At 67.5% G+C, this 54610-nt stretch carries 59 protein-coding genes and 2 riboswitches (1 of these 61 running past the window's edge); of the genes, 33 read left to right on the top strand and 26 right to left on the bottom strand.

The window, feature by feature from the left end; genetic code table 11:
- From ACYQOP_RS22925 to ACYQOP_RS22905, 5 genes are all read right to left on the bottom strand, one after another.
- Positions 1-1763, bottom strand: partial view of a hybrid sensor histidine kinase/response regulator gene (locus tag ACYQOP_RS22925; protein WP_461224365.1) — the 5' portion only. 532 nt of this gene lie to the left of the window's left edge; the window shows 1763 of its 2295 coding nt (coding positions 1-1763); its start codon is at positions 1761-1763; its stop codon lies off the left edge, out of view.
- A gap of 26 nt (positions 1764-1789) precedes the next feature.
- Positions 1790-3460, bottom strand: a complete 1671-nt coding sequence (locus ACYQOP_RS22920) for a methyl-accepting chemotaxis protein (RefSeq protein WP_056427397.1) — start codon at positions 3458-3460, stop codon at positions 1790-1792.
- A 54-nt stretch (positions 3461-3514) separates the two neighbouring features.
- A complete protein-coding gene (locus tag ACYQOP_RS22915; protein ID WP_461224363.1) occupies positions 3515-4099 on the bottom strand; it encodes a chemotaxis protein CheW in 585 nt (194 codons plus the stop codon).
- Positions 4096-5550, bottom strand: a complete 1455-nt coding sequence (locus tag ACYQOP_RS22910) for a CheR family methyltransferase (RefSeq protein ID WP_461224361.1) — start codon at positions 5548-5550, stop codon at positions 4096-4098. Before ACYQOP_RS22910 ends, ACYQOP_RS22915 begins: the two co-directional genes overlap by 4 nt.
- Positions 5551-5611: 61 nt before the next feature.
- A complete protein-coding gene (locus ACYQOP_RS22905; protein WP_461224359.1) occupies positions 5612-6118 on the bottom strand; it encodes a chemotaxis protein CheW in 507 nt (168 codons plus the stop codon).
- Between the two features lie 89 nt (positions 6119-6207).
- Between ACYQOP_RS22905 and ACYQOP_RS22900 the strand changes: the two genes are divergently transcribed.
- The 9 genes from ACYQOP_RS22900 to ilvC all read left to right on the top strand — a co-directional run bounded on the left by ACYQOP_RS22900 (position 6208) and on the right by ilvC (position 12937).
- Positions 6208-6831, top strand: coding sequence for a MerR family transcriptional regulator (locus ACYQOP_RS22900; RefSeq protein ID WP_461224357.1), 624 nt, complete (start codon positions 6208-6210; stop codon positions 6829-6831).
- Positions 6749-7201, top strand: coding sequence for a carboxymuconolactone decarboxylase family protein (locus ACYQOP_RS22895; RefSeq protein ID WP_419953906.1), 453 nt, complete (start codon positions 6749-6751; stop codon positions 7199-7201). The genes ACYQOP_RS22900 and ACYQOP_RS22895 overlap by 83 nt, the downstream gene beginning before the upstream one ends.
- 271 nt (positions 7202-7472) lie before the next feature.
- The gene (locus ACYQOP_RS22890; protein WP_461224355.1) at positions 7473-9248 is read left to right on the top strand and encodes an acetolactate synthase 3 large subunit; all 1776 of its coding nucleotides are present in this window, start codon (positions 7473-7475) and stop codon (positions 9246-9248) included.
- Positions 9249-9272: 24 nt separating this feature from the next.
- Positions 9273-9815 carry an acetolactate synthase small subunit gene (gene ilvN, locus ACYQOP_RS22885; protein ID WP_018044192.1) on the top strand — a complete coding sequence of 181 codons (543 nt, stop codon included), beginning with the start codon at positions 9273-9275 and terminating at the stop codon, positions 9813-9815.
- A gap of 54 nt (positions 9816-9869) precedes the next feature.
- Positions 9870-10151: an AbrB/MazE/SpoVT family DNA-binding domain-containing protein gene (locus ACYQOP_RS22880; RefSeq protein ID WP_461224353.1), complete on the top strand. Its 282-nt coding sequence runs from the start codon at positions 9870-9872 to the stop codon at positions 10149-10151.
- On the top strand, positions 10117-10506 hold the full coding sequence (locus ACYQOP_RS22875) for a type II toxin-antitoxin system PemK/MazF family toxin (protein WP_461224351.1): 390 nt from the start codon (positions 10117-10119) through the stop codon (positions 10504-10506). The genes ACYQOP_RS22880 and ACYQOP_RS22875 overlap by 35 nt, the downstream gene beginning before the upstream one ends.
- Positions 10507-10513: 7 nt before the next feature.
- Positions 10514-11152 carry a glutathione S-transferase family protein gene (locus tag ACYQOP_RS22870; RefSeq protein WP_461224349.1) on the top strand — a complete coding sequence of 213 codons (639 nt, stop codon included), beginning with the start codon at positions 10514-10516 and terminating at the stop codon, positions 11150-11152.
- Between the two features lie 93 nt (positions 11153-11245).
- Entirely contained in the window at positions 11246-11890 is a 645-nt protein-coding gene (locus ACYQOP_RS22865; protein ID WP_419953902.1) for a TetR/AcrR family transcriptional regulator, read from the top strand.
- Between the two features lie 27 nt (positions 11891-11917).
- Positions 11918-12937: a ketol-acid reductoisomerase gene (gene ilvC, locus ACYQOP_RS22860; RefSeq protein ID WP_019904456.1), complete on the top strand. Its 1020-nt coding sequence runs from the start codon at positions 11918-11920 to the stop codon at positions 12935-12937.
- 201 nt (positions 12938-13138) lie between these two features.
- Here the strand turns inward: ilvC and ACYQOP_RS22855 are convergent, their stop codons facing one another.
- A complete protein-coding gene (locus ACYQOP_RS22855; protein ID WP_461224346.1) occupies positions 13139-13438 on the bottom strand; it encodes a helix-turn-helix domain-containing protein in 300 nt (99 codons plus the stop codon).
- Between the two features lie 54 nt (positions 13439-13492).
- Positions 13493-13849 carry a type II toxin-antitoxin system RelE/ParE family toxin gene (locus ACYQOP_RS22850; RefSeq protein ID WP_461224344.1) on the bottom strand — a complete coding sequence of 119 codons (357 nt, stop codon included), beginning with the start codon at positions 13847-13849 and terminating at the stop codon, positions 13493-13495.
- A gap of 199 nt (positions 13850-14048) precedes the next feature.
- Here ACYQOP_RS22850 and ACYQOP_RS22845 point away from each other — a divergent pair, with 199 nt between their 5' ends.
- Positions 14049-14702 (top strand): pyridoxamine 5'-phosphate oxidase family protein, encoded by a 654-nt coding sequence (locus ACYQOP_RS22845; RefSeq protein ID WP_018044186.1) that lies wholly within the window; start codon positions 14049-14051, stop codon positions 14700-14702.
- Between the two features lie 148 nt (positions 14703-14850).
- On the opposite strand, the gene tam is transcribed toward ACYQOP_RS22845, so the two are convergent.
- The 3 genes from tam to trpS are packed head-to-tail and all read right to left on the bottom strand — an operon-like array spanning position 14851 to position 17429.
- Positions 14851-15633, bottom strand: a complete 783-nt coding sequence (gene tam, locus ACYQOP_RS22840; protein ID WP_461224342.1) for a trans-aconitate 2-methyltransferase — start codon at positions 15631-15633, stop codon at positions 14851-14853.
- 27 nt (positions 15634-15660) lie between these two features.
- A complete protein-coding gene (locus ACYQOP_RS22835) occupies positions 15661-16359 on the bottom strand; it encodes a haloacid dehalogenase type II (RefSeq protein ID WP_461224340.1) in 699 nt (232 codons plus the stop codon).
- Positions 16359-17429, bottom strand: a complete 1071-nt coding sequence (trpS, locus tag ACYQOP_RS22830; RefSeq protein ID WP_311276729.1) for a tryptophan--tRNA ligase — start codon at positions 17427-17429, stop codon at positions 16359-16361. Before trpS ends, ACYQOP_RS22835 begins: the two co-directional genes overlap by 1 nt.
- Positions 17430-17650: 221 nt before the next feature.
- On the opposite strand from trpS, the gene ACYQOP_RS22825 reads away from it, so the two are divergent.
- Together ACYQOP_RS22825 and ACYQOP_RS22820 are read left to right on the top strand one after the other, a co-directional pair.
- Positions 17651-17908, top strand: coding sequence for a type II toxin-antitoxin system Phd/YefM family antitoxin (locus ACYQOP_RS22825; protein WP_244478043.1), 258 nt, complete (start codon positions 17651-17653; stop codon positions 17906-17908).
- Positions 17898-18182, top strand: coding sequence for a type II toxin-antitoxin system RelE family toxin (locus tag ACYQOP_RS22820; RefSeq protein WP_461224338.1), 285 nt, complete (start codon positions 17898-17900; stop codon positions 18180-18182). The genes ACYQOP_RS22825 and ACYQOP_RS22820 overlap by 11 nt, the downstream gene beginning before the upstream one ends.
- 15 nt (positions 18183-18197) lie before the next feature.
- Here ACYQOP_RS22820 and ACYQOP_RS22815 read toward each other — a convergent pair whose 3' ends face one another.
- The gene (locus tag ACYQOP_RS22815; protein ID WP_461224336.1) at positions 18198-18959 is read right to left on the bottom strand and encodes an endonuclease III domain-containing protein; all 762 of its coding nucleotides are present in this window, start codon (positions 18957-18959) and stop codon (positions 18198-18200) included.
- Between the two features lie 157 nt (positions 18960-19116).
- Positions 19117-19216, top strand: a riboswitch (glycine riboswitch).
- A riboswitch (glycine riboswitch) is annotated at positions 19217-19318 on the top strand.
- Positions 19319-19368: 50 nt separating this feature from the next.
- Here ACYQOP_RS22815 and gcvT point away from each other — a divergent pair.
- From gcvT to gcvP, 3 genes are all read left to right on the top strand, one after another.
- On the top strand, positions 19369-20499 hold the full coding sequence (gene gcvT, locus ACYQOP_RS22810; protein ID WP_461224334.1) for a glycine cleavage system aminomethyltransferase GcvT: 1131 nt from the start codon (positions 19369-19371) through the stop codon (positions 20497-20499).
- A gap of 51 nt (positions 20500-20550) precedes the next feature.
- Entirely contained in the window at positions 20551-20913 is a 363-nt protein-coding gene (gene gcvH / locus ACYQOP_RS22805; RefSeq protein WP_056159241.1) for a glycine cleavage system protein GcvH, read from the top strand.
- A 179-nt stretch (positions 20914-21092) separates the two neighbouring features.
- Entirely contained in the window at positions 21093-23939 is a 2847-nt protein-coding gene (gene gcvP / locus ACYQOP_RS22800; protein WP_461224332.1) for an aminomethyl-transferring glycine dehydrogenase, read from the top strand.
- A gap of 79 nt (positions 23940-24018) precedes the next feature.
- On the opposite strand, the gene ACYQOP_RS22795 is transcribed toward gcvP, so the two are convergent.
- Complete coding sequence (locus tag ACYQOP_RS22795) at positions 24019-25377, bottom strand: IS4 family transposase (protein ID WP_461222530.1); 1359 nt, start codon at positions 25375-25377, stop codon at positions 24019-24021.
- Positions 25378-25657: 280 nt separating this feature from the next.
- On the opposite strand from ACYQOP_RS22795, the gene ACYQOP_RS22790 reads away from it, so the two are divergent.
- Both ACYQOP_RS22790 and ACYQOP_RS22785 read left to right on the top strand, forming a co-directional pair.
- Positions 25658-26170, top strand: coding sequence for a methylated-DNA--[protein]-cysteine S-methyltransferase (locus ACYQOP_RS22790; protein ID WP_461224330.1), 513 nt, complete (start codon positions 25658-25660; stop codon positions 26168-26170).
- A 172-nt stretch (positions 26171-26342) separates the two neighbouring features.
- Complete coding sequence (locus ACYQOP_RS22785; RefSeq protein WP_461224328.1) at positions 26343-28007, top strand: cyclic peptide export ABC transporter; 1665 nt, start codon at positions 26343-26345, stop codon at positions 28005-28007.
- Between the two features lie 12 nt (positions 28008-28019).
- Here the strand turns inward: ACYQOP_RS22785 and ACYQOP_RS22780 are convergent, their stop codons facing one another.
- Entirely contained in the window at positions 28020-28724 is a 705-nt protein-coding gene (locus tag ACYQOP_RS22780) for a GyrI-like domain-containing protein (RefSeq protein ID WP_461224326.1), read from the bottom strand.
- Positions 28725-28967: 243 nt separating this feature from the next.
- Between ACYQOP_RS22780 and dapF the strand changes: the two genes are divergently transcribed.
- Positions 28968-29855 carry a diaminopimelate epimerase gene (dapF, locus tag ACYQOP_RS22775; protein ID WP_461224324.1) on the top strand — a complete coding sequence of 296 codons (888 nt, stop codon included), beginning with the start codon at positions 28968-28970 and terminating at the stop codon, positions 29853-29855.
- Positions 29856-31103 (top strand): tRNA (N(6)-L-threonylcarbamoyladenosine(37)-C(2))-methylthiotransferase MtaB, encoded by a 1248-nt coding sequence (gene mtaB / locus ACYQOP_RS22770; RefSeq protein ID WP_461224322.1) that lies wholly within the window; start codon positions 29856-29858, stop codon positions 31101-31103.
- Positions 31104-31518: 415 nt separating this feature from the next.
- Here mtaB and ACYQOP_RS22765 read toward each other — a convergent pair whose 3' ends face one another.
- Together ACYQOP_RS22765 and ACYQOP_RS22760 are read right to left on the bottom strand one after the other, a co-directional pair.
- On the bottom strand, positions 31519-31794 hold the full coding sequence (locus ACYQOP_RS22765) for a hypothetical protein (protein WP_461224320.1): 276 nt from the start codon (positions 31792-31794) through the stop codon (positions 31519-31521).
- Positions 31795-31822: 28 nt separating this feature from the next.
- On the bottom strand, positions 31823-32548 hold the full coding sequence (locus tag ACYQOP_RS22760; RefSeq protein WP_461224318.1) for an RluA family pseudouridine synthase: 726 nt from the start codon (positions 32546-32548) through the stop codon (positions 31823-31825).
- A 41-nt stretch (positions 32549-32589) separates the two neighbouring features.
- Between ACYQOP_RS22760 and ftsY the strand changes: the two genes are divergently transcribed.
- Together ftsY and ACYQOP_RS22750 are read left to right on the top strand one after the other, a co-directional pair.
- Positions 32590-33981 (top strand): signal recognition particle-docking protein FtsY, encoded by a 1392-nt coding sequence (gene ftsY, locus ACYQOP_RS22755; protein ID WP_461224316.1) that lies wholly within the window; start codon positions 32590-32592, stop codon positions 33979-33981.
- 142 nt (positions 33982-34123) lie between these two features.
- Complete coding sequence (locus ACYQOP_RS22750; protein ID WP_311275578.1) at positions 34124-34741, top strand: septation protein A; 618 nt, start codon at positions 34124-34126, stop codon at positions 34739-34741.
- Positions 34742-34759: 18 nt separating this feature from the next.
- On the opposite strand, the gene ACYQOP_RS22745 is transcribed toward ACYQOP_RS22750, so the two are convergent.
- The 4 genes from ACYQOP_RS22745 to ACYQOP_RS22730 form a co-directional block, all read right to left on the bottom strand.
- A complete protein-coding gene (locus tag ACYQOP_RS22745) occupies positions 34760-35362 on the bottom strand; it encodes a DsbE family thiol:disulfide interchange protein (protein ID WP_461224314.1) in 603 nt (200 codons plus the stop codon).
- Positions 35359-35514 (bottom strand): heme exporter protein CcmD, encoded by a 156-nt coding sequence (gene ccmD / locus ACYQOP_RS22740; protein WP_419953883.1) that lies wholly within the window; start codon positions 35512-35514, stop codon positions 35359-35361. The genes ACYQOP_RS22745 and ccmD overlap by 4 nt, the downstream gene beginning before the upstream one ends.
- A gap of 3 nt (positions 35515-35517) precedes the next feature.
- The gene (locus ACYQOP_RS22735; protein WP_056427478.1) at positions 35518-36294 is read right to left on the bottom strand and encodes a heme ABC transporter permease; all 777 of its coding nucleotides are present in this window, start codon (positions 36292-36294) and stop codon (positions 35518-35520) included.
- 71 nt (positions 36295-36365) lie between these two features.
- Positions 36366-36905, bottom strand: coding sequence for a DUF2380 domain-containing protein (locus tag ACYQOP_RS22730; protein WP_461224311.1), 540 nt, complete (start codon positions 36903-36905; stop codon positions 36366-36368).
- A gap of 135 nt (positions 36906-37040) precedes the next feature.
- Here ACYQOP_RS22730 and ACYQOP_RS22725 point away from each other — a divergent pair, with 135 nt between their 5' ends.
- Together ACYQOP_RS22725 and ACYQOP_RS22720 are read left to right on the top strand one after the other, a co-directional pair.
- Positions 37041-38057: an AraC family transcriptional regulator gene (locus ACYQOP_RS22725; RefSeq protein WP_461224309.1), complete on the top strand. Its 1017-nt coding sequence runs from the start codon at positions 37041-37043 to the stop codon at positions 38055-38057.
- Positions 38058-38066: 9 nt separating this feature from the next.
- A complete protein-coding gene (locus tag ACYQOP_RS22720) occupies positions 38067-38678 on the top strand; it encodes an SOUL family heme-binding protein (RefSeq protein WP_461224307.1) in 612 nt (203 codons plus the stop codon).
- Here the strand turns inward: ACYQOP_RS22720 and ccmB are convergent, their stop codons facing one another.
- From ccmB to relB, 4 genes are all read right to left on the bottom strand, one after another.
- The gene (gene ccmB / locus ACYQOP_RS22715; RefSeq protein WP_311275579.1) at positions 38679-39335 is read right to left on the bottom strand and encodes a heme exporter protein CcmB; all 657 of its coding nucleotides are present in this window, start codon (positions 39333-39335) and stop codon (positions 38679-38681) included.
- Between the two features lie 8 nt (positions 39336-39343).
- On the bottom strand, positions 39344-40000 hold the full coding sequence (gene ccmA, locus ACYQOP_RS22710) for a heme ABC exporter ATP-binding protein CcmA (protein WP_056427485.1): 657 nt from the start codon (positions 39998-40000) through the stop codon (positions 39344-39346).
- A 75-nt stretch (positions 40001-40075) separates the two neighbouring features.
- The gene (locus ACYQOP_RS22705) at positions 40076-40345 is read right to left on the bottom strand and encodes a type II toxin-antitoxin system RelE family toxin (RefSeq protein ID WP_461224305.1); all 270 of its coding nucleotides are present in this window, start codon (positions 40343-40345) and stop codon (positions 40076-40078) included.
- Positions 40329-40553, bottom strand: a complete 225-nt coding sequence (relB, locus tag ACYQOP_RS22700) for a type II toxin-antitoxin system RelB family antitoxin (protein WP_339160158.1) — start codon at positions 40551-40553, stop codon at positions 40329-40331. Before relB ends, ACYQOP_RS22705 begins: the two co-directional genes overlap by 17 nt.
- A 299-nt stretch (positions 40554-40852) precedes the next feature.
- Between relB and acnA the strand changes: the two genes are divergently transcribed.
- Positions 40853-43552 carry an aconitate hydratase AcnA gene (acnA, locus tag ACYQOP_RS22695; protein WP_461224303.1) on the top strand — a complete coding sequence of 900 codons (2700 nt, stop codon included), beginning with the start codon at positions 40853-40855 and terminating at the stop codon, positions 43550-43552.
- 150 nt (positions 43553-43702) lie between these two features.
- Here acnA and ACYQOP_RS22690 read toward each other — a convergent pair whose 3' ends face one another.
- Complete coding sequence (locus tag ACYQOP_RS22690; RefSeq protein WP_461224301.1) at positions 43703-44824, bottom strand: AI-2E family transporter; 1122 nt, start codon at positions 44822-44824, stop codon at positions 43703-43705.
- 373 nt (positions 44825-45197) lie between these two features.
- Here ACYQOP_RS22690 and ACYQOP_RS22685 point away from each other — a divergent pair, with 373 nt between their 5' ends.
- The 9 genes from ACYQOP_RS22685 (at position 45198) to ACYQOP_RS22645 (ending at position 52804) form a co-directional block, all read left to right on the top strand.
- Complete coding sequence (locus ACYQOP_RS22685; RefSeq protein WP_461224299.1) at positions 45198-45500, top strand: acyl carrier protein; 303 nt, start codon at positions 45198-45200, stop codon at positions 45498-45500.
- Positions 45501-45573: 73 nt separating this feature from the next.
- A complete protein-coding gene (locus tag ACYQOP_RS22680; protein ID WP_207413765.1) occupies positions 45574-46071 on the top strand; it encodes a 3-hydroxyacyl-ACP dehydratase FabZ family protein in 498 nt (165 codons plus the stop codon).
- A complete protein-coding gene (locus ACYQOP_RS22675; protein WP_461224298.1) occupies positions 46068-47219 on the top strand; it encodes a beta-ketoacyl-ACP synthase in 1152 nt (383 codons plus the stop codon). Before ACYQOP_RS22680 ends, ACYQOP_RS22675 begins: the two co-directional genes overlap by 4 nt.
- A 129-nt stretch (positions 47220-47348) precedes the next feature.
- A complete protein-coding gene (locus ACYQOP_RS22670) occupies positions 47349-48650 on the top strand; it encodes a beta-ketoacyl-ACP synthase (RefSeq protein ID WP_461224296.1) in 1302 nt (433 codons plus the stop codon).
- Positions 48647-49411: an SDR family NAD(P)-dependent oxidoreductase gene (locus ACYQOP_RS22665; RefSeq protein ID WP_461224294.1), complete on the top strand. Its 765-nt coding sequence runs from the start codon at positions 48647-48649 to the stop codon at positions 49409-49411. The genes ACYQOP_RS22670 and ACYQOP_RS22665 overlap by 4 nt, the downstream gene beginning before the upstream one ends.
- Before the next feature lie 13 nt (positions 49412-49424).
- Entirely contained in the window at positions 49425-49700 is a 276-nt protein-coding gene (locus tag ACYQOP_RS22660; RefSeq protein ID WP_207413773.1) for an SH3 domain-containing protein, read from the top strand.
- Positions 49701-49908: 208 nt separating this feature from the next.
- A complete protein-coding gene (locus ACYQOP_RS22655; protein ID WP_461224291.1) occupies positions 49909-50934 on the top strand; it encodes a zinc-binding dehydrogenase in 1026 nt (341 codons plus the stop codon).
- Positions 50935-51030: 96 nt separating this feature from the next.
- Positions 51031-52035 (top strand): lipid A biosynthesis lauroyl acyltransferase, encoded by a 1005-nt coding sequence (locus tag ACYQOP_RS22650; protein WP_461224289.1) that lies wholly within the window; start codon positions 51031-51033, stop codon positions 52033-52035.
- Between the two features lie 91 nt (positions 52036-52126).
- Positions 52127-52804 (top strand): DUF1223 domain-containing protein, encoded by a 678-nt coding sequence (locus ACYQOP_RS22645; RefSeq protein ID WP_461224287.1) that lies wholly within the window; start codon positions 52127-52129, stop codon positions 52802-52804.
- A gap of 29 nt (positions 52805-52833) precedes the next feature.
- Here the strand turns inward: ACYQOP_RS22645 and ACYQOP_RS22640 are convergent, their stop codons facing one another.
- The gene (locus tag ACYQOP_RS22640; protein ID WP_461224285.1) at positions 52834-54099 is read right to left on the bottom strand and encodes an aminopeptidase; all 1266 of its coding nucleotides are present in this window, start codon (positions 54097-54099) and stop codon (positions 52834-52836) included.
- A gap of 102 nt (positions 54100-54201) precedes the next feature.
- Positions 54202-54495, bottom strand: coding sequence for a DUF2218 domain-containing protein (locus tag ACYQOP_RS22635; protein WP_056427510.1), 294 nt, complete (start codon positions 54493-54495; stop codon positions 54202-54204).
- Positions 54496-54610 lie beyond the last annotated feature (115 nt).

Genomic DNA, 54610 nt, shown 5'->3' with positions numbered 1-54610 from the left:
GGCGGCGCCGGCAGAACGAGGAGGTTTCGGACGTCGCGCAAAGCATCGATCCGCAGCACCCATGACCGGCCGCCCGAGCGCATCAGCACCGCCGTCACCGTGTGTCCCTCGCCCGGGCGGCTCTCCTCGCTCGTCACCCCGACGAGGCTCGCCAGATCCACGAGGGGAAGGGACAGATCCTCGCCGCGCTCCCTCGGCAGCCGCACCATGATCCGGCCCATGGCGGTGTAGAGGCTCGACCGGTCGAGGCGCAGGAGACGTTCCACGCTGGCGCTTGGCAGGGCGAAGAGCGAGGCACCGACATCGACCAGCAGCAAGGTCCGCCGCGCCGCAGAAAGCGGCAGATGCATGATCAGCGACGTCCCGGCCGGAACACGCGGCTCGAGCCGGACGCTGCCTCCGAGACGTCGAACCGCGTCGGCGACGACGGAGAGGCCGATGCCCCGGCCGGACAGGGTATCGACGGCGGAGGCGGTGGAGAAGCCGGGCTCGAACACCAGAGCCAGAAGGGTATCGGGGTCGCCGTCGCCGGCCCCGATCAGGCCCCGCGCTCGCGCCGTCGCCTCGATGGCGCGCAGGTCCGGCCCGCGCCCGTCGTCATGGATGCCGAGGACGAGCCGGCCGCCGCGCACGGCGATGTCGAGGGTGATCGAAAGTGCGGGCGGCTTGCCCTGGCGTTCACGCTGCTCGGGCGTCTCTGCGCCGTGGCTCAGAGCGTTGCGCAGGGCGTGTAGGACCGGGTCCTTCAGCGATTGCAGCATGGCGCGGTCGACGGGCAGATCGAGACCGCGCGCGACGACGTCGATCTCGCGACCGGATTCTCGCGCCATGTCGCGGAGCGCACGCGGAAACGCACCGAAGACGGTCTCGGCCGGCACGAGGGTCAGGCGCTCGGCCTCCCGCCCGATCCGGGTGGAGGCCGCTTCCGCCGAGGCGATGATTCCGGTGCGGATCTGCGCGAGCTGCGCCGCATCGCGGGCGAGCGCGAGGAGCGCCGTCTCGAGGCCGCGCAGCTCCGCCCTCATGGCGTCGAGGGCGGATTCCGCCGTCTCGGCATCGGAGGGGCGAGACCGGGTCGTACCGGATTGCGCCTTGCTCCCGCGAAGGCTCTCGGCCCGGCGCCCGAGGGCGGCGGCATCCCGCTGGAGCCGAGCCAGACCTTCGGCCACCGCGGATTCCGCCCCGAGGGCGCTGGCGAGCTCGTGTGAGGCCCGCGTGAGCGCCTCCACCGCATCCGCCGGCACGCGCAGGAGCACTCCCGGATCGCTGCCGGGCTCGGTGGGAGTCGATGCAGGTTTCTGCAGTCCCGCTTGCGCCGGAACGCTCTCCGCCGGTGGACCGGGCGACCGAGGGGGGAGCTCGACGGGAGGGTCGGGCTGAGCCGGAGACGGCCCGGCGAGGCAGCGGTCGAGGGACGCGAGCGCATCCGCCGGCATGGCCGGGTCCGCTTCGCCCTTGAGCGCGGCGACATAGGCTTCGATCCGGTCCAGGGCGAGATGGACGGCGCCCGTCGCCTCCCGGTCGAGGGTGCCGTCACCGGCGACGATCCGCTCGAACAGGGTCTCGAGCCGATGCGCCACGGCTTCGACCTTCGGCAGGTCCACGGCCCGCGAGGCGCCCTTCAGGCTGTGCGCCCGGCGGAACACGTCGTTCCAGTCGGGAGGCACATCCCCGGCCGCACCGGCCAGGGCGGCGCGGATCGCGTCGATATGTTCGCGATGCTCGACCTCGAAGGCCGCGAGGAGCTGCTGGCGGATATCCATCGGTGGCGGTCGCCCGGCCTCTCCCCTCAGTGCCGGTATCGGTCGGCGAGCGTCAGGAGCGCCTGGGCGAGTTCGGTGAGATTGGCGGAGGCCGCTTCTACCTCACGGGTACCGGCGGCGGTCTGCTGGCTCGCCTGCCGGATGTTCTGGAGGGCGCCCATCACCTGCTCGATTCCGAGTTGCTGCTGGTTGGTGGAGGCGACGATCTGCTGGAAAGTCTGGACGCTTTCCTCGACCTTGGCGGTGATCTCCTCGATGGTCCGCTGGGTCGTGTCCGAGCGGGCCTTGCCCGTGCTCGTGCGCTTGACCGCCTCTTCGGTGAGCATGACCGAGGTGTTGATGCCCCTCTGGATCTCCGAAAGGATGGTACGCACCTGCGCGGTCGCCGCCTTGGCCTGATCGGCCAGAAGCTTCATCTCCGAGGCGACTACGGCGAAGCTCCGGCCGCTCTCACCCGCCGCCGCCGCTTCGATCGCCGCGTTGAGCGCCAGCAGATGGGTGCGCTCCGAGATGTCGTTGACGGTTGTGATGATCTCGCCGATCGCCTGCGTCTTCTCGCTGAGGGATACGATGTTGCCGGCGACGGCCTCCGCCTGCTCGCGGATGGCATCCATGGCCTTGGCCGTATCGGCGACAGCCCTGAGGCCTGCCCGCGAGATCTGCGCGGTGGATTGGGCCGTAGCGATCACCTCGCTCGCGCGCTTGCCGATCTGGGCTCCGGAATGGGTGATCTCATCCACCGTGGCGGCGGTCTCCTGCACCGCCGCGAACTGCTCCTCGACGCTGGCAGCCTGTTCCTGGGCGGAAGCGCGGATCTCGGCGGCGGCGGCATTGAGGTCGGACGTGGCCGCCCGATTGGTCCGGGCGAGGTCGGCAAGACCCGAGACCATTCTGTTCAAGGTCGATGCGAGACGGCCGATCTCGTCGCCCCCCGTACGGTCGAGGGTGCGGGTCAGGTCGCCCGATCCGACCTGCTCGGCGAAGGCCATGACCTCTTCGAGGGGCTTCACCACGCCCCGGCGGATGAGGCCGGTGACCACGATGCTCAGGAGAACGCACAAGGCGAGGATGAGCACGATGGAGACGAGGCTGCGCTCGTAGATGTCGGTGGCCCGGCGCTGGCCGGCATCGATCCCCTGATCGAGCAGGTCGCGGGTTCGGTCGAGATCGCGCAAGAACTCGTCCTGCAGACGGTTCAGATCGGAGTTGCGAGCCTCCACCCCATCGACATCCTTGGCCGCGATGGCGGAAAGCTGAACTTCGCTGGCGGTCCGCAGCTTCCGGAAATCCGTGGCGGCAATAGTCGCGGATTCACCGAGCCTCTTCCAGATCGCGGCACGCTCCGGCGACGGCGCCGTCGCGGAATAGCCGTCGGCGGTGCGGACGGTGTCGACGAGGATAGCCTCGGATTCGGAGGCGACGCGGCGCCAGGTGTCGATGATCGCGGCGATCTCGGTATCGGGCCGGTTGCGCATCAGCGCGGCGATCACGCCGTTGCGCCGAAGGTTGCCGAGGTCACGAGACTTGTTGCCGAGATCGTCGAGCTTGCGCGCGATGGTGAGGTCCCGCGAGACGATCGTCGTCGTGTTGTCGCGGACGGCCCCGATCTGGCTCAGCGCATAGGCGCCCAGTCCGACCATCACCAGGGTGACGACGACGAAGCCGAAGAGGATCCGTTTTCCAATCGAGATCGACACGCTTGGCGATGCTCCGAAACCGCTCGACGGGGAAAGGCCAGATGAGCCTTGCCGTCAGCTTTGAGGCAGGTATCGCCGCAGGAGGCGCGGCAGATCGATGACGACGAAGCCGGCCTCGCCGCCCTGGCGGGCGGCGTCCTGGCCGGGTGCCGGTGCATAGCCCGAAACCGCGTCCGCACCCAAGCCGCCGAGATGAAGCGGGGCACTCGCGAAGGCGCCGTCCACATCGCTGACCGCGAGAACCCGGTCGACGGCGAGGGCAAGTGGCATGATCCCTCCGCGAAGCACAAGGATATGTCCCGCCGAGGCCGGCATGTCGCCAGGCCTGGCCGAGACGGGCCGCCGCAACGCACCGGACAGGCTGAGGACGCTGATGACGCGACCGGACAGGGCGATGAGGCCCAGCAGCTCCGCCGGCGCCCCCGGCACCGGCGTATAGGAACGGGCCGGCACCACCTGCGCCACCGCCTCCAGGGGCAGGCCGTAGCGATCGTCGCCCGACTGGCAGACGAGGAAGGGCGTCATCGCGACCCGAGCCGTGCTCTCCCGTCCACGGCGGGCCAGGGCCACGGTGCGCTCGGCGAGGAGGGCGGCCACGTACGGATCGACCTCGGCAGTCCCGGCGGGCGGTTCGATCACGATACGGGTTTCCTCATGCGCATGCGGGCGGCATCGGCATTGGCGACGAGTTGCCCGGCGGTGAGGCCGTCTCCTTCCGCCACGGAGGCGTCGGACGGCTGGGCCCGGCCGAAGCGGATGGCGTTGTCGAAGGCGCGATCCGCCTCCGCGTGCCGGCCGATGGCGGCGAGCAGAAGGCCGAGCTGGTAATGCGCCATCGCGAAGCTCCGGTCGAGATAGAGTGCCCCGCGCAATGCCCGCTCGGCCTCGGCCTCGCGCCCGAGCCCATAGGCGAGAAGCCCGCCATAATAGTGGAGTCGCGCGTCCGTGGGCGTGGCGAGGAGGGCATCGCGGACCATGCGCCAGCCCTCGGCGATCCGGCCTGAATCCCCCAAAGCCCGGATCTCATCGAGAACCGTGTCTGGATCTTCGGCTTCGACGGGCTCCGCGAGCGGCGGGATGGTCTCGACGACGGGGGGTGGAAGCGGGACGAATCGCGGCAGCTCGACGACGGGGGGAAACGGCTCCGCGACCGTCACCGGAGGCAGGACGATGGGCAGCGCGGGAGGCGTGACGGCGACGGCATCGCCGCCGAGCGGTCGGTAGGCCACCGTACCGGGCAGGTTCATCGGCTGCAGCGTGCCGGCGAAGGCCGGGTTCGGCTCGGCATGGCCGATGAGCAACCAGCCGTCCGGCACCAGCCTGCGTCCCAGGGCACGCACGATTCCGAGGACAGCATCGGCCTGAAAGTAGATCAGCACGTTGCGGCAGAGGATGAGGTCGAAATCGGCGAAATGCGACGGCGCCGTACCGTCGAGCAGACTCATCAGGTTGTGGTGCTCGAAGCGCACCATCCTTCGAAACTCGGGCCGCAGGGTGAAGCTGCCCTCGCGCGCGATACCCGGCACCGAAGGACCGCAGACGAAATAGCGGGCATGCTCTTCCGGCGGCAATGTTCGCAGGGCCCAGCGCCCGAACAGCGCCGCCCGCGCCGTCGCCAGCGCTTCGGTGCTGATATCCGTGCCGGTGATGTCGATCCGCCACTCGTGCAGCGCATCGCCGAGGAGTTCGTGGATCAGGATCGCGATGGAATAGGGCTCCGCCCCGGTGGAACAGCCGGCGCTCCAGATCCGCAGGGACTTCGCCTCCGCCCGCGCGGCGATCAGGCCGGGCAGGATGGTCCCGCGCAACGCCGCGAACTGCTCGGCGTAGCGGAAGAAGAAGGTCTCGCCGATGGTGATCTCGGCCTCCAGGGCGGCCCATTCCGCCGGTCCGGTGGCCTCGCCGTCGAGATGTGCGAGATAGGCCTGGGAATCGGCAAGGCGGCAGGCCTTGAAGCGCTTGCGCAACCGGTCGAAGAGCAGATCGTCCTTGTCGGCGTAGTAGTGATGCCCCGTCCGGGCGATCACCTTGTCCTTGAGGGCGGGAAAACCCGGATCGATCTCCGCGACGGCACGCACCGGGCGCTTCATGCGGCGGACTTCCCAGACAGAACCACTGTAGGGCCTACCTCGTTCGGACGCGGCATGCGGTTCACGCGTCTTCGAGACGGGCGAGATCGGACAGGCGCGCGGCGGCGGCCTCCGTCAGCGCCCGCACGCGGCGGCGCTCCTCGGCGTCGAGGAGCCGGTCCATCCCGAGGATCTGGGTGAGTTGCTCACCCTGTACGATCTCGCCGACGACACAGCCGTTGAGACTGGTCTCCGCCGCCCGCGAGCGGACGGCGTCCGGGGCGACGAGAACCAGATCGCGGGCGCGGTCCACCAGGATCGCCGTGCCGCGATCGGCCGACAGCAGCAGGTGGCGGTAGGGATCGCCCTCCCGTGCGGGCATGGGCGGCAGCATCAGGAGCCGGCCGAGATCGATCACCGGCACCGTCGTCCCGCCGAGATCGAGGAACCCGGCGAGCCAAGTACCCATCAGGGTGGGCGGATGGAGGCGGGGGAGGGGCAGAACCTCGCTCACGGACGAGCGTCGCATCGCGAAACCGGTGCCGGCCACGTCGAGGATGAGATAGGCCGTCATCTCGGGTTGAGGCATCGTCCCGGCGGGGTCTGAGGAAGTACGATTTCGGATCCCCGCCAGATAGGACGACAGGGCGCTCCGGCGCAAACGGGTTCGTCATCCCGATGCCGCCGGATGCAAGGCGATCGAAGGCTGCCGCGTGCAGCCAAGAGAGCGGCCGGGGCACAACCTTCCGGGCCGAACGGAGCGGTCTCGCCGTACCGTCGAAAAGCCGCTTGACCTGGAGCGCACTCCAGCTCGTAGACAGCCTTTACCGAAGGGGTTTCGCGATGAGAATCAGTGCCTTCGCAGCGAGGAGCGGGCTCAGCGTCGACACGCTTCGATACTACGAGCGGATCGGATTGCTCCCTCGCAGCGGGCGCGATTCCGGCGGTCGGCGGGATTACGGAAGCGACGACCTCGTCTGGGCGACCTTCCTTCGCAAGCTCCAGGCGATGGATATGCCCATGCGCGAGCGGCTCGCATACAGCCGTCTGCGCGCGGAGGGCGATGCGACCCTCGAAGCCCGTCGCAGTCTCCTCGAGGCGCATCGCATCGCGCTGATCGCGCGCAGGTCGGAACTGTCGGACCTCATCGCGGGACTAGATGACAAGATCACCCACTACCGGGCCCTGGAAGCAACGCGCGAGAGCAAGGACAATGACGATGACCCGACGTACCGTGCTGACCTCAGCAACGGCCCTCCCGCTGGCGGCCCAACATGCCGAGGCGCAGGAAGCACCGACTGAAACCCGCTATCAGCGCGGACTGGCTCAACTGGAGGCCATCAGCGGCCCGCACGGCGCGGCGGTCGTCAGAAGTCTCGACGACATCGCGCCCGATCTCGGCCGATACATCGTCGAGTTCGCTTACGGCGACGTATTTTCCCGCGACGGGCTCGATGTGAAGACGAGGGAGATCGCCACAGTCGCCGCCCTCACGGCGATGGGAACGGCCGCGCCCCAACTCAAGGTCCACATGCAGGCCGCCCTCCGCGTCGGCGTGACGCCGGCGGCCTTGATCGAGACGATCATGCAGATGATTCCCTATGCGGGGTTCCCTGCGGCGCTCAACGCCGTGGCGATCGCACGCGACGTTTTCGCCACCGACCATCGGTGAGCCGGCCTCTGATTGGCCGTTGACCGTGATGGATTGCTTCTGTATTCAGACCCCTCGAAATGTCGATTCGCCATTCGGCGGGTCACAGAGCAAAGTTTTCAAGTCGATGCGTGTCATCCTTATCGTAACGAAAGCGCCACCGACGGGGCGGTCCTGACAGCAGGATCGCGATCCGGATGGTGGCGCATGCAGGGTCCTTCGGGGCCCTTTTTTGTTGCCTGAGCCAAGACGTGACACGGAACGAGCAACCGGGTTTCAGGGAGTTGAGACGATGAGCGGCGAGGTCATGACCGGGGCCGAAATGGTCATCCGGGCGTTCCGGGATCAGGGTGTCGATACGCTGTTCGGGTATCCGGGCGGTGCGGTGCTGCCGATCTACGATGCCCTCTTCCACCAGGAAGAACTGAAGCACGTCCTCGTGCGGCACGAGCAGGGCGCGGTCCATGCGGCCGAGGGCTATGCCCGCTCCTCGGGCAAGGTCGGCTGCGTCCTCGTCACCTCCGGCCCCGGTGCCACCAACATCGTCACCGGCCTCACCGACGCGATGCTGGATTCGATCCCCCTCGTCTGCATCACCGGCCAGGTCCCGACGCACCTGATCGGCACCGATGCGTTCCAGGAATGCGACACGGTCGGCATCACCCGCCACTGCACGAAGCACAATTATCTGGTCAAATCGATCGACGACCTGCCGCGCATCCTGCACGAGGCCTTCTTCGTCGCCTCGAACGGCCGGCCGGGTCCCGTCGTGGTCGATCTGCCGAAAGACATCCAGTTCGCCAGCGGGATCTACGAGCGCCCCACCCATAACGGCCACAAGACCTACCGCCCCGCCTTCAAGGGCGACGCGCAGGCGATCCAGTCCGCCGTCGAGCTGATGGCGAATGCCCGCCGTCCGGTCCTCTATACCGGCGGCGGCGTCATCAATTCCGGCCCGCACGCCTCGGCGCTCCTGCGCCAGCTGGCCGAGGTCACCGGCTTTCCCGTCACCTCGACCCTGATGGGTCTGGGCGCCTTCCCGGCCTCCAACCCGCAGTTCCTCGGCATGCTGGGCATGCACGGGACCTACGAGGCCAACCTCGCCATGCACGAATGCGACGTGATGGTCTGTATCGGCGCCCGGTTCGACGACCGCATCACCGGCCGTCTCGACGCGTTCTCGCCCTTCTCCAAGAAGATCCACATCGACGTCGATGCTTCCTCGATCAACAAGGTGGTCAAGGTCGATGTCGGCATCGTCGGCGATTGCGGCTCGGTGCTCGAAGACATGCTCGCGGCCTGGAAGGCCCTGCCCAAGCGTCCCGACCAGGGCCGCTTCGACGAGTGGATGGCCAAGATCCGCACCTGGAAGGCGCGGGACTGCCTCGCCTATTGGCCGTCGGGCACGATCATCAAGCCGCAATACGCCGTGCAGCGCCTCTACGAGGCCTGCAAGGACCGGAAGACCTTCATCACCACGGAGGTCGGCCAGCACCAGATGTGGGCGGCACAGTACTTCAAGTTCGACGAGCCGAACCGTTGGATGACCTCCGGCGGCCTCGGCACCATGGGCTACGGCCTGCCCGCGGCCATCGGCACCCAGCTCGCCAATCCGGACGGTCTCGTCATCGACATCGCCGGCGAAGCCTCGATCCTGATGAACATCCAGGAGATGTCGACCGCCGTGCAGTATCGCCTGCCGGTCAAGATCTTCATCCTGAACAACGAGTATATGGGCATGGTGCGCCAGTGGCAGGAGTTGCTGCACGGATCGCGCTATTCCCAGAGCTATTCGGAAAGCCTGCCGGACTTCGTCAAGCTGGCGGAAGCCTATGGCGCCAAGGGCATGCGCTGCGACAAGCCGGGCGAGCTCGACGGGGCGATCGCCGAGATGCTGGCCCATGACGGCCCGGTCATCTTTGATTGCATCGTCGACAAGAAAGAGAACTGCTTCCCGATGATCCCGTCGGGCAAGGCGCACAATGAGATGCTGCTCTCCGACTACCTCGGCGAGACCGGAATGGACCTCGGCGACGTGATCTCCGAGGAAGGCAAGATGCTGGTCTGACCGGCGGCGCGGAGGAGAGACGTCATGAACGCCATGAACACACACTACCCCGATGCCGGTCGGGTCGAGCCGATCAACCGGCACACCCTCGCCGTCATCGTGGACAACGAGCCTGGCGTCCTCGCGCGGATCGCGGGGATGTTCTCGGGACGCGGCTACAACATCGAGAGCCTGACGGTGTCGGAGACCGAGGTGGCGCGCCACATCTCGCGTATCACCATCGTCACCGCCGGCACCGATGCGGTGATCCAGCAGATCAAGGCTCAGCTCGACCGGCTCGTGCCCGTGCACCGGGTCGTCGACCTCACGCTCCAGGGCAAGGCCCTCGAGCGTGAGCTCTGCCTCGTCAAGGTGGCGGGTACCGGGGAGCACCGCACCGAATCGCTGACCCTCGCCGCCGCCTTCGGCGCCAAGACCCTGGACGCGACCCTGAACTCCTTCGTGTTCGAGGTCACCGGCACCACCGAGGAGATCGACCGCTTCATCGGCCTGATGACGGTGATCGGCCTCGTGGAGATCTCCCGCACGGGCATCGCGGCCATGGGGCGTGGTTCGGAGGCGATGTAGGTACGACGCCGCGAGCGGTGATAAGGTCCTGCCTGCAACTCGGAGGGTGAGGCGATGGAAGCCAAAATCATTCGCTGGGGTGATGATCTCGTCGTGAGATTGTCGCCGCAAGCCGTAACGCAGCTCGGCGTCAACGAGGGTGAGACGGTGGAAGTGCTGTCGAAGCGGCAAATTCCGGCGTCGGGAGCACGACGCACCGTGAACGGCGTCGCGGTCCCAACGCTCGCTGAAATGATCGCCGAGATGGACCGATTGGGTCCGTCTCATCGCCCCGCCCCCCTCGATTGGGGACCGGACGTGGGTGCGGAGATCATTAGTGACGATTACGACCGCTGACCACCCGGTCCCAGAGGCTGGGGATGTCGTCTGGGTCGATCTGAGACCGACACTCGGTCGAGAACAGAGTGGCATCCGTCCGGCTGTCGTCTTGTCCGATGTGACCTTCCACCTGCGAAACGCGACAGCGATCATCTGTCCGATCACGAGCAACGTCACGCCCTGGCCGACGAAAATTCTCCTTCCGGATGGTCTGGTTGTCTCCGGCGCCGTTCTCCTCGACCATATCCGCTGCGTGGATCGCGCGTCCCGCGGATTCCGACGCGTCGGCGCACTACCGCCGGATATTCTCTTGAGGATTCGCCTGGGCATCGCAGAACTGATCGGCTTGCCCGCAGCGGTTGCCAACACATGAGTTCCCCATGACCACCCTCTACTACGCCCCCGGCGCCTGCTCGCTCGCCTCCCACATCGCCCTCGAGGAGACGGGAGCGCCCTACGAGACCGTGCGGCTCGACCTCGCCAAGGGCGACCAGCGGGCGGCCGAATACCTCGCTATCAACGAGCGCGGCCGCGTGCCGGCACTGGTCGATGAGGATTGGGTGCTCACCGAGAACACCGCCATCCTGCGCCACATCGCGCGCAGTCATCCGCAGGCCGGCCTGTGGCCGCAAGCGCCCCGCGATCAGGCGCGGGTCGACGAATGGCTGGGCTGGCTCTCCACCGGCCATCATATCGCCTACGCGCATATCCGCCGGGCCGAGCGCTACGCGAGCGATGAGACGGCCTTCCCGGGCATCCAGGCCAAGGGAGTCGAGACCTGCGGCGACCTCTTCACGATGACAGAGGTCAAGCTCTCCAACGGCGGCTGGGCCGTCGGCGAAGCCTACAGCGTCGCCGATCCCTACCTGCTGCTGTTCTGGACCTGGGGCCGGGGACCCGCGCTCGGTTTCGACATGGCAGAGCGCTTTCCCCATTGGACCGCACATGCCCGCGCCATGGCGGCGCGGCCCGCCGTGCAGGCCGTGTTCGCCCGCGAAGGCCTCAAACTGCCTGAATAAGGTTCGACCGGGGGTACACCACCTCTTGTCCGGGAAACCGAATCGGCCTATGCCGCCGCGTACCGTACGGTACGGTACTGGTTTTCTGGAAGCATGAGCGCGACGGTCGCACGCGACGAGACGGTGCATGAGGCGCCCTCGGCCCGCCAACAGGCGGTGCTCGATGCCGTGCTCGCTCTCCTCGTCGAAGAGGGCGACCAGCTCACCATGGACGCGGTCGCGCGCCGGGCGAGCTGCTCGAAGGAAACCCTGTACAAGTGGTTCGGGGACCGGGACGGCCTCCTCACCGCTACGGTGCGCTGGCAGGCCTCGCGCGTCCATGCGGGGCGCGACGCGGCGGGCGTGCTCGATGCGGCGACCCTGCGGGAGCGCCTGCTCGATTTCGCCGTGACCTGGCTCGATGTGATCGCGGGCCGCACCTCGGTGGTGCTGAACCGCATCGCCATCGCGCATGCCGGCTCGCGCAAGGGCAACCTCGGCGCCATCGTGCTGGCGAACGGGCGCCTCGCCATCGGCGGGCGGGTCAAGCCCGTGCTCGAAGCGGGCCGTGCGGCCGGGCTCCTCGCCTTCGAGGACAGCGAGACCGCCTTCCGGACCTTCTTCGGTCTGGTCGGGCGCGACGTCCAGATCCGACTTCTCCTCGGCGACGCGCTCGACCTCGACGCCGCCGAGATCCGACGCGACGCGGCCCGCGCCGTCGACCAGTTCCTGGCCCTCTACGGCCAGGCCCGACCCTGACACCCCACGCGAAAAGGACATTCCATCATGCGGGTCTATTACGATCGTGACGCCGACCTCAACCTGATCAAGGGCAAGAAGGTCGTCATCGTCGGCTACGGCAGCCAGGGCCATGCCCACGCCCTCAACCTGCGTGATTCCGGCGTGAAGGGCATCGTCATCGCCCTCCGCGAGGGCTCGGCCACCGCCAAGAAGGCGGAGCACGAGGGCTTCACGGTGATGAACGTCGCCGACGCCGCCAAGCAGGCCGACGTCGTCATGATGCTCACCCCAGACGAGCTCCAGGGCGACATCTACAAGGAGTCGCTCGAGCCGAACATGAAGCAGGGCGCCGCCCTCCTGTTCGCCCACGGCCTCAACGTCCACTTCAACCTGATCGAGCCCCGCAAGGACCTCGACGTGCTCATGGTCGCCCCGAAGGGCCCCGGCCACACCGTGCGCGGCGAGTACCTCAAGGGCGGCGGCGTGCCGACCCTGATCGCCATCGCGCAGGACGCCTCGGGCAATGCCCACGATCTCGGCCTGTCCTACGCTTCGGCCAATGGCGGCGGCCGCGCCGGCATCATCGAGACCACCTTCAAGGAAGAGTGCGAGACCGACTTGTTCGGCGAGCAGGCCGTGCTGTGCGGCGGCCTCGTCGAGCTCATCAAGGCCGGTTTCGAGACCCTGGTCGAGGGCGGCTACGCTCCCGAGATGGCCTATTTCGAGTGCCTCCACGAGGTGAAGCTCATCGTCGACCTCATCTACGAGGGCGGCATCGCCAACATGAACTACTCGATCTCCAACACCGCCGAGTACGGTGAATACGTCACCGGCCCGCGCATCGTCACCGCCGAGACGAAGGCCGAGATGAAGCGCGTGCTGGACGATATCCAGTCGGGCAAGTTCACCCGCGACTGGATGCTGGAGAACAAGGTCGGCCAGACCTCGTTCAAGGCCACCCGCGCCAAGCTCGCCCGTCACCCGATCGAGGAAGTCGGCTCGAAGCTCCGTGGCATGATGCCGTGGATCTCCGAGAAGGCCCTGGTCGACAAGTCCAAGAACTGATTTTTTGTGATGGGCGGCCGGGCTTCGCTCGGCTGCCCCCTCGCGGAGAAAGCCGGCCTCGTGCGAGCGGGGCCGGCTTTCTCGTGCGCGACCGGGCAAGGAAGTTTATCTCGGGAGATGACGCTCCCATTGCCCGCCCCTCGATCTTGCGAAGGCCGCCGTCTCCCGAACCAGTGCGGAAGAGCGGCGATCTCTCTGCCGTCATGGCACCTGACCGAGCGTCTCCTCGACGAGGCGAGGGTTCTTGTCGAGGAGAGCCAGGAGTACGCGCGCCGGCCCCTGAGGCTGGCGACGTTGATGCTCCCATTGCCTGAGAGTTGCGACGGGCACGCCTATGCTCGCGGCGAAGGCTGGCTGTGCCTTGCCGGTCCGCTTGCGGATCCCGGCGACATCGACGGTCTCGGGGACATGGACGACGAGACCGGCCGGCATCCCTCCCTGGGCGTGTTCCTCGGCTTCCCGCAGAGCGGAAAGGGTTCGTTCGAAAATATCCCTGCCCATGGTCGACCTTGCTCCTGTGAGAGGGCGATGCCCTGGTTGCCGTATGGATGCGCGTCACCTTCCACGCTTCTGCCAATGCGCCTTGATGGAAAGCGTTAGCCGAGCCAGTTGCTGGACTTCCGCCGGCGAGAAGTTCTCCCGGTCCGCCTTGCTCAGAACCGCCAGGAGGTAGACCGGTGCATCGGGCCCGACATAAGCAGCGAGAACGCGATAGCCGCCGCTCTTGCCCTTGCCCCGCCCGGCGACGCGCACCTTACGGATACCACCCGAGCCGACGATGAGATCACCCGCCTCCGGGTTCGCGGCGAGCATGTCCTTGAGGGCCGTCCGAGTTGCGGCCGGCATGCGCTCGGCATCCGCATCCCTGACGAACTCGGAGGTTTCCGCGACCGTATGCAGGGGCGAGGGCATTCCGATCGTCTAAGCCAACACCGCCCATACGTCAACGACGTACGCCACCGACCTCCATGAGCGATCCGGCCCGGCAGTCGGCGGCTCTGAAGGGAAGGAGGGAGGGACGGACGCCCCCCGTTGTACTCTTAAGCAAATCCGGCGATCATGCTCCGTAACGGCTGCCCATCTGAGAGCGGCCGAAGGTTGGAGGACACCCATGGCTTCGCTCTATTACGACGAGCATCGCGCGCTTCAGGAAGAGTACAACACCGTCAAGCTCGCCGAGCGTCTCGACACCGGTTGGGTGCATGACGAGATCGGCCCCGACGAGGCCGCCTTCATCGGCAGCCGCGACATGTTCTTCCTGTCCACGGTCGATCCCGACGGCATGCCCACCGTCTCCTACAAGGGCGGCAGCACCGGCTTCGTGAAGGTGCTCGACGCCAACACGCTGGTCTTCCCCGGCCTCGACGGGAACGGCATGTGGTACTCGATGGGCAACATCGAGGGTCAGTCCAAGGTCGGGCTGCTGTTCATCGATTTCGAGACCCCGCACCGTGTCCGCGTCCAGGGACACGCCCGGATGCTGCGCGACGATCCGCTGATGGCCGAATACACCGAGGCCAAGTACCTCGTGAAGATCGAGGTGACGAAGGCCTGGGTCAATTGCCCGCGCTACATCCACAAGTACCAGAAGGTGTCGCAGAACAAATACGTGCCGCGCCCCGACAAGGAGACGCCGCTCGCCCTGTGGAAGCGCCTCGACATGGTCGGTGACGTGATCTCGGACGAGGACAAGGCGCGGGTCGAGAAGGAAGGCCAGCTCGCCCTGCCGGAATACGAGGCACGCGTGGCGCGCGGCGAGAGCTGAAACCCGGCCGCGCACCGTCCCGGCCATCGCATCCGGGTCGGTGCGCTCAGCAGGTTCGCGTCGGCGAGCCAACGCTTCACCTCGCTTAGGCCCTTGAAGTATCGCAGGTTTTAGGACGCAAAACCGGTGAGCACTTTTGCGAGCCTGCTTAGTCCGCCCGGCGAGCGACGATGAAGGCCCGCGGGAACGCGAGCAGGCGTCCCCCGTTGCTGCGCGGCGGATAAGCCGCATCGATCGCCGTTGCGTAGGCGGCGAGGAACCCGGCCATGTCCTCGGGGTCCAGCGGGTCGAGGAAGGGCCGGAGCCCGGTCGCCCTGACCCATTCGACGATGGCGGCGGCATCCGTCATCGGGTGATGATAGGCGGTGCGCCAGACATCGACCTCGGCCGCGAGGGGCGCCAGGAGGTCGTAATAGCCGGCCGGCTCCAGCATCCGCCCGAGCCGCCCGGCCACGGCCGGATCGCCGATGGCCCCGGCCCAGGGACCGGCACCCGCCACCTCGCGCATCAACCGGTGCGAGGGCTCGGCAAGATTGTCGGGCATCTGCACGGCGAGCACGCCGCCGGGTGCCAGGAGGCCGAGGAGCCGGGGCAGGAGCACCGGGTGGTCGGGCAGCCATTGCAGCACGGCGTTGGCATAGATCAGGTCCGGCGCCTGCTCGGGGATCCAAGTCGCCGCATCGGCCGTCGCGAAGGCGAGGCCGGGCAGGCGGCTCCTCGCACGCTCCAGCATCGCCGGCGAGGTGTCGAGGCCGATCACCTCCGCCTCGGGAAAGCGTGCAGTGATGAGCGCGGTGGAATTGCCGGGGCCGCATCCGAGATCGTAGACGAGGCGCGGGGCTTCGAGAGGCACACGGGCCAGGAGCTCGGCCGCCGGACGGGTACGCTCGTCCTCGAAGCGGGTATAGAGGGCTGGGTTCCAATCGGCCATCGTGCTCACCCTTCCGCTCCGTCGTCGTCAGCAGCCGAGCTGGTCGGCCAGATCCGTGAGGTCACGGGCCGCATAGGTGACCGGAACATTGGGCGCCGTTTCGCCACCGCCCGGCCCGTGCTCGCGCGGGCGGGCGATATGGGCGGTGGACAGGCCGTGGCTCGCCGCTGCCGCGAGGTCGCCCGAATGGGCGGCGACCATCAAGGTCTCCGCCGGAGCGAAGCCGAAGGCCGCCACCACGTCGCGATAGAGTGCCGGTTTCGGCTTGTAATCGCGGGAATGGCCGGCACCCAGGATCGCGTCGAAGGTCAGCCCGTTCCGGCGGGCGAGGTCGGCCATCAGCCGGATATGACCGTTCGAGTTTGGCGCCAGGAGGTGGCGCGTCCGAAGGCGCCGCAGAGCGTGCGGTACGTCGGGCCAGGCGTCGAGCCGGTGCCAGGCCTGGACGAGTTCCCACCGTGTGGCATCCGACACGCCGACGATGCCGAACTCCGCCAGAACGAGGGGCAGGGACTCCGCATGGAGGGTATCGAGGTCCACGAAGGGCCGGGCCCCCGAACGCACGGTGTCCATCGAAGGCCCGTAGTGCCGGCGCCACGCATCCGCGAAAGCGGCGGCATTGAGGGTGGGCGCCTCCGCGCCGAGGAGGCGTGCGGCCTCGCGGGCCACTCCCGAGCGCCAGTCGACGAGCGTCCCGAAGACGTCGAAGACGAGCGCTCGGATCATTACCGGACGGTCCGCAACCGCGGACCGCGCCGGACGAAACCGACGATGTCCTTCACCGCATCCAGCGTCGGGGCCGCGATGGCCTCGGCGCGCTCGGAGCCATCGGCGAGGACGGAGTCGATATAGTCGGTATCGGCCACGAGACGCTTCATCTCGGAGGCGATCGGCGCGAGGGTCTCCACCGCGAGCTCCACCAGCGCCCCCTTGAAGGCAGAGAACTGGGCACCGCCGTAATCGGCCAGCACCTCGTCGCGGGTGACGCCCTTCAGTGCCGCGAAGATGCCCACGAGGTTGTCGGCTTCGGGCCGCGCGGCCAGGCCGGCCGTCTCGGAGGGCAGGGGCTCCGGGTCGGTCTTGGCCTTGCGCACCTTGTTGGCGATGGTATCCGCCTCGTCGGTGAGGTTGATGCGCGAATTGTCGGAGGGGTCCGATTTCGACATCTTCTTGGTGCCGTCCCGCAGGGACATGACGCGGGCGGCCGGGCCGCCGATCAGCGGCTCGGTGATCGGGAAGAAGCCCTCGCCCGCATCGTGCCCATGGGCGGAGATCGACTCCGAGAAGTCGTTGTTGAACTTCTGGGCGATATCGCGGGTCAGTTCGAGATGCTGCTTCTGGTCCTCGCCCACCGGCACGTGGGTGGCGCGGTAAGCCAGGATGTCGGCCGCCATCAGCACCGGATAGGCGTAGAGGCCGACGCTCGCGTTCTCCCGGTCCTTGCCGGCCTTGTCCTTGAACTGGGTCATGCGGTTCAGCCAGCCGAGGCGGGCGACGCAGTTGAAGATCCAGGCGAGCTCGGCATGGGCCGGCACCTGGCTCTGGTTGAAGACGATGCTGCGCTTCGGATCGATGCCGGCGGCGAGGAAGGCGGCCGTGACCTCGCGGATCTGGCCCTTCAGGGCGGCCGGGTCCTGCCACAGGGTGATCGCGTGCATGTCGACGACGCAGTAGAGGCACTGCGCGTCGCGCTCCTGCATCTCTACGAAGCGCTTGATGGCGCCGAGGTAATTGCCGAGATGCAGGTTGCCCGTGGGCTGAACGCCCGAGAACACGAGCTCTGTGAACGCGGTCATCGCGCGTGGTTCCTATGGCGTGATGGCGAGGGAGAAGCCGACGCTCGGGTCAGGGCACCGACGTTTGCGTTCTGAACGGCTCACCATGGGTGGTCAAGGTGCACAGCTTGACGGCATACGCCGCATCGAACCCGAAAAAGATCGAATTTTCGTACGCAATTTGGTACCGAGACGAGATCGCCTCTGCCGTTCCAGGGAGGCGGCAGGCAGTGGAGTCGTGAATGGAAGCTCAGCTGCAGAGTGTCATGGCCGATGTGGCTGTGAGTGTGTCGGAGCTGAAGAAGAGCCCGACATCGGTGATGAACCGCGCCGACGGAGCACCGGTGGCGATCCTGAACCACAACCGCGTCATGGGCTACATGGTCCCGCCGGAGACGTTCGAGGCCATGATGGACGCCATCGACGACGACGTGCTGGCGTCGATCGTGAAAGCCCGCTCCGGGGAAGTGCCCGTGCGGGTCACCCTGGATGCCCTTTGAACTCCAGTTTCTGCCTTCCGCGCTCAAGGAGTGGCATAAGCTCGGTGAGACGCTCCGGGGGCAGTTCAAGAAGAAGCTGGCGGAGCGTCTGCTGAACCCGAGGGTCGAAGCGGACAAGCTTCGCGATGCCGACCTGAAGGATTGCTACAAGATCAAGCTGAGGTCGGCGGGTTATCGGCTGGTCTACCGGGTGGATGACACGACGGTCACCTTGACGGTGGTGGCGGTCGGAAAGCGAGAGCGAAGTGCCGTATACGGAGCCGCCAAGCGGTAGCGCCGCCGCTACCGCCTAACCCCGCTCCCGCGCCTGCCCGGTCGGGCAGATGTCCAGCAGCACGCATCTCCCGCAAGCCGGGTTGCGGTGATGGCACACGGCCTGGCCATGGAGCATCAGGATCTCGTGGTTGTCGTAGAGATCCTGCGCGCTCCAATCCGCCGGAAGTTGCGCCCGCAGGATCGGATGCGAGGGGCCGACATCGACCTTCGCGCCGATGAGGCCGGTGCGTTGCGCCACCCGGTGGTGGTGGCTGTCCACCGGCAGGGCCGGCATCCGCAACAGGCTGAACGACAGAACCGCCGCGCTGGTCTTCGGGCCGACGCCCGGAATCGCCTCGAGCCACGAGCGCGCCGCATCGACCTCCATCTCCTTCAGGAAATCGAGCGAGAGGGAGCCGTGGCGCTCGGCCACCGCCGCCAGGATGGCACGGATGCGGGGAGCCTTCAGTTCCGGCCATGTCACGCCGGAGATGGTGGCCTCGATCTCCTCCACGGGCGCGCCCACGAGGTCGGCCCAATCCGGGTAGCGTGCCCGCAACGCCTTGAAGGCGCGACCGGAATCGGCGTTCCGGGTACGGTGCGACAGGAGCGAGGAGACGAGTTCGCTCAAGGGATCGAGGCTGTGGAAATACGGAATCGGGCAGCCGTAGACGGGGCAGAGCCGGCGATGGATCTCGAGCGCCTTGTCCGTCAGGCTCGCATCCGCGAGGGGAACGGAACGCTTGGTCTGCCGGGGGCGGGGGCCGGCGAGGTCGTGCCCGGATGCGATGGACATGACAACGGAATCCGCGCCGAGTCCCGCCGGTTCCGAGCCGGCGCGAGAGGAAGTGCCGCAGGGCAGCAGTATCGTGCAATAGACTGACAGTTGCGCCAAGGTGAAAGCCCGAACCTTGCGCCTCGGCGAAGGTCATGCGAGGCTCTGTCCGTCAGCGAATGACGAAGCGGGAGAGCCCAGGCCGGTACCAACCGGTCATGGCGCCGACGGAGCAACCACCCCCGGAAACTCTCAGGCACAATCACCGCTTCGTTTTGACAATCTGGAGAGAGGCGCCTTCGCGGGCGTCCACCGAAGGAGAAATCCCACCCTTACCGGGGCGGGAGAAGCTCTCAGGTAACCGTGACAGATGGGGGTAGCCGGATCGCTCGATCGAGCGTCCGGAGCCGTTCTGTCATGGGGTGACCAGATGCCGCTCGACGCTTCCAGCACACCGCTTCATGCGCTCCATCTGCGCCACGGCGCCCGCATGGTGCCCTTCGCGGGTTATGCGCTGCCGCTCCATTATCCGGCCGGCCTGATCGCCGAACACCTGCACACCCGCAAGGCGGCCGGTTTGTTCGACGTGTCGCATATGGGCCAGATCCGGCTGAAGCCGGGTCCGGGCGGCATGGCGGACCTCGCCCGCGCCCTCGAAACCCTCCTGCCCATCGACGTGCTGGGGCTGGCGCCCGGCCGGCAGCGCTACGGTTTCCTCACCGGTGACACCGGCGGCATCCTCGACGACCTCATGGTCGCGCGCCTCGACGACAGCCTGATCGTGGTGGTCAACGCGGCCAACAAGGTGGCGGACGAGGCCCATCTTCGCGCTCATCTGGCCGGCCTGTGCGAGATCACGGTGCTGCCCCGGGCGCTCCTCGCCCTCCAGGGGCCGCTGGCGGAGAATGCTCTGGCGCGGCTCGCCCCGGAGACCGCCGCCATGCGCTTCCTCGATGTGAAGTGGGTGGACCTCCTCGGCGCGTCCGCCCTCGTCAGCCGCTCCGGCTATACCGGGGAGGACGGGTTCGAGATCTCCCTTCCGGAAGATGCCGCGGATGCGGTCGCCGAGGCGTTGCTGCAGGACAGGGACGTGGAGCCCGTCGGCCTCGGCGCACGCGATTCCCTGCGGCTGGAGGCGGGCCTGTGCCTGCACGGAGCCGATATCGATGCCGGGACGAGCCCGGTCGAGGCGGGCCTGACCTGGGCGATCCAGCCGGTCCGCCGCAAGGGCGGTGCGCGCGCGGGTGGCTTTCCGGGCGCTGAGCGCATCCTCCGTGAGATCGGTGACGGTCCCGCGTCGCGGCGCGTCGGCCTGCTGCCGGAGGGCCCGACCCCGGTGCGGGGAGGGGCCGCGCTCGTCGCAGAGGAGGCCGGCGAAGCCATCGGCCGGGTCACCTCCGGCGGGTTCAGCCCAAGCCTCAGGGCGCCCATCGCCATGGGCTACGTCCCCGCCGCCCTGTCGACGCCCGGCACCCGCCTCTTCGCGGAAGTGCGCGGCCGGCGCCTGCCGGTCTCGGTCGTGGCGCTTCCCTTCGTGCCGGCGCGCTTCAAGCGCAGCTGAATCCCGGCCCCCGGCCGACTTCCCCCCAATCCCCGTTTCACGGAGCGCATCATGCTGAAATTCACGGACGAGCACGAGTGGCTGGCCATCGAGGGCGATGTCGCCACCATCGGCATCACCACCCATGCGGCAGAGCAGCTCGGAGACCTCGTCTTCGTTGAGCTTCCCAAGGTCGGCGCCAAGCTCGTCAAGGGCGAGGCCGCGGCGGTGGTGGAATCGGTGAAGGCCGCGTCCGACGTGTTCGCCCCGGTCTCGGGCGAGGTGACCGAAATCAACGAGGCCGCCGTGTCGGACCCGGCCAGCATCGGCACCGACCCGCAGGGCGCGGGCTGGCTCTATCGCCTCCGCCTCGACGACGTCGCCTCACTCGACGGATTGATGGACGAGGCCGCCTACGCCGAGTTCGCGAAATAGCGCAACGCGCACGACCCAGAACGCGCTCTCCTCCCCCTTGTGGGGAGGAGTTGGAGGTGGGGGTGGCTGGGCGACCCGCTGCGGAGTCCGGCGGAACCACCCCCACCCTCGATCCCTCCCCACAAGGGGGAGGGAGGAGCGTTGCGACATTCTTCAGACTTCGGCACGCGAGGCCCATCATGCCAAACGATCGCTACGATCCCTACGATTTCGCCAATCGCCGCCATATCGGTCCGACCACCGCCGAAATCGCGGCGATGCTGGCCGTGATCGGCTCCGAGAGCCTGCACGGCCTCGTGGACGAGACCTTGCCGGCTGACATCCGCCAGGAAGAGCGCATCGATTTCGGCACGTCGCTCACCGAGCGCCGGGTGCTCGAACATATGCGCGGCATCGCCGACAAGAACCGGCTTCTCGTCTCGCTCATCGGCCAGGGCTACCACGGCACCACGATGCCGCCGGTGATCCAGCGCAACATCTTCGAGAACCCGGCCTGGTACACCGCCTATTCGCCCTACCAGCCCGAGATCAGCCAGGGCCGGCTCGAGGCGCTGCTGAACTTCCAGACCCTGGTCTGCGACCTCACCGGCCTCGACATCGCCAATGCCTCGCTCCTCGACGAGGCCACGGCGGCGGCGGAAGCCATGGGCATGGCCTCGCGCATCGCCCGCAACGGCAAGACCGCCTTCTTCGTCGACGGCGAATGCCTGCCCCAGACCATCGCCGTCCTGAAGACCCGTGCCGCGCCGCTGGGCTGGACCATCGTCGTCGGCGACCCGTCGACCGCTCTCGACCCGGCGGAGGTCTTCGGCGCGATTGTCCAATATCCCGGCGTGTGCGGCGCCATCCACGATTTTTCGGAGGTCATCGCCCGCCTGCACGAGGCCGGCGCGGTCGCGGTGATGGCCGCGGATCCCCTGGCCCTGACCCTGCTGAAGCCCCCCGGCGAAATGGGCGCCGACATCGCCATCGGCTCGATGCAGCGCTACGGCGTGCCCATGGGCTATGGCGGCCCGCACGCCGCCTATCTCTCCACCCGCGAGGCGCACAAGCGCACTCTGCCGGGCCGGCTCGTGGGCGTCTCCGTCGATGCGAGGGGAAACCGCGCCTATCGCCTCGCCCTGCAGACCCGCGAGCAGCATATCCGCCGCGAGAAGGCGACGTCGAACATCTGCACCGCGCAAGTGCTGCTGGCGGTCATCGCCGGCATGTACGCGGTGTTCCACGGGCCGCGCGGATTGAAGGCCATCGCCGCCCGTGTCCACCGCGACGCGGTGCGCCTCGCCGAAGGGCTGGAGAGTCTCGGCTTCACCGTCGAGCCGAAGGGCTTCTTCGACACGATCACCGTCGAGGTCGGCGCCTTCCAGGGGTTGATCCTGCAGAACGCGGTGAAGAACGGCATCAACCTGCGGAAAGTGGGCTCGGACCGCATCGGCATCACCGTCGACGAGCGGACCCGGCCCGATATCGTCCAGGCGGTGTGGCGCGCCTTCGGCGGCGAAGGCTTGACCTATGACGAGGCCTGGCCGGCGCAGCGTCTCCCCGAGGCAAATCTCCGCACCTCCGCGTACCTGACGCATCCGATCTTCCACATGAACCGGGCCGAGAGCGAGATGACGCGCTACATGCGTCGCCTCGCCGACCGCGACCTGGCGCTGGACCGCGCGATGATCCCGCTCGGCTCGTGCACGATGAAGCTCAACGCCACCGCCGAGATGCTGCCGATCTCCTGGCCGGAATTCTCGGAGATCCACCCCTTCGTGCCGGCGGATCAGGCCGAGGGATACCAGGAACTCCTGCGCGACTTCTCCGACAAGCTCTGCGCGATCACCGGCTACGACGCGATCTCGATGCAGCCGAATTCCGGCGCGCAGGGCGAATATGCCGGCTTGCTTGCTATCCGGGCGTATCACCTCTCGCGAGGGGAGGGGCACCGCAAGGTTTGCCTGATCCCGTCCTCGGCGCACGGCACCAACCCGGCCTCGGCGCAGATGTGCGGCATGAGCGTCGTGGTGGTCGGAGCCGACCAGCACGGCAACATCGACGTCGAGGATTTTCGCCGGAAGGCCGAGCTGCATTCCGACAACCTCGCAGCCTGCATGATCACCTACCCGTCGACCCACGGGGTGTTCGAGGTTCGGGTCCGCGAGATCTGCGACATCGTCCATGCCCATGGCGGCCAGGTCTATCTCGACGGGGCCAACCTCAATGCCATGGTGGGCCTCGCACGCCCCGGCGATATCGGCGCCGATGTCAGCCACCTCAACCTGCACAAGACCTTCTGCATCCCCCATGGCGGCGGCGGCCCCGGCATGGGTCCCATCGGCGTCAAGGCGCATCTGATCCCGTTCCTGCCCTCCGATCCGCGTACGGCCGAGGAAGGGGCCGTCTCGGCGGCGCCCTACGGCTCGGCCTCGATCCTGCCGATCTCGTGGAGCTACTGCCTGCTGATGGGCGGGCGCGGCCTCACCCAGGCCACCCGCGTGGCGATCCTCAACGCCAATTACATCGCGAGCCGCCTGAAGGGCGCCTATCCGGTGCTCTATGCCGGGGCACAGGGCCGGGTGGCGCATGAATGCATCATCGACGTGCGGCCGTTCCAGAAATCGGCCGGGATCGGCGTCGAGGACATCGCCAAGCGGCTGATCGATTGCGGCTTCCACCCGCCGACCATGAGCTGGCCGGTGGCCGGCACCCTGATGATCGAACCCACGGAATCCGAGACCAAGGGCGAGATCGACCGGTTCTGCGATGCGATGCTGGCGATCCGCGAGGAGATCCGCGCCATCGAGGACGGCCGAATGGACAAGGTCGACAATCCGCTGAAACACGCGCCGCACACGGTGCGGGATCTCATCGGCCCGTGGGAGCGGCCCTATTCCCGCGAGGCGGCGTGTTTCCCCTCGGGAAGTCTCGGCATGGACAAGTACTGGCCGCCGATCAACCGCGTCGACAACGCTTACGGCGACCGCAACCTCGTCTGCTCCTGCCCGCCGGTGGATGCCTATAGCGAGGCGGCCGAATAGGGCGGGTTTTCCGCCTCCTCGCCTACTGGTTCCACACCTCTCCTCCTACACGCACAGCGCGTCCCTCTCCCCCTTGTGGCTACAGGCTACACAGGTTTTGCTCTGTGTGATCGATGAGGGCTCCGGTCAGGGCGGCGGTGAAGCTTGCCCAGCCGCGTGCCATGATCTTGGGTCCTGGCGGCTTGCCGTAGCAGTTCCAGCCTCCGAAGCGGGCCACGATCCAACTCAGCCAGGCCAGGGACCCGGCCCGGTGAGGGTTGCGCTGGCGCGCCGTCGCCCGCTCCCGGCTCTGTCCCAGGGCCGCCACTACCGGGCGCGTGCTCGCGTCGAGCACGTCGCTCATCGGCCGCATTCCGCCATCGCGGGCGTCCACCAGCTGCAGGATCCGCACCGCCGCCCCCAGCGCCAGCACACTGAGCCGGAACAGTTTCGAGGGCACCCGCATCTGCGTCGCCTCCAGTTGCAGGCCGTCGTTCTTGAGGGCGCGGAACACCTCTTCGATGCGCCAGCGCAGACGGTAGAGGCGCACCACCTCCGCGGCCTGCGCCACCGTCTCCACCGGCAGCGTCGTCAGCAGATGCCAGCACAGTCCGCCCGCGGCGGGCCCCCCGACCTCGTCCACCCGCACCAGCCCCAACGTCAGAGCGGCCGGCGTTCCGGGCCCGGCACTGCCGGGGCGCGGCAGGCCCACCCGGCCCGCGCGCAGCGTCACCTGCGCCGTGCGCGCCGCCCGGCCGGGCGTGGCCGGGATGGGCACGGCCTCCCGCGCCAGCACCGGCCAGTCCTGCGACACCGCCAGCATCCGTCCACCCTCGACCAGCACCCGGTCGTGGCGCGCCCGAACCAGCAGGGCGCTGCCCGGCACCGCGCGCCCGGAGTGATCGGCAAAGTGCTCGTAGAGGTCCGCCTCCTGATCGGCCACCGAGACCACCTGCTCGGCCACCCCCGCCAGCGCCGTGTCCGCCGCCTGCGTCCCGACCAGCCAGCGCCGGCTCTCCTTCTCGCTCACGCCCCGGTTCCAGCGCAGCGCCACCGGCGCCGCCCCGCGCGTCCAGACCTGCGCATCGACGAGGCCGAGCACGGCCTCGTCCTGCGCGTCCACCGCCACCACCGGATGCATGAAGAAGCCCGGATGCCGGCCATCGCCGCCCGGCCCCAGACCATGCCGCCCGCCTGCCTCGCCAAAGCTCACCGCCGTCGTGTCCTGCACCGCCACCACACGCCGTCCCCGGCATGCCGCCACCGCCCGCTCGCGCAGGGCGGACAGGACCGTGGGAACGCTGCTCTGAGGCGAGGCCAGGTAGCGGTGTGCCGCGGCCGTGCCGGCGTGATCGCCCCCCACCACGCTCAGCACCACGCTCCCGGTCTCCACGATCCGCTCGAACAACCACGACCCCCGCGCCTGCGTCAGCGCGTTCCCGCCTCCGAAACCCGACATGCGCTCCTCCTCATCCAGGGGAAAAAGCGACAACGCTCAAAAGGACGCTCAGGCAAAACCTGTGTAGCCCGTAGCCCTTGTGGGGAGAGGTTAGGAGTGGGGGTGGCTCCGCCAGCCTCCGTAAGCTGAGGGTCGCCCAACCACCCCCACCTCCAACTCCTCCCCACAAGCTCGACGGATCTCGGGCAGGCCCGAGATCCGCTGGGGAGGAGGGCCGCTTCCCTCCGTGTAGGATGGCGGTCTCCCGAGGCGCGCAACCGCCGGCCCGAGACGATCCGCCATGCCCGACACCCGCTACACGGTCCTGCCCAGCCCGATCGGTCCGCTTGTTCTGGCCGGTACGGACGAGCGCCTGCATTGCATCGGTTTCCCAACCGGCAAGGGCGCCGTTGCCCCGAAACCGGACTGGCTCCGGGACGACGCGGCCTTCGCCGAGGCCCGGCGGCAATTGAGCGCCTATTTCGCCGGACAGCTGACCCGGTTCGACCTCGAACTCGACCCGCGCGGCACACCGTTCCAGAGGCAGGTCTGGACCGCGCTCATGGACATCCCGCTGGGCGAGACGATCAGCTACGGCGAGTTGGCCAGGCGAATCGGCCGTCCGAGCGCCAGCCGGGCCGTGGGTGCCGCCAACGGTGCCAACCCGCTCCCCATCGTGGTTCCGTGCCACCGCGTCATCGGCACGGGAGGTAGCCTCACGGGGTTTGCGGGCGGCCTCGACACGAAAAAGTGGCTGCTCGCGCTGGAGCGCGGGGCGACCTCTCGTGTCTCGGCGCAGCTCAGCCTGCTCTGAACCCGGCGCGATGCTTTCGATCTGGGGATGTCGTTATTCTCCACATCCCCACCGCGACGACAAGCAGGCCCGTCCGCAGACACGCCCTGCGTGTTTCGTATTTTGGCGCATCCCGTTCCTGACGTATCCGGCTGCCCAGCGGCCCAACGACAGGGCCGAGCCGGAGGGATGAATGGCGGGACCGGACAATCGTCTGAGCGGGCTCGGCAGGGACGCGATGCGCCTGCTGCGTCCGATCTGGCCGCTCGTGGCCGTGTCCTCGGCGATCGGGGCGCTGAGCGGCCTCGCGACGGCGACGGTTCTGGCCAAGGTCAACACGGCCATCCATGCGGAGGGCGGTCTTTCCGAGAATTTCATTCCCGTCTTCCTCGGCCTCGTCCTTCTCGGCGTGGGCGGGTCCCTTCTCTCCGGGCTCGGCAGCGCCCTGGCGAGCGGACGCATCAGCGCCGGCCTCAGCCGCGATCTCGCCGACATGATCCTCACGGCGCCCATCGACCGCATCGAGCAGATCGGCCGCCACAAGGTCCTCGCTTCGCTCAACACGGATGCCGGCACGCTGTCGACGACGGTGGCGATGCTGTCGGGGCTCATCATCCAGAGCGGCGTCACCGCCGGATGCCTCGTCTACATGCTCACCTTGTCAGCCCCGCTCCTCGCCATCACCCTGCTGGTCTTCGGCCTCGGCAGCTATGTCGAGAACATCCTGCGCCGCCGCGCCATGGTCGGCTACCGCACGCGCCGCTCCCTCGCCGACACGATGCAGAAGCATTTCCAGAGCCTGACCGAAGGCAGCCGGGAATTGCGGCTCAACCGGCAGCGCCGGATGCGATTGAGGGACGGGGCCCTGACCTCGTCCATCGAAGAGCTCCGCCGCAACGAATTCAGGACCCATACGCTCCTCGAATTCTCCTACCTGACGAAGAAGCTGGCCCTGTTTGCCACGATCGCGGCCATCGTGACCTACAAGGCGACTCTGGGGATCGACAACGCCGTCCTCTCCGGCTTCGTCCTGGTGCTGCTCTATATCGAGCTGCCGGTCACCTACATCCTCGCCATCCTGCCCGAGATCGGCAGGGCCCGGATCGCCTACCAGCGCATCGCCGAATTCTCGGCCGGACGCACCGTCTCGGAGCCGAACCTGCTCGCGCCGGAGGACACGCGGACGCACCGGACCATTGAGGAAATCGAGCTTCGCGGCGTCAGCCACGCTTTCCCGGCCGCCGAGGGCAAGCCGGGCTTCACCCTCGGGCCCATCGACCTCACCGTGCGGCGAGGGGAGATCCTGTTCATCGTCGGCGAGAACGGCTCGGGCAAGACCACCCTGATCAAGCTGATCCTCGGCCTGTATCCGCCACAGACCGGCACCCTGTTCCTCGACGGGGCGCCGGTGACGGACGAGACGCGGGACGCCTACCGCCAGCATTTCTCGGCGGTGTTCTTCGATTATTACCTGTTCGACGATCTCGTCCTGCCCGCCGGGGCGGATCCGGCGGCGGCGGATGCCTATCTCGAGACCCTGGACCTCGCCCACAAGGTGACGATCCGGGACGGGGCCTTCTCCACCGTCGATCTCTCGGCCGGGCAGCGCAAGCGCCTGGCCCTGGTCCAGGCCTATCTCGAAGGGCGGCCGGTCCTCGTCCTCGACGAGTGGGCGGCGGAGCAGGACCCCACCTTCCGCCGCCTGTTCTACACACGGCTCCTGCCGGACCTGAAGCGTGAGGGCCGGACCCTGATCGTCATCAGCCATGACGACCGCTACTTCGATGCGGCCGACCGGGTGATCCACCTGAACAACGGCGCGATCCTGGAAGCTCCCCGAACGGAAGCGACCGCGTGAGCGAGACGTCGCCTATTTCGGCAGGGCGTAGATATTCACGTCGAGCTTCTCGTCCGCCTTGTCGTTCAGGTCGGTGACGTATTCCTCGATGAAGCGGTCCTGGACCACCACGTCCTTGGCGTCGAGATAGGCGGTGAGCGTCTCGTAGGTGCCGTCGATCTCGTCGTAGGAGCCCTTGTGCGGGAAGCGCAGGGCCTTGCCGCTGGGGGTCGTGCCGAAGCGCAGGCCGCCGGTCTCGGCGGGCTTCGGGTCCGGCATGGAGGCGATCGGGATCATCGCCTCGAACTGGAATCCGTCATCGTCGGTCTTGGCGAAGACCGCGATCGGCCGGCCGGTGGGGGTGATCCCGTCCTTGGCCAGCGCCTCCTCGATCTTCACGAAGGCGGCCTTCAGGGCCGGCACCGCCTCCTCCCAGCTCGCCCGCCCCGCCAGGATCGCGGCGGGCTTGGGCGGCAGCGAGACCTCGTCCACGTCGTTGGCGTCGCCGGGGGTCTCCACCAGGGTCTGGCGTGCCGGGCCGGCCGGGAGCGCCGGCGCGGCGGGAAGCGCCTGGGTCGGCACCGGACGGGCCGGCGCATCGGGATTGACCGGATCGGGCGCCGTCGTGGTCGGCAGCGGGGAGGAGGTCGCGGGCGAGGACGGCTGCTGCGCGAGCGCGGAGGAGACGGCCAAAGCGGCGGCGAGGCTGACGAGCGGCAATAGACGATGACGGGTCAAGGCAACGCTCCGGAGATCGCACGCCGCGACGAATCGTACGGCTGAATCGCGAAGCCTTAAAATAGGGAGGAAGCCGCCCGCCTGCGAGACGCCAACCCGCCCCGAACGCAGGAACGTGACGGGCGCGTCCCTTGTGCAACGCTCCCCCGAGCGGACCCCGCGTGCGCGGCCCGGCGCTTTGTCCTATATGCGGGGGCCTCGCACGCGGGATGCCCCGTTCAGACAACGAAACCGAAGACGATCATGACGAGGCTCGAGAACCGTCGGTTCCTGAAGATGCACGGGGCGGGCAACGTCATCGTGGTGCTGGACCTGCGCGGCACGGAGCTGGTCGTGCGCGCCGAGGAGGCCCGCGCCATCGCCGGCCACCCGCGCTCGGGCTTCGACCAGCTCATGGTCATCCACGATCCGCGCAGCCCCGGCACGGACGGCTTCATGCGGATCTACAACACCGACGGGTCGGAATCCGGCGCATGCGGCAACGGCACCCGCTGCGTCGCCTACGCCATGCTGGACGACCCGGCCATGGCGCGCCCGGCTGAGAACGGCCGCCTCACCCTGGAGACCAAGGCGGGGCTCGTCGAGGTGAAGCGCGTGGCGCACACCTCCTTCACCGTCGATATGGGCCGCCCCCGCCTCAAGTGGGACGAGATTCCGCTGGCCGAGCCGTTCCCCGACACGCGGCGGATCGAGCTCCAGATCGGCCCGATCGACGCGCCCGTGCTGCATTCGCCGGGCGTGGTGAATATGGGCAACCCCCACGCGGTGTTCTTCGTCGAGCGCGATCCCGACGATTACGATCTCGGCCGCATCGGCCCGATGCTGGAGAACCACCCGATCTTTCCCGAGCGCGCCAACATCTCCGTGGCGCAGGTGACGGGGCCCGACACGATGAAGCTCCGGGTCTGGGAGCGCGGCGCCGGGTTGACGCTCGCCTGCGGCACCGCCGCCTGCGCCACCCTGGTGGCGGCCTCGCGCCTGCGCATGCTCGGGCGCCACGCCACCGTGAGCCTGCCCGGCGGCGACCTCGTCATCGAGTGGCGCGCCGACGACCACGTGCTGATGACCGGCCCCGTGGCCCTCGAATGGGAGGGTTTCCTGTCCCCCGAACTCTTCGCGCGGGTGGACTGAGTGGCGGTGGAGACCCTGACCTTCGGCTGCCGCCTCAACACGGTGGAATCCGAGGTGATGCGCCGCCATGCCGAGGCGGCCGGGACGGGCGCGGACCTTGTCCTCGTCAATACCTGCGCCGTCACGACGGAGGCCGGACGCCAGGCCCGCAAGGCGATCCGCAAGCTCGCCCGCGAGCGGCCGGGGGCCGAGATCGTCGTCACCGGCTGCGGCGCGCAGGTGGAAACGGATGCCTATTCGGCGATGCCGGAAGTGGCGCGCATCGTCGGCAACGACGCCAAGACCAGGGCCGAGACCTGGCTGCCCGCCACGCATGTCAGACCGCGTCTCGAGATCGACGACATCATGGCCGCGCGGGAAGCCGCACCGACGCGGATCGCCTCGGTCGCCGGCCATACCCGCGCCTTCGTGCCGGTGCAGAACGGCTGCGACCATCGCTGCACCTTCTGCATCATCCCCTTCGGCCGGGGAAATTCCCGCTCCGTCACGCTGGAGGATGCAGTCGATCAGGTTCGCCGCATCGTCGACCATGGCGGGCGCGAAGTCGTGCTCACCGGCGTCGACCTCACCGCCTACGGCCGGGATTTGTCGCAGTCATCCAGCCTGGGACGGCTGGTCCAGGCGATCCTGCGCCACGTGCCGGATCTCGCGCGCCTGCGCCTGTCCTCCATCGATTCCATTGAGGCCGACGCGGCTCTCTGGGAGGCGATTGCCGGCGAGAACCGGCTGATGCCGCATTTCCACCTTTCGCTGCAGGCCGGCGACGACCTGATCCTCAAGCGCATGAAGCGCCGGCACGGCCGCGACGATGCGATCCGGTTCTGTGAGGCCGTGCGGCGTCTTCGCCCGAATGCCGTCTTCGGGGCCGACCTCATCGCCGGCTTTCCCACCGAGACGGAAGAGCAGTTCACCCGCTCCCTCGATCTCGTTGCCGAATGCGGCCTGACGCATCTCCACGTCTTCCCCTATTCGCCTCGCCCCGGCACGCCGGCCGCGCGCATGCCCCCCGTCGCCGGAGACGTGATCCGCGAGCGCGCCGCCCGTCTCCGTGACGCGGGAGCCGCGGCACTGACGGCACATCTCGCGGGAGAGGTCGGCCGGACCCATCGCGTGCTCACCGAGCGCGGGGGAATGGCACGCACGGAAGGGTTCACCCCGGTCCGGCTGGCAGCCGACCCGCCTCCGGGCGAGCTTCGCGACGTGACGATCGCCGGACATGACGGCCGGGTGCTGATCGGGGCGGAGTAATCCTCACTCTTCCGCAAGCTATTAGATCCACCCAGCTGCTGTTTCAGGCAGAGCGCGTCCCTCTCCCCCTTGTGGGGAGAGGTTAGGAGTAAGGGTGGCTCCGCCAGCCTCCGCAGCATCAGGGTCGCCCAACCACCCCCACCTCCAACTCCTCCCCACAAGCTCGACGGATCTCGGGCAGGCCCGAGATCCGCTGGGGAGGAGGGCAGGGCGGCGCATCCCGCCATTTGTGTGAATATCGTAGCTCATGCTGCGAAGGAGGGTGGTCGCGGAGCGACCGGGAGAGGGGGCGACCTCTCCCGAGATGGTGCTCCCCTCATCCGACTTGGCTCGCGGGCCACCTTCTCCCGCAGAGGGGAGAAGGAACCGCGCGTCATGCGCCGGCCCGATACCCACATCTCGATCTGCTCCAGCATTATGTCCCGGCGCCGGCGCCTCGACCGTAATGGCCGGCCTTCTGAAGGAGAGCGGCAGTGTCAGGCAGCGCCGCCTCTCCCCGCGCGCGGGAGAGGATCGCGGACACCTTGTCGTGTCCGCGATGAGCGAGAGGCGAAGCCGAAGCGAGGGTGAGGGTGCGCATCCGATAGGGGCTCACCCGGACGCGCCCCCTCACCTTCGGCTGCCGCCTCGCCGCGACGACGACGAGGTCGTCGCGGCCCTCTCCCCGCGTGCGGGGAGAGGGGATGTGCACCTCTCGCTCAGCCAATCCATCGCACGCGTCATGCGCCGGCCCGATACCCACACATCTCCATCCGCTCCCGCATATGTCCCGGCGCCGGCGCCTCGACCACGATCGGCGGCTTCTTGGGGTAGAGCGGCAGGGTGAGCGCGCGGGCGTGGAGCTGCAGCCCGGGCCCGCCCGAGCGGGGGGCGGTGCCGTAGATCGTGTCGCCGAGGATGGGCCAGCCCATGGCGGCGCAATGGACGCGCAGCTGATGCGTGCGGCCGGTGACCGGGCTGAGGGCTAGCCAGGCGAGGCTCCTGTCCGCCGAGCGGCCGAGAACGCGCCATGTGGTCAGCGAAGGGTCACCGGCCGGGTCCGTTTTCATCCACCACGAGCGCGGGTCGTCCGAGCGGCGGGCGAGGGGGAAGTCGATGTGGCCCTCGTCCTCGGAGGGATCGCCCTCGACGATGGCCCAGTAGGTCTTCCCCACCGTGCCGCTCGCGGCGAACAGCTTGTTGAGACGGGCCAGGGCCTTGGCGTGACGGCCCAGGGCCAGGCAGCCCGACGTGTCGCGGTCGAGCCGATGGGCCGCCTCGGGACGACGCGGCAGACCGAAGCGCAAGGCATCCAGATGGTCGGTCAGGGTCTCGCCGCCCTTCGGGCCGGGATGGACGGGCAGTCCCGCTGGCTTGTCGATGACGAGGACAAGGGCATCGCGGTAGAGGAGACGCGCGCCTATGTCTGTTATGCGGTGATCCACTGGGGCATCGGCTGACGGCATCGCCCTGCGCTACTCATGCGGGGTCGAGGGAGCAAGTGGGAATGAGCGAAGACAAGAGGCCGGGCTGGTTGCTGCGGCGGATGTTCGGGAAGAAGGAGGAAGCGTGGCCGCCCGAGCCGGTCCCGGTTCAGCCGCCCGATCCCAAGCCGGAGCGGAAACCCGAAACGGCCATCGAGCCGGCATCGCCTCCCATCGCGTCTCCCGCCTCGGCATCGGAAGGCCAGCCCGACTTCGCCACGGGTGCGGACGACATCTCGGCGATCCCGCTGCCCCCCAGCGAGCCCGCGCCCGCCGACCCGGACAAGAACACGATCCCCGACGAGATCGAGGGGGCGGACCTGCAGCCCATCGCGGGCGCGGATGAGCGCCCGCCGGCAGGCACCGCGGGAGACGATCCGGCGCGCGGAGCGGAGAAGGCCGACACCACGACGGTCGCCTTCGCACCGGAGCCCGCCTCGGTCCCGGCCCCCACGCCCGAGCCTGTCACCGACCCAGAGCCGGCCTCCGAGAAGCGCGGCTGGTGGAGCCGCCTCACCGGGGGCATGAAGCGCACCTCGTCGGCTTTGTCCGAGCGGGTGACCGGCCTCTTCACCAAGCGCAAGCTCGACGCGGACACGCTGGAGGAGCTGGAAGACGCCCTGATCCAGGCCGATTTCGGCATCGACACCGCCATGCGGATCTCGGAGGCCGTGGGCAAGGGCCGCTACGAGAAGGGCATCTCCCCGGATGAGGTCCGGGCCATCCTCGCCGCCGAGGTGGAGCGGGCGCTGACACCCGTCGCCATTCCCCTCACCATCGACACGACGAAGAAGCCGTTCGTGATCCTGATGATCGGCGTCAACGGCGCGGGAAAGACCACCACCATCGGCAAACTCGCCCTGAAGCTGAAGGGGGAGGGGCACAGCCTGATGCTCGCGGCGGGCGACACGTTCCGCGCCGCGGCCATCGAGCAGCTCAAGGTCTGGGGCACGCGCACCGGGGTTCCGGTGGTGGCGGGCGCGCAAGGAGCGGATGCCGCCGGCCTCGCCTTCGAGGCCTTCCAGCGGGCCAGAACCGAGGGCATCGACGTGCTCCTGATCGATACGGCCGGCCGGCTCCAGAACAAGACGGGGCTGATGGCGGAGTTGGAGAAGATCCTGCGCGTCATCCGCAAGATCGACGCCGAGGCGCCCCATGCCGTGCTCCTCGTCCTCGATGCCACCGTGGGCCAGAACGCTCTGAGCCAGGTCGAGCTGTTCTCGAAGGCGGCCAACGTCACCGGCCTCGTCATGACCAAGCTCGACGGCACCGCGCGGGGCGGCATCCTCGTGGCGCTGGCCGCGAAGTTCGGCCTGCCGGTGCATTTCATCGGCGTCGGCGAAGGCGTCGAGGATCTCGAACCCTTCGCCGCGCGGGACTTCGCGCGGGCCATCGCGGGGTTGGACAAGGACTAGATTCATGGACAGGCGCTCCGGAGACCTGCACGAAAAGCGCTCGCGCTAGGAAAGCCGGGGCGACTGTCCTACATCCGGCGTCCCGCCCGGCGCCGCTTTGCGTCCGGGCGTGCCGAACCACGAGCCGCTCACGATCATGATCCTGCCCATCGAATCCGTGCCGCCGCGCCGCCATCTCGACCCGGTGCCCAAGCTCGCCCTGGAAATGGGGCCGCTGGTGCTGTTCTTCCTGCTGAACTCGTTCGGCACGCGGTTCGGCCTGAGCGAGGACAGCAGCACCTTCATGGCCATCGGGGTGTTCGTGGTGGCGACGGTGGTGGCCTTGGCCATCCACTTCGCTCTGCTGCGACGGCTGCCGATCATGCCGCTGGTCTCCGGCATCGTCGTGCTGGTCTTCGGCGGCATGGCGCTGGCGTTGCACGACAAGACGTTCTTCGTGATCAAGCCGACGATCGTGAACGCCCTGTTCGGCGCCATCCTCCTCGGCGGCCTGCTGTTCGGGAAATCCCTGCTGTCGGTGGTGCTCGACTCGGTCTTCGACCTGACCGAGGAGGGCTGGCGCAAGCTCACCTTCCGCTGGGGATTGTTCTTCTTCGCCCTGGCCGCCATCAACGAGGTGGTCTGGCGGACGCAGACTTACGCCTTCTGGGCCAATTTCAAGGTGGTCGGCATCATGCCCCTGACCATCCTGTTCGCCCTGTCGCAGACCCCGCTTCTTATGCGCTACGACCGCAAGGCCGAGGCGAAGCCCGACGTGTAGGGAAAGCCCGTCGCCGGATCAGGGTTTCACAGTGGCCATCGTCTCCGCCGCCCGGATCTTCTGCAGCACCGACGCATAGTTCTCTGCCGTGACGATCCCCACGAGCTTGTCGCGGATCACGCCGTCGGCGCCGATGATGAAGGTTTCCGGCACGCCGTAGACGCCGAAATCGATGCCGGTGCGGCCGGTGGAATCCATGCCCACCGCCTGGAACGGGACGCCGCTGCGCGACAGGAAGCGGCGGCCGTTCTCCGGCGCGTCCTTGTAGTCGATGCCGACGAGGTTCACGCCCGGCTCACGCGCCAGCCGCATCAGTTGCGGATGCTCGATCTGGCACGGGGCGCACCATGACGCCCAGAAATTGACCACCGTCACGCGGCCCTTGAGGTCGGCGCTGGAAAGACCGGGAATGGCCTGGCCTTCGCCGCCGACGAGGTTGGGCAACGCCGGCAACGCGAAGGCCGGCACCGGCCGCCCGATCAGCGCCGAGGGAATCGCGGCCGGGTCGGCCCCGGATCGCAGGCGAATGAAGAACACCAGGGCCAGCGCCGCGAAGATTACCAGCGGCGCGATGACGAGGAGCGACCGGCGCACCGGCGCCGACGAGGATGCGGCGCTCACGGGCGCTCCCCCGCATCGCCCTGAAGGGCCGCGAGCGCGTGTTTCTGCGCCCGATGATCACTCAGCGAGCGCCAGATCAGGGCGCCGATGACGAGGGCAGTGAAGGCGTAGGCGCCGAGAATGAAGCCGGCATGCGGCCCGAGGGAAGCCATCGCTCAGACTCCCCGGATCGCTTGGCCGAGGGGCCGGGCCGGACGCGGATCGGCATCTAGGCGCTCGGCCTCGCGGATGGTGAGCGCCCTGACGCGGCGGCGCAGGATCTCCGTGCGCATGGCGTAGAGATGCAGCGTGATCCCGAGCAGGGTGAAGGCGAGGATCATCTCGAGCAGGGGGTAGAGCATCGAGGGATCGATGCTGGAGCCGCCCATCCGCATGATCGAGGCCGGCTGATGCAGCGTCGACCACCAGTTCACCGAGAACTTGATGATCGGCAGGTTCACGGCGCCCACCAGCGTCAGGATCGCGATGGCGCGCGCGGCCCGGTTCGGGTCCTCGATGGTGCGCCACAGGGCGATGATGCCGCAATAGATCAGGAACAGGATCAGCATTGAGGTCAGGCGCGCGTCCCAGACCCAGTAGGTGCCCCACATCGGCTTGCCCCAGAGCGAGCCGGTGACGAGGCAGATCAAGGTGAAGGCCGCCCCGATCGGCGCGGCGGCGCGCTGCGCCACATCCGCGAGGGGGTGGCGCCAGACCAGGGTGCCGATCGCCGAGATCGCCATCGACCCGTAGAAGAACACGCCGAGCCAGGCCGCCGGCACGTGGATATACATGATCCGCACGGTCTCGCCCTGCTGGTAGTCGGGCGGGACCACGAACCAGGTGAGGTACAGGCCGATTGCGAGCAGCACGGCCGAGAGCCCCGCGAGCCAGGGCATCACGGGGCCGGTCCAGCGCAGGAAGTGACCGGGATGGGCAAGACGTGTCCACATGGTCCGTGGACCTAGCCCAAGGTGCGGTGCAGCATCAATGCGGGTGTTACGCGCAGCTTCGGCCGCGTCGATCATTTCTTCGCGCACGTCCTCGCGTTTTCCCCACCGGGCCGATCGTCCTCGATCTCGCGCGCGAGGAAGGCTTCCGCGCGCTGCCAGGATTCGTCGTTGTCGCCGCGAAAGTTGAGTTCCCGCGAGAAGGTCGTCGCGCCGCCGCCGGTCTCCACGATACGGGCGAACATCTGCATGATCAGCGTGCTGCTCTTGTGGATCACGCCGACGAAGGCGAGCCCGGCGCCGTTCGCCCGCGCGACGCCGAGGATGCAGGCCGGCTCGTTTCCCGGGCAGGACCGCGCCAGGGCCTCCGCGTCGATGCCGACCACACGAAAGCAGCCCTTGGCGGAGAGGCGGGCGGAGAGCCCCTGGGCCATCGCCGCGAGGCGGGCGGCATGTTCGGAGGTCTGGTCCTTCGGCTCGCCGGACGTGTCGAGCATCCGGATCGGCAGCATCGCCAGGTTCGGAGCGGGATCGGCGGAACAGAGCAGGGCGCCCAATAGAAGTGCGATCCCGACGCCGAGCGCGACGGTGCGGCTTCGATGAATCGTGCGCATGGCGTGTCCTTGCCCAAGATCGGTAGCGCTCTGCATCGGCGCCTGATCGTCCGACTCTTCGATAGCCGAGCGGGAACACACCTTCTTGCCATCCGGTGCCACCTCGGCGACCTTCTCGTCCGGGGGCGCGACGGGATGCTGATCGGTCTGACCAAGGCACGCTCGATGGGGCCGGTGGCGGACGCGGTTGAGCGCGCCGGCGGTTCGGTGGCCCGCGTGTTCGGCAGGGCCGAGATGCCGATGGCCCTGATCGATGAGCCGGATCGGCTGATCCTGTTGCGAGACCAGTTGCGCATCGTGGAGGAGGCGGCCCGCGAGGTCGGCGACTCGGCTCTGCCGGCCCGGCTGTCACTGGGTGCGGGCGTGCCGAGCCTCGGCCCATACGGGATCCGCGTCTGCGCCTCCGCGACCCTGGGCGAGGCGCTGGCCCTCGGCACCACCCTCATCGTCGATCATTTGCAGACCGCGACCCGGATGGACGTATCGGTCCGGGCGGGCCGCGCCCATGTGACCTATGCCGTCACGGACGACAGTCCCGTCGGGCGGCAGAAGAACGAAATGCTGGCGCTCGGCTACATCCTCGATGTGCTCCGCCGATTCCTGGGGCCGGGCTTCGTGCCCGACGAGGTCGGTCTCTCGGGAGCGGTGCTGCAGGATCGCGGGGCGATCGAGACCGCGCTTGGCTGCGAGCTTCGCCTCGGGCCGGGTGCCGTCGTGAGCTTCGATGCCGACCTCATCGCGACGAGGAACCCGCGACCGGCCAAGGCAGCGGCGGTCCTGGACATGGCCGGGGTTCCGGACCCCAGCGATTTTCTCCTTTGCACGGGGCATCTCCTCCGCCTCGGCCTGCTCGACAGGCGCCCCTCCATCGATTGGCTCTGCCGCCGGCTCGGTCTGTCGCGGCGTTCGCTTCAGCGCCGGTTCGAGGCGCACGGCACCAGCTACGGCGCCTGCCTCACCCAGATTCTGATCGGGGAGGCCAAGCACCTCCTGTCGCGGACGGACCGGCCGGTTGGCCGCATCGCCCTCGATCTGAGCTATGCCGATGCCGCGCATTTCACCCGCGCGTTCCGTGGCTGGACCGGCCTGCCGCCGACGGAATGGCGCCGTTTGGCGGCCGGATTGGAAACGCGGCCGTCGATGGGGCGTTGAGCCGGCGCCATGCTCGACAAAGCCCTCTACTACGCCCTGACCTTCGCGGAATCGCTCCTATCCGTGGTCGGCATCCGTGCCACCTACGAGCAGCCGCGCTACGAGGTGGTCGAGCAATTGCCCCGCAACGTCGAGATCCGTCGCTACGAACCGCGTGTCGCTGTCGAGACCGACATGGCGGGACCGGGCGATGCCGAGGCGTTTCGCCGGCTGTTCCGGTACATCACCGGCTCCAATGGCGGGGACGACCGCATCGCGATGACGGTGCCGGTGGAACAGGGCACCTTGATTGCCATGACCGTGCCGGTGGAGCAGGGCGGCGATCTGCGCGTCATGCGCTTCTTCCTGCCCGCCGCCATCGCGAAGGCCGGACCGCCGGTCCCGACCGACCCGGCGGTCCGCATCGCTCGGCTGCCTGCCGCGACCTTCGCCGCGCTCCACTTCTCCGGCACACTCGATGCGAGAGCCCGTGAGAAACGCGAGGCGGTTCTCCGGCAGGTCCTGGCGAAGATGGCCCGCGAGACGACGGGGCCTTCGAGCGTGCTGAGCTACGATCCGCCCTTCGCGATCCCTTTCCTGCGGCGCAACGAGATCGTCATCCCGGTCGCGGAAGGGCGCTGATCATTCCGACCAGCGCAGGGCCGCGGCCGCCGCGAAGGTCCCGATCACCGCCGCGATCAGGCTGAGGGCCGACAGGATCAGCAGGGGCGTCGTGAAGGGCACCGTGCCGCCGGATGCCGCCTCGGTCGCGGAGACGCCGAAGATCAGCGTCGGGATCATCAGCGGCAGCACCAGGACGGCGAGGATCAGGCCGCCCCGGCGGATCGACGCGGTGAGCGCGGCGCCGACGGCGCCGATGAAGGTCAGGGCCGGCGTCCCCAGCAGCAAAGTCAGGGAGGTGGCGCCCATGGCGGTGCCGTCGAGGGCGACGAGCAGCCCGAAGAGCGGCGAAGCCAGTGCCAGCGGCAGGCCGGTGGTGAGCCAATGGGCGACCACCTTGGCGAGCACCACCATCTCCATCGGCGCGGGAGCGCCGGTCATCAGGTCGAGGGAGCCGTCCTCCTCGTCGGCCTGGAACAGGCGGTCGAGGCCGATCAGGGTGGCGAGCACCGCCGCGAGCCAGAGGATGGCCGGACCGATCCGCGAGAGAAGATTGAGGTCGGGCCCCAGCGCGAACGGCACGAGGGCGACGATCATCAAGAAGAAGACCAGCGACAGGGCGCCCGAGCCGCCGACGCGGGCGGCGAGCTGCAGGTCGCGGGCGATGAGAGCGCGCATCACGCCGATCACCACCACACCTCCGAATCGGCAGCATTCCCGCTGGCTGGGGCGGGTGCGGGTTTCAACGCCTCGTCGATGCGCAGTTCGCGGGCATCGTCCAGGCCGAGGGACTGGTGGGTGGCCGCCACGATGAGGCCGCCCTCGGCCCGGTGCCGCGCCATCAATCCGGCGAGCACGGCCTGAGAGGCGGTGTCGAGGGCCGCGGTCGGCTCGTCGAGCAGCCAGAGCGGACGCCGGCACACGAGAAGCCGGGCGAGGGCGACGCGGCGGCGCTGGCCGGCGGAGAGGTAGGCCACCGGCAACCGCAGGGCATGGCCGAGGCCGAGTTCGTTCAGCGCTTCGGCCGGGCTCGCGGTGGGCGCGCCTAGGAGGTCGCGGGCGAAGGTGAGGTTCTCCTCCGCCGTCAGCGGGCTTTTCAGCCCGTCGCGATGGCCGACCACGTGGAGACATTCGGCCAGCGTCGCCTCACCGACGTCGGCGACCGCGATGGTGCCGGCATCCGGCTTCAACCGGCCGGCGAGAAGGCTGAGCAGGGTGGATTTTCCCGCCCCGTTGCGCCCCGTCACCATCAAGGCCTCGCCGGGGCCGAGCGCGAAGGACAGACCCGAGAAGATGCGGCGGCCGGAGCGGCGGGCGGCGAGGTTCGTAGCGGTCAGCCGCACGGATAAGTCCATCCGTCGGCAGGGCCTTGGTTCAGGCCCCCGTCGTGAGACGAGTTGGGTCTTTTCACCATGCCCCTACCGATAGACCTCGCGACGATTGCCAATCCTGACCACGAGGATGCGGACGGCACTGTCTTCGATCGACGCGATCACGCGATAATCGCCGACCCGATACTTCCAGAATTCGCCGAGTTTTGAGCCCTTCAGGGCTTCGCCGATCATTCGAGGGTCGTCCAGAGACGAGACTCTGTGGCGCAGGAAGGTCAGAATACGCTTGGCTGCACTATCATCGAGCTTGGCGAGATCCTTTTCTGCAGTCCGCGTGAAATCAATGATCCACGCCATAACGCGTCATCAGGTCGGACAGCGGGATCGTTTCGCTCTCGCCACGACGATGCTCTTCGAGGCGTCGCTCGGCCAATTCGAGATCCTCGAGGTTCTCGAGATGATCCAGGATCGCATCGCTCGCATGGTCGTGTGCGCTGCGGCCAGTACGGCGGGCGAGTGCCTCCAGGCGCTCCTCTATATCCGGGGGTAGGCGAAGGGCGATCATGGCGGTCTCCGGCTCTTCGATCTGCTTAACCCGCATGTGCCCCAACGTCCACGTTCTCCCCGACACTCCTGCGCTCGTGTCACAGCAGGGCGTAGCGGCCAGTTTCGAAGTGTTCTATACGGGGCGCAGGCTGCGCCGCGCGAGTCCCGAGCGTCCAAATCGCTCGTCGCGCAACATCCTGTCCGGGCACCCCCGGAGCGGCGCGCGCTTTTTTTAGAAGCGCTCCAGCCGAACACGACTTCGTGGCGCAGGTCATGCCTGCGCGTGTTCGACAACCGCTCGTGAGGAAGAAACAAGCCGTGGCATCACTCGACAGCTTTCACTCCCGCCAGACCCTCACCGTCGGCGACAAATCCTATACCTACTACTCGATCCCCCATGCCGAGCAGGCCGGCCTCGCCGATGCGACGGCTTTGCCCTTCTCGATGAAGGTCATCCTCGAGAACCTGCTGCGGTTCGAGGACGACCGCTCGGTGAAGAAGGACGACATCTCCGCCACCGTCGCGTGGCTCGGCAACCTCGGCAAGGTCGAGACCGAGATCGCCTTCCGCCCCTCGCGCGTGCTGATGCAGGACTTCACCGGCGTGCCCGCCGTGGTGGATCTCGCCGCGATGCGCGACGCCATGGTCGCTCTCGGCGGCGACCCCCAGAAGATCAACCCGCTGGTCCCGGTCGATCTCGTCATCGACCACTCGGTCATCGTCGACGAGTTCGGCACCCCGAAGGCCCTGGCCGACAACGTGGCGCTGGAATACGAGCGCAACGGCGAGCGCTACACCTTCCTGAAATGGGGCCAGTCGGCCTTCGACAACTTCTCCGTCGTCCCCCCCGGCACCGGCATCTGCCACCAGGTGAACCTCGAGTTCCTGTCGCAGACGGTGTGGACCAAGACCGAAGACGGCACCGAGCTCGCCTATCCCGACAGCCTCGTCGGCACCGATTCGCACACCACCATGGTCAACGGCCTCGCCGTGCTCGGCTGGGGCGTGGGCGGCATCGAGGCCGAGGCCGCCATGCTCGGCCAGCCGCTCTCCATGCTGATCCCCGAGGTCGTCGGCTTCAAACTGTCGGGCAAGCTGCCCGAGGGCACCACCGCCACCGACCTCGTGCTCACCGTGACGCAGATGCTGCGCAAGAAGGGCGTCGTCGGCAAGTTCGTGGAATTCTACGGCCCCGGCCTCGACGACATGGCGGTGGCCGACCGCGCCACGATCTCCAACATGGCCCCCGAATACGGCGCCACCTGTGGCTTCTTCCCCATCGACCAGAAGACCATCGACTTCCTCAAGGTGACCGGCCGCGCCGACGACCGGATCGCCCTCGTGGAGGCCTATGCCAAGGCCCAGGGCATGTGGCGCGACGCGCAGACCCCGGACCCGGTCTTCACCGATTCCCTCTCCCTCGACATGGGTGACGTGCGCCCGTCGCTGGCCGGACCCAAGCGGCCGCAGGACCGGGTGCTGCTGGACGGCGCCAAGCCCGGCTTCGCCCAGTCCATGGAGACCGAGTTCAGACGAGCCGCCGACATCGCAAAGCGCTACCCCGTCGAGGGTGCGAATTACGATATCGGCCATGGCGACGTGGTGATCGCCGCGATCACGAGCTGCACCAACACCTCGAACCCGAGCGTCATGATCGGCGCGGGGCTGCTCGCCCGCAACGCCGTCGCCAAGGGCCTGCGTTCCAAGCCCTGGGTGAAAACCTCCCTGGCGCCCGGCTCACAGGTGGTCGCCGAGTATCTGGAGAGCGCGGGCCTGCAGGCGCCCCTCGACGCGCTCGGCTTCAACCTCGTCGGCTTCGGCTGCACCACCTGCATCGGCAATTCGGGCCCGCTGCCGGCGCCGATCTCCAAGGCGATCAATGACAACGACGTGGTCGCGGCGGCCGTGCTCTCCGGCAACCGCAACTTCGAAGGCCGCGTGAACCCCGACGTGCGCGCCAACTACCTGGCCTCGCCGCCGCTGGTGGTCGCCTACGCGCTCGCCGGCTCGATGCAGATCGACATCACCACCGAGCCGCTGGGCATTGGCTCCGATGGCCAGCCGGTCTATCTCGCCGACATCTGGCCCTCCACGGCGGAGGTCGCCGAATTCATCGAGGCCAACATCACCTCGACGCTGTTCAAGTCGCGCTACGCCGACGTGTTCAGCGGCGACCATTACTGGAAGGCCGTCGAGGTCACCGAGGTCGAGACCTTCAAGTGGGATTCGACCTCCACCTACGTGCAGAACCCGCCCTATTTCGAGGGCATGACCAAGACGCCGGCGCCGATCACCGACATCGTCGATGCCCGCATCCTCGGCCTGTTCCAGGATTCCATCACCACCGACCATATCTCTCCGGCAGGCAACATCCGCGCGGCCTCGCCGGCTGGCGCCTACCTGCAAGAGCATCAGGTCCGGGTGCAGGACTTCAACCAGTACGGCACCCGCCGCGGCAACCATCAGGTCATGATGCGGGGCACCTTCGCCAATATCCGCATCAAGAACCAGATGGTCCGGGACGAGAACGGCAATGTGGTCGAGGGCGGCTGGACCCTGTTCCAGCCCTCGGGCGAGCGCATGTACATCTACGACGCCGCCCAGAAATACGCCGAATCCGGCACGCCGCTCGTCGTCTTCGCCGGCAAGGAATACGGCACCGGCTCGTCGCGCGATTGGGCGGCCAAGGGCACGAAGCTCCTCGGCGTCCGCGCCGTGGTGGCGGAGAGCTTCGAGCGCATCCACCGCTCGAACCTCGTGGGCATGGGCATCGTGCCGCTGGTGTTCCAGGGCGAGGCGTCCTGGGCGTCGCTCGGCCTCAAGGGTGACGAGACCGTCAGCCTTCTCGGCCTCTCGGGCGACATCAAGCCGCGCCAGACCATGATCGCCGAGATCACCTCCGCCGACGGTACCAAGACAGAGGTGCCGCTCACCTGCCGGATCGATACGCTGGACGAGCTGGAATACTTCCGCAACGGCGGAATCCTGCCCTACGTCCTGCGCTCGCTGGCGGCGTAAGCCTACGATGCGAGGAAGGCTCTCCCCGGTCAGGGGAGGGCCTTTCGTCCCGGAAATTCCACCGGAATCTGAGCCGGCTTTGCAATCCCTCGAAACACCGTCCGATGGCGGTCGTTTCGGGCGTCCTATGGCGGTTGCGGGCTGCTCGAATTACGGTCCGCGCGGGCCTATGGATGTGGCCTGCGCCTCGTCCCCATCGGTGAACTCCCGCCACAGCAGCACCAAGGCCGCCATCACCGCCGGGCCGAGGAAAAGCCCGAGCAGACCGAACGTCTCGACCCCGCCGAGGATGCCGAGCAGCACCCAGAGGAAGGGCAGGCGGGTGGTGCCGCCGATCAGGACCGGCCTCACGAAATGGTCGGCGACGAAGGTGACGACGAAGCCTGCCACCACCACCACCGCCGCCGGGATCACAGCACCGCCGGCGAGCAGGATCAGCGCGGCAATGCCGAAGACCAGCGGCGCTCCGAAGGGGATCATCGCCGCCACAGCCGTCAGCGCGCCGAGCAACACCGGATGCGGAACGCCCGCAAAATAGTAAACGATTCCAAGGAGAACGCCTTCGCCGAGGCCGACCAGCACCAGACCATCGACGGTGCCATGGACGGAAGCCACCATCTGGCGGGCCACCCGCTCGCCGCGCGGGCCAAACAGGCGGGCGCTCGCCCTAAGCGTCTGTGCAATGACCCCTCGCCCGTCGCGGAACAGGAAGAACAGCGTCAGCAGGGTGAAGCCGAATAGTACAACCCGGCGAACCACTTGAGCCCCGAGGCTCTTGGTCAGGCCGATCGTGGTCGAGTTGTCGAGCTTGTGCAGGATCTCGGACCCGGCGGACGGGTGGCTGAGAGTCTCGCTCCACCACGCGCTGGCCTTGGCCGCGCCGTAGGGAAGGTGGGACAGGAATTCCGGTACGGGAATACCGCTCCGCTCGGCCGACTTGGCCCAGGCCATCGCGTCATGGGCCTCCCGCGCCGCCTGTACCCCGAGGACCACCAGGGGCGCGAGGAAGACCAGCGCTACCGCCAGGGTGAACAGGCTCGGCAGCAGGATGTTGTGGCCACCGGGCGGCCAGCGCCGTTCCGCCTTCGCATAGAGCGGCCAGAGCGCGATGGCGAGGATCACGGCCCAGGCCAGCGCCGGAAGGAACGGGTGGAGCACCCACAGGCCGAGGGCGGACAGCGCCAGGACCAGGGCGATGCGCGCGCCTCCTTGGGCGCGGCTGCGATGGTCCGTCGGCAGCTCCGCCGCATTGACAGGTGTAGGTCGTTCCATTCTCGTCACCTCTGCCGCCTCCTGGCATGCCTCACGCTCGATGGTTTCGCGCAGAAAGTAGAGCACAGGTCCACGCCGAACGGGCGCGCCTCCGCATGTATGTCAAGGCATCAACGGGCGGAATGGTCCGGGGCGCCCCGCAGGCGCACGAAGGCGCGAGCCCGAGCCGAGTATCTGTCAAGGTTGCCCGGCACCACCCCCTCGTGTAAGGGACCGCCTTCGATCGGAAGCGGCGCGACGCCGCTTCGGGGGCATGCTGCGCGACCCGGGGGGCGCCGGGTTCACGCGCCAGCCTCGGACCGGCCGCGCCCGCCATGGGATCCGACACCGGATCCGCCACGGCGCGCCATAGAGAAGATAACGGCGAGAACGCATGTCTGACCAGCCGACCACCGCTACGTTCGACCGCGTCGCGGACATCATCGCCGACACCGCCGACATCCCGCGCGACACCATCTCGCCCGAGAGTCACGCCATCGAGGATCTTGGCATCGATTCGCTCGCCTTCCTCGACATCGCCTTCGCGGTGGACAAAGCCTTCGGCATCAAGCTGCCGCTGGAGCGTTGGACCCAGGAGGTCAACGAGGGCAAGGTGCCGGCCGAGGAGTATTTCGTGCTGAAGAACCTCTGCGCCCGCATCGACGCGCTGGTGGCCGAGAAGGCCACCAAGGCCTGAAGGGCGAGCCCAGCCAGGCCGAGCCTTTGAGTGTCCAGCGGAGCCTCTAGTCCCCAGCGGAGCCTTTGACGCCATGCGCCTCGAATATTTCGAGATGATCGACACGGTGACGAGTCTCGACAAGGCCGCCGGCCGGATCGAGGCGCTAGCTCACGTGCCGATGGAGAGCCCGGTCTTTGAGGGTCACTTTCCCGGTCATCCCCTGGTGCCCGGGGTACTCCTCACGGAGACCATGGCCCAGGCCTCGGGATACCTGCTCCTCGCCCATCTCGACTTCGTGCAGATGCCGTTCCTGATGGCGGTCGATAAGGCGAGGTTCCGCTCCTTCGTCGGCCCTGGGGCGACACTCGTCGTGCAGGCAAGTCTGGAGCATGACGGCTCTGGCTACGCGGTGACCAAGGCTTCCATCCGCCACGAGGGCAAACCTCTGGCCGATGCAGAGTTGCGCTTCCGAACCATGCCGTTTCCCGCAGGGCTCGATGCTCCCATGCGCGAACGCGCGGAGCGGATCGGCCTGATGGATCGCGCGGTTGCGGCAGGGGCTCCCCCCGGGGGAGCGGTTCCGGCATGAGCAAGACCAGCATGGACCGGCGCGACGTGGTCGTCACCGGCATCGGCCTCGTCTCGTGTGCCGGAGAGGGAATCGCCGCCCACCTCGAAGCCTTCGCAGCGGGCAGACCAAAGGCTACGGATACGGAGCGCTTTGCGCCCTATCCCGTCCATCCGGCCCCGCCACTCTTGCTCGATGGACAGATCCCCAAGAAATCCGACCAGCGGCAGATGGAGGCGTGGCAGCGCCTGGGCGTCTACGCGGCCGGGCTTGCCCTCGACTCGGCTGGGGTGAAACAGGACGCGGCCTTCAAGGCAGCGATGCATCTCGTCGTCGCCTGCGGCGGCGGCGAGCGTGATACCGCGGTGGACGGTGCGATCCTGACCGGCCTGCGCGACGCGGCCGACCCGGGCGCCTATCTCAACGAGCACCTGCAGAACGACCTGCGCCCGACCCTCTTTCTGGCCCAACTCTCGAACCTGCTCGCCGGCAACATCGCCATCGTCCATGGCGTCACGGGCGCCTCACGCACGTTCATGGGCGAGGAGGCTTCGGGCGTCGACGCCTTGCGTAATGCCCAGAGCCGCATCGCTTCGGGCCAGATCGACACGATGCTGGTGGGCGGTTCCTACAGCGCGGAACGTCCCGACGTTCTCGTCGTCCACGAGATGGGCGGATACCTGCGGAAGGGCGATTACCGGCCGGTTTTCGAGCGCGAGGGTGAAGGCGAGGCCGGCTTCATTTTGGGAAGTACCGCCGCTTTCCTCATGCTGGAAGCCGCCGAGACCGCAGCGGCGCGCGAGGCGACGATCTTCGCCCGCCTTCTCCCAGTGGAAAGCGATCGCCCCCGGCGCGAGGCCGGCAGCGTAGGGCGTAGCCTCTCCACCTTGTGGGGCGAGGCCGCTTCCAAGCCGGATCTGGTGATCTCGGGTGCCACCGGCGTCAAAGAGATCACTGCCGAGGAGCGTGCTGCCCTGGACGTACTGACGCCCGGAACCCCCATCACAGCCCTCGGGGACCTTACCGGCCATTCGCTCGAAGTTACGGCGCCGCTGGGGGCGGCACTCGCCGCCGCACTCATTTCGGAAGGAACGGCGCGCGAGATCACGATCACCACCGTCGGCCATCGCCGTGGTGAGGGCGTGATCCGGTTAAGCGCGCTGTCGTGACCGGCAGGGATGTGGCTGTCAGCGAACGGAAATTCCGCTAAGACCGGTGCAACCGTGATCGATCGGCCCGAATGTTCGGGGCGGGGCATCTTCAAGGCCGTTCGGTCGGAACGATAGCAAGACGGCGCGATGACGAATTCCTCTCCCCCCGATTCACGGAAATTCCGGGACAGCCATGGCAGGCCGCTGGTCGCCGTGACAGGCCTCGGCATCGTCACGTCCCTGGGGCAGGGACAGGTCGACAATTGGGCCGCGCTCACCGCGGGCCGGTCCGGCATCCACAGCATCGCCCGTTTTCCTACAGACGGCCTGCGCACCCGCATCGCCGGCACGGTAGATTTCCTCGACACCGACCCGCTCGTGGCGCCTGCCCTTTCGCAGCGCTTCGCCGAAGAGGCGGCCGAGGAGGCAATTACCCAATCCGGCATCGGGACGAAGGGCAATTTCCCCGGCGCGCTGTTCATCGCCGTACCGCCGGTGGAAATGGAATGGCCGCAGCGCCAGTCGCTGGCACAGGCGTCCGGCCAGAACGGCGACATTACCTATTCCGACCTCCAGCGGGCGGCATCGAGCGGACGGTTCGACGCCTGGCACGATCTCTTCATCTTCGCTACCGTGGCCGACAACATCGCCGATCGGTTCGGCACCAAAGGATCGCCGATCTCGCTGTCCACCGCCTGCTCATCCGGCGCCACGGCAATCCAGCTCGGCGTCGAGGCGATCCGGCGGGGCGAAATGCAGGCGGCCCTGTGTATCGGCACCGACGGTTCGGTGAACCCGGAATCACTGATCCGATTCTCGCTGCTCTCCGCTCTTTCGACCCAGAATGATCCGCCGGAGGGGGCCTCGAAGCCGTTCTCCAAGAACCGCGACGGCTTCGTCATGGGGGAGGGGGCCGCCGCTCTGGTCCTCGAGAATGCCGAGGCAGCGCGTGCGCGCGGCGCGACGATCCTCGGTTACGTTCTCGGCTGCGGCGAGAAGGGTGACGGCTTTCACCGTACCCGGTCGAGCCCGGACGGGGCGCCCGGCATCGCCGCCATCCGCGCAGCCCTGCACGATGCTGGCACCGAGCCGGATTCGATCGACACGATCAACGCCCACGGCACGTCGACGCCGGAAAATGATAAGATGGAGGCGTTGGGCTGCGCCGCCGTATTCGGTGACCGGATACGCTCCCTGCCGATCTCATCGAACAAGTCGATGATCGGTCATACGCTGACCGCCGCCGGGGCTATCGAGGCGGTGATTTCACTCCTTACCGTCGCCCATGGCCGCATCCCACCGACGATCAACTACATGGTGCCGGACCCGGCCCTCTCCCTCGACGTGGTGACGAGCGCACGCGACGCGCGCGTCAGCCGTGTTCTGTCCAATTCCTTCGGATTCGGCGGGCAGAATACCTGCCTCGTCCTTGGGGACGAGCCGGCATGACGAACGAAGTGTCCCGCCGCGTCCTCGTCACGGGCGGCGCCTCCGGCCTCGGATCGGCCATCGTACGCGCGCTGGTCACGTCCGGCTACGACGTCGGTTTCACCTATCGGTCATCGGGCGAGGCGGCGGAGCGACTTGTCGCCGAACTCGTTCAGAATCACCCCGAACGGGCGATCACCGCCCACCCTCTCGACCTCGCCGATCGCGATGCCCTAGAGGCTTTCTGCGAGGCCCAGGAGGGGGAAGCGTTCTACGGGCTGGTCCACAATGCAGGCCAATCCTACGACGTGCTGGCCGCGATGATGGCGCAGGACAAAGCCGAGGCGGCGATGCAGGTGAACTTCTGGTCGCTGACCCGCATGGCGAAAGCGCTGGTGCGCAGCATGATCCGCGGACGCTCCGGCCGCATCGTCGCCATCGGTTCGGTGGCGGCCCTCCAGGCCAATCCGGGTAATGCCGCTTATGCGGCGACGAAGGGTGCGCTGATCTCCTATTGCCGGACGCTGGCGATCGAATCTGCCAAGCGTGGGGTAACCGTCAACGTCATCGCGCCGGGCTTCATCGACACTGACATGATGGCTCCATATGTTGCGCACCGCACCGGCATAGAGAAGCAGATTCCGTCCGGACGCTTCGCCAAGCCGGAGGAAGTGGCGGCGCTGGTAGCCTTCCTCATGGGAGATGGCGCCGCCTACATCACCGGCGCCGTTCTACCGGTCGACGGTGGGCTGACAGCGATGATGGGCGTCCATCGGACTTGAGGCGGACGATCCATTGCGCCTTCGCCTCATCTTCGCGCTGGTTCTGACAGCAACTCCGGCAATCGCCGAAACCGGCGCTTTCCGCGTCGATGGTCTTCCGCGCGGCGACGCGTTGAGTATCCGCGAGACCCCGGATGCCTCCGCGCCCGTACTGGGCCAAGCGCCAGAAGGCGCGCGCCTGCGCGGCTTCGGCTGCACCAACGAGACGCCGAGCGGCCTCACTTGGTGTCGGGTCAAGGCCGGTCCGATCCTCGGCTGGGCGCGGCGACGCTACCTCGCGCCGGATTGAGCCGAGCCGACTTTCAGTCGATAAGGCGCCCTACCCATTCCGTTCCCTCATCCTGAGGTGCCGGAGCATTGTGGAGGCCTCGAAGGAGGACTCCAGACGGCACGCGGGCCCCGTAGCCCTCCCTCTACACCCGCCCACGCGGGCACCTCAGGATGAGGTGGTACGAAGGAGGTTCGGAGCCCGAAGCGCCCGACGAGAGACAAGCCCGATGCAAGCCCTCCAACTCTTCGGTGACCGCGACCTGCGCCTCAGCGAGGTCGATCCGCCGGCAGCTCCCGGCGGGGGCGAGGTTCAGATCCGCGTGCGAGCGGTGGGCTTGAACTTCATCGACGTCTGGGGCTTTCGCGGGATGGCCTTCGCCAAGCGCAAGATGCCGCTCACGGTAGGGGCAGAAGCCTCGGGCGAGATCGTCTGCGTTGGCGAGGGCGTCACGGATTTGCGTGAGGGCGACCGCGTGGTGATGTACGGCGCGCAGACGTGTGGTCGCTGCAAGTCCTGCCGGGAAGGTCGAGACAACCTGTGTGAGGACGTCTCCGGCGTTATGGGCTTCCATATCGACGGGTTCGCGCGCGAGCGTGTCACCATGCCGGCACGTCTCGTAGTGAAGGTACCCGATGGGGTGAGCTTCACCGATGCAGCCTGTGCTCCGATCGCCTTCGGCACCGTCCAGCACATGCTGTTCGACAATGCCAAGCTGGAGCCTGGCGAAAGCATCCTCGTTCATGCCGGTGGCTCGGGCATCGGTACCGCCGCGATCAAAATGGCCAAAGCCATTGGCTGCACCGTGTTCACGACGGTGGGCGACGACAAGAAGGGCGAGATGGCCAAGGCGCTGGGCGCCGATCACGTCATCAACTACCGCGACGAGCGCTTCGAGGGCGAGGTCCGCCGCCTGACCAAGCGAAAGGGTGTAGACGTAGTGTTCGAGCATGTCGGCCCGGACACCTGGAACGGCTCGCTCCTCTGCCTCAAGCGCGGCGGCCGCCTCGTCACCTGTGGTTCCACCTCCGGTGTCTCTACGACCATGAACCTCATGCAGCTGTTCCAGCAACAGTACCGCATTACTGGGTCCTTCGGCTGCTCTATGGCCAACATCCGCCAATCCCTGGCGAAAATGGCCGAGGGGATCACGCCAGTAGTGGATACCGTGCTGCCACTCGCGGACTTTTCACAGGGGCTGGAACGCCTGGAATCGCGCAAGGTGTTCGGGAAAATCCTCGTGGCGATCGACTGATATGTCGCCTGGGCGGCGAGACTCGCATTCACCTCAGGCTGCCCCTTACCCGGAAAATGTTCTACACGAGCGCGATAGCCACTCCCGGATAGTCTCGTGCTGCGTCTTGCCCTCGTCCTGAACCGCCATCTGCCCCGGATGGCGGGGATCGCCATGATTCCGTTGGTCCGCTGCCTCTTCTGGCTGGCGCGATTGCTGGGGACCGAGCGGGCGAGCCGGACCGGCGGGGCGATTGCACGGAGAGTAGGTCCGTTCCTACCCGCGAACCGCATCGCATTGGCGAACCTGCGTGCCGCCTATCCCGAGAAAGATGAGGCCGCGATCAGGGCGCTCGCGCGCCAAGCCTGGGACAATCTAGGCCGGACGGGAGCGGAATACGCACATCTTGCAACCCTATTCGATATCGACCCCACCGATCCAGCAAGTCAGCGCATGTCCGTTGCCGGCGCGGAGCATTTCGAGGCTTTGCGCGACGACGGCAAGCCGGGGCTGATCTTCGCCGCACACCTTGCCAACTGGGAATTGCCGGCGATCTGCGCCGCTCGCTACGGCCTCGAGGCCACGGCGATTTTCCGGCCGCCCAACGATATAGCCTCGGCTCGCCTCGTCGCCGAGGTGCGCCGAGAGACCATGGGTGGCCTGGCAGCGGCGGGGCAGGGCGCCGTATTTTCCATGCAGGGCGTCGTGGAACGCGGCGGCCATCTCGGCCAGCTCATCGATCAGCATTTCACCCGTGGCGTAGTCGTGGAGTTCTTTGGTCGACCCGTTCTGGTGAATCCGCTGCTCGCCAAGCTCGCCAAGCATTACGAATGCCCCGTCCACGGAGTCCGCGTGGTGCGCAAGGACAATGCGCGCTTCCATCTCGAACTCACGCCTCCCCTCGACCTACCCCGCGATGCCAAGGGTGAAATCGATGTGCAGGGTGCAATGCAGGCGATGACACGCGTGGTTGAGGAATGGATTCGGGAAAATCCGGGTCAATGGCTGTGGATGCATAGGCGGTGGCGGCCGAACATGCTGCCCAAACCCAAGGTTGCTCCAGTTAAGCAGCCTGATCCATCCACGGCCCATCGAGGCAACGTGACTTCCGTTTCCGGTTGAGGCGCTGTCACATAGGGATATGGTCCGATCCGCTTTACGGCTACGCCGCTCCGCGCTGAACCCTCTCACACTGACACTTCTCCTTTCGTGCATGACTGGCCCGGCACACGCCGAGCCGCCTCGCGCGGTGATCGAGCTCTTCACCAGCCAAGGTTGCGGCGCCTGCCAGCAGGCCTCGCGGATGATGGGGGATTACGCCCAGCAGGCCGACATCATCGCCCTGACCCTTCCGGTCACCTACTGGGACTATCTTGGCTGGAAGGACGAACTCGCGATCCCAGCCTTCACCGAACGCCAGCGCGCCTATGCTCTGAGCCATGGCGAGCGCCAGCTTTTCACACCGCAGGCCATCGTCAACGGCGAGCCATCCCCGGTCAGGTCGGACCAAGCCTTCCTCGACCGAAGCCTCCGCACGGCGCGACAGTCGGGGGGCCTTATGGTGCCTGTAAAGGCAACGGACCAGGGGGACCGTATCACCATCGATATCGGCGCCGGACGGGGAAGCGGCGAGGTCTGGCTACTCCCGATCCTGCGCAGGCACAGGACGACAGTCGGGCACGGTGAGAACAAGGGACAGGTGGTCGATTACGTGAACGTGGTGCGCGGGATGCACAAGGTCGGAGCCTGGATGGGCCAGGCCGCGCATTTCGAGCTCCCGCGTAGCCTCGCTCGTTCAGGTCATGCCGACAGCTACGTGGTCATGCTCCAGAGTGGGACGCTGGCCCATCCCGCCCGCATTCTCGGCGCGACGAAGGGGCCGGGTTTCTGAGCCTTGGCCCGCTTACTGCCTTCGACGCTTCAGCCCACCCATTCCCCAGCGCGCATAACCGGCACGGCGCGCCCTTCGGCGGTGAGGCCATCGACGTCGATCTCGACCGAGCCAATCATCCAGTCGATATGGATCAGGCTGCGGTTCGCACCCCGTGCCGTGAGATCGTCCTCACTGAAGCCTTCACCGCCGTCGCGGAAGCATTTGCTGTACGCCTGCCCCAGGGCGATGTGGCTCGCCGCATTCTCGTCGTACAGGGTATTGTAAAACAGCAGTCCAGAAGCGGAGATAGCAGACGAAGCCGGCACCAGGGCGACCTCACCTAGACGGCGAGCCCCCTCATCCGTGTCGAGGACGCGCGCGAGGACATCGCTCCCTGTGCGAGCCGTCGCCTCGACGATGCGCCCATCTTCGAATCTTACCCGGATGCCGTCGATCAGTGTGCCCTGGTAGGATAAGGGCTTGGTGCTTGCCACGTGGCCGTCCACCCGCGACTTGTGAGGTGTGGTGAACACCTCCTCGGTGGGAATATTGGCGTTGCACAGGATTCCGCTGCGCGAAACGGAGGCCCCACCGCACCACTCGTGATCGTCGGCAAGGCCGACGGTGAGGTCGGTATCCGGTCCCTGAAACCGCAAGGCAGCGAAGCGATGCTCGTTGAGAATCTTAGTGCGGGCGTGGAGAGCGTCGTTATGCGCCTTCCACTCACCCACCGGGTCGGTACCGTCAACGCGAGACGCCGCAAAGATCGCGTTCCACAGGCGTGAGAGGGCTTCGTCCTCGGCGCAATCCGGGAAAACGGTCCGTGCCCAGGGGCGGGTCGCCGCTGAAACGATCGTCCAATTCGTGGCGAAATTCGCGATGAGTTCGAGAGCCGGCACATAGGCCTTCGAGCGCGAGCGATTGGCGCGAGCGACTTTCTGGGCGTCCTGTCCAGCCAGCAACGACGGATCATCCCCGGCGATCGCAAGCCTTGCGGCTCCGTTCCGGAACGCGTCGGCCATACCGCTGTAGAGCCAGCCCGCCGCCGTATCGAACGCGTCCTCAGGTGCGTGGGCGAAGCGCGCCAAGGTCGCAGCGTCGTCGGAATAGAAGGTAGTCACCAGGGACGCGCCGGCCTTGTAAGCCTCGGTGGTGATCGCACGGGCGAGAGGCGCGGCTTCGAGCGGCGCCGTCATCACCAATTCCTGGCCGTTCTGGAGTCCGAGCCCAATGCGGACCGCCACCTCGGCGAGGCGGCTGATCCGCTCGTCGAAGGAGAGGGCGGTCGTGTCAGCCCCAGTGCTCGTCGTCATCACCAATCTCCTCAGCTCCATCCCGCATATGCCACGGGGCGGGCGTTCAGCAAGATCGGGATTCGTGATGCTGATTCAAGCGCGGAACTCGCAGCGAGATGGTCAAGCAGCGCGCGACCAAGTGATTTCGCCGAGATTCTCGCGGAAGGCGAAACGCATGAGATGGTCGGCCACCACGTTTTCCAGCCGCGTCAGACCAGCTGGATCAGGAGTCGCGACACGCATCAACAAAGCATCGGCCTCTGCCTGGAACGTGCAAACGCGATCTTCGCCGAACGGGACCGTACCGGCCGCGTCCGTCGCTTCCACGGGGAATTTATGGCTCCAATGGCGGCAGAGCTGCTTCAGGTAGCGGCTTGCCTCGGCAGTGGGAACTCTCGCCTGCGAGATCGGCATCGTCTTGTCTCCTTCGGTCCCTGAAATCCATGGACGCAGCTGGTGCATCGTTGTCGCTGGGCTGCAGACCTTCATTGAGGGTGCGATCCGCCTCTTACTGAAGGGGTCAGGACCG

It is taken from the genome of Methylobacterium sp. CM6247 (assembly GCF_054817925.1).
Note: the sequence above shows the minus strand (reverse complement) of the source record. Positions and strands in the feature narration are given on the sequence as shown.

What these genes read in the sequence shown, in the direction of transcription:
- ACYQOP_RS22785 (WP_461224328.1), top strand. Translation starts at nt 26,343, where the DNA reads ATGGCGGGACCGGACAATCGTCTGAGCGGGCTCGGCAGGGACGCGATG.
- gcvT (WP_461224334.1), top strand. Translation starts at nt 19,369, where the DNA reads ATGCCGCTCGACGCTTCCAGCACACCGCTTCATGCGCTCCATCTGCGC.
- ilvC (WP_019904456.1), top strand. Translation starts at nt 11,918, where the DNA reads ATGCGGGTCTATTACGATCGTGACGCCGACCTCAACCTGATCAAGGGC.
- ACYQOP_RS22905 (WP_461224359.1), bottom strand. Translation starts at nt 6,118, where the DNA reads ATGCCTCAACCCGAGATGACGGCCTATCTCATCCTCGACGTGGCCGGC.
- ACYQOP_RS22820 (WP_461224338.1), top strand. Translation starts at nt 17,898, where the DNA reads ATGCCCTTTGAACTCCAGTTTCTGCCTTCCGCGCTCAAGGAGTGGCAT.
- gcvP (WP_461224332.1), top strand. Translation starts at nt 21,093, where the DNA reads ATGCCAAACGATCGCTACGATCCCTACGATTTCGCCAATCGCCGCCAT.
- ACYQOP_RS22850 (WP_461224344.1), bottom strand. Translation starts at nt 13,849, where the DNA reads ATGCCCTCGCCCCTGCATACGGTCGCGGAAACCTCCGAGTTCGTCAGG.
- ACYQOP_RS22895 (WP_419953906.1), top strand. Translation starts at nt 6,749, where the DNA reads ATGACCCGACGTACCGTGCTGACCTCAGCAACGGCCCTCCCGCTGGCG.
- ACYQOP_RS22890 (WP_461224355.1), top strand. Translation starts at nt 7,473, where the DNA reads ATGAGCGGCGAGGTCATGACCGGGGCCGAAATGGTCATCCGGGCGTTC.
- ACYQOP_RS22685 (WP_461224299.1), top strand. Translation starts at nt 45,198, where the DNA reads ATGTCTGACCAGCCGACCACCGCTACGTTCGACCGCGTCGCGGACATC.
- ACYQOP_RS22825 (WP_244478043.1), top strand. Translation starts at nt 17,651, where the DNA reads ATGGAAGCTCAGCTGCAGAGTGTCATGGCCGATGTGGCTGTGAGTGTG.
- ACYQOP_RS22735 (WP_056427478.1), bottom strand. Translation starts at nt 36,294, where the DNA reads ATGTGGACACGTCTTGCCCATCCCGGTCACTTCCTGCGCTGGACCGGC.
- ACYQOP_RS22795 (WP_461222530.1), bottom strand. Translation starts at nt 25,377, where the DNA reads ATGTCGGGTTTCGGAGGCGGGAACGCGCTGACGCAGGCGCGGGGGTCG.
- ACYQOP_RS22835 (WP_461224340.1), bottom strand. Translation starts at nt 16,359, where the DNA reads ATGATCCGAGCGCTCGTCTTCGACGTCTTCGGGACGCTCGTCGACTGG.
- ilvN (WP_018044192.1), top strand. Translation starts at nt 9,273, where the DNA reads ATGAACGCCATGAACACACACTACCCCGATGCCGGTCGGGTCGAGCCG.
- ccmD (WP_419953883.1), bottom strand. Translation starts at nt 35,514, where the DNA reads ATGGCTTCCCTCGGGCCGCATGCCGGCTTCATTCTCGGCGCCTACGCC.
- ftsY (WP_461224316.1), top strand. Translation starts at nt 32,590, where the DNA reads ATGAGCGAAGACAAGAGGCCGGGCTGGTTGCTGCGGCGGATGTTCGGG.
- ACYQOP_RS22670 (WP_461224296.1), top strand. Translation starts at nt 47,349, where the DNA reads ATGACGAATTCCTCTCCCCCCGATTCACGGAAATTCCGGGACAGCCAT.
- ACYQOP_RS22910 (WP_461224361.1), bottom strand. Translation starts at nt 5,550, where the DNA reads ATGAAGCGCCCGGTGCGTGCCGTCGCGGAGATCGATCCGGGTTTTCCC.
- ACYQOP_RS22675 (WP_461224298.1), top strand. Translation starts at nt 46,068, where the DNA reads ATGAGCAAGACCAGCATGGACCGGCGCGACGTGGTCGTCACCGGCATC.
- ACYQOP_RS22855 (WP_461224346.1), bottom strand. Translation starts at nt 13,438, where the DNA reads ATGGGCAGGGATATTTTCGAACGAACCCTTTCCGCTCTGCGGGAAGCC.
- ccmB (WP_311275579.1), bottom strand. Translation starts at nt 39,335, where the DNA reads ATGCGCGCTCTCATCGCCCGCGACCTGCAGCTCGCCGCCCGCGTCGGC.
- tam (WP_461224342.1), bottom strand. Translation starts at nt 15,633, where the DNA reads ATGGCCGATTGGAACCCAGCCCTCTATACCCGCTTCGAGGACGAGCGT.
- ACYQOP_RS22635 (WP_056427510.1), bottom strand. Translation starts at nt 54,495, where the DNA reads ATGCCGATCTCGCAGGCGAGAGTTCCCACTGCCGAGGCAAGCCGCTAC.
- ACYQOP_RS22865 (WP_419953902.1), top strand. Translation starts at nt 11,246, where the DNA reads ATGAGCGCGACGGTCGCACGCGACGAGACGGTGCATGAGGCGCCCTCG.
- ACYQOP_RS22665 (WP_461224294.1), top strand. Translation starts at nt 48,647, where the DNA reads ATGACGAACGAAGTGTCCCGCCGCGTCCTCGTCACGGGCGGCGCCTCC.
- trpS (WP_311276729.1), bottom strand. Translation starts at nt 17,429, where the DNA reads ATGACCGCGTTCACAGAGCTCGTGTTCTCGGGCGTTCAGCCCACGGGC.
- dapF (WP_461224324.1), top strand. Translation starts at nt 28,968, where the DNA reads ATGACGAGGCTCGAGAACCGTCGGTTCCTGAAGATGCACGGGGCGGGC.
- gcvH (WP_056159241.1), top strand. Translation starts at nt 20,551, where the DNA reads ATGCTGAAATTCACGGACGAGCACGAGTGGCTGGCCATCGAGGGCGAT.
- ACYQOP_RS22640 (WP_461224285.1), bottom strand. Translation starts at nt 54,099, where the DNA reads ATGACGACGAGCACTGGGGCTGACACGACCGCCCTCTCCTTCGACGAG.
- ACYQOP_RS22845 (WP_018044186.1), top strand. Translation starts at nt 14,049, where the DNA reads ATGGCTTCGCTCTATTACGACGAGCATCGCGCGCTTCAGGAAGAGTAC.
- ACYQOP_RS22730 (WP_461224311.1), bottom strand. Translation starts at nt 36,905, where the DNA reads ATGCGCACGATTCATCGAAGCCGCACCGTCGCGCTCGGCGTCGGGATC.
- ACYQOP_RS22760 (WP_461224318.1), bottom strand. Translation starts at nt 32,548, where the DNA reads ATGCCGTCAGCCGATGCCCCAGTGGATCACCGCATAACAGACATAGGC.
- ACYQOP_RS22790 (WP_461224330.1), top strand. Translation starts at nt 25,658, where the DNA reads ATGCCCGACACCCGCTACACGGTCCTGCCCAGCCCGATCGGTCCGCTT.
- ACYQOP_RS22880 (WP_461224353.1), top strand. Translation starts at nt 9,870, where the DNA reads ATGGAAGCCAAAATCATTCGCTGGGGTGATGATCTCGTCGTGAGATTG.
- ACYQOP_RS22645 (WP_461224287.1), top strand. Translation starts at nt 52,127, where the DNA reads ATGACTGGCCCGGCACACGCCGAGCCGCCTCGCGCGGTGATCGAGCTC.
- relB (WP_339160158.1), bottom strand. Translation starts at nt 40,553, where the DNA reads ATGATCGCCCTTCGCCTACCCCCGGATATAGAGGAGCGCCTGGAGGCA.
- ACYQOP_RS22900 (WP_461224357.1), top strand. Translation starts at nt 6,208, where the DNA reads ATGCCGCCGGATGCAAGGCGATCGAAGGCTGCCGCGTGCAGCCAAGAG.
- ACYQOP_RS22690 (WP_461224301.1), bottom strand. Translation starts at nt 44,824, where the DNA reads ATGGAACGACCTACACCTGTCAATGCGGCGGAGCTGCCGACGGACCAT.
- ACYQOP_RS22705 (WP_461224305.1), bottom strand. Translation starts at nt 40,345, where the DNA reads ATGGCGTGGATCATTGATTTCACGCGGACTGCAGAAAAGGATCTCGCC.
- ACYQOP_RS22655 (WP_461224291.1), top strand. Translation starts at nt 49,909, where the DNA reads ATGCAAGCCCTCCAACTCTTCGGTGACCGCGACCTGCGCCTCAGCGAG.
- ACYQOP_RS22680 (WP_207413765.1), top strand. Translation starts at nt 45,574, where the DNA reads ATGCGCCTCGAATATTTCGAGATGATCGACACGGTGACGAGTCTCGAC.
- ACYQOP_RS22725 (WP_461224309.1), top strand. Translation starts at nt 37,041, where the DNA reads ATGCTGATCGGTCTGACCAAGGCACGCTCGATGGGGCCGGTGGCGGAC.
- ACYQOP_RS22870 (WP_461224349.1), top strand. Translation starts at nt 10,514, where the DNA reads ATGACCACCCTCTACTACGCCCCCGGCGCCTGCTCGCTCGCCTCCCAC.
- ACYQOP_RS22720 (WP_461224307.1), top strand. Translation starts at nt 38,067, where the DNA reads ATGCTCGACAAAGCCCTCTACTACGCCCTGACCTTCGCGGAATCGCTC.
- ACYQOP_RS22815 (WP_461224336.1), bottom strand. Translation starts at nt 18,959, where the DNA reads ATGTCCATCGCATCCGGGCACGACCTCGCCGGCCCCCGCCCCCGGCAG.